Annotated in this window: 50 protein-coding genes and 1 other RNA gene (2 of these 51 cut by a window edge); 36 read left to right on the plus strand and 15 right to left on the minus strand. The window is 51.7% G+C overall.

Annotated features, from left to right (window positions below; all coding sequences use genetic code 11):
• The 9 genes from FD737_RS06605 to FD737_RS06645 all read left to right on the plus strand — a co-directional run.
• Nucleotides 1-643 carry the final stretch of a TolC family outer membrane protein gene (locus FD737_RS06605; RefSeq protein ID WP_160833052.1) on the plus strand. The gene continues 812 nt to the left of window position 1, outside the view, so 643 of the gene's 1,455 nt are visible here — the last part of the coding sequence; the start codon falls outside the window, past its left edge; its stop codon occupies nt 641-643.
• Nucleotides 640-2,823, plus strand: coding sequence for a type I secretion system permease/ATPase (locus tag FD737_RS06610; protein ID WP_160833053.1), 2,184 nt, complete (start codon nt 640-642; stop codon nt 2,821-2,823). Before FD737_RS06605 ends, FD737_RS06610 begins: the two co-directional genes overlap by 4 nt.
• Nucleotides 2,823-4,046, plus strand: a complete 1,224-nt coding sequence (locus FD737_RS06615) for an HlyD family type I secretion periplasmic adaptor subunit (RefSeq protein WP_370523025.1) — start codon at nt 2,823-2,825, stop codon at nt 4,044-4,046. The genes FD737_RS06610 and FD737_RS06615 overlap by 1 nt, the downstream gene beginning before the upstream one ends.
• A 722-nt stretch (nt 4,047-4,768) precedes the next feature.
• A complete protein-coding gene (locus tag FD737_RS06620) occupies nt 4,769-4,948 on the plus strand; it encodes a hypothetical protein (protein ID WP_160833055.1) in 180 nt (59 codons plus the stop codon).
• A 131-nt stretch (nt 4,949-5,079) separates the two neighbouring features.
• On the plus strand, nt 5,080-6,228 hold the full coding sequence (locus FD737_RS06625) for a capsule biosynthesis protein (RefSeq protein WP_160833056.1): 1,149 nt from the start codon (nt 5,080-5,082) through the stop codon (nt 6,226-6,228).
• Nucleotides 6,229-6,239: 11 nt separating this feature from the next.
• Nucleotides 6,240-7,916, plus strand: coding sequence for a polysaccharide biosynthesis/export family protein (locus FD737_RS06630; RefSeq protein ID WP_160833057.1), 1,677 nt, complete (start codon nt 6,240-6,242; stop codon nt 7,914-7,916).
• A gap of 12 nt (nt 7,917-7,928) precedes the next feature.
• Nucleotides 7,929-9,956: a capsular polysaccharide biosynthesis protein gene (locus FD737_RS06635; protein ID WP_160833058.1), complete on the plus strand. Its 2,028-nt coding sequence runs from the start codon at nt 7,929-7,931 to the stop codon at nt 9,954-9,956.
• Between the two features lie 38 nt (nt 9,957-9,994).
• Complete coding sequence (locus FD737_RS06640; protein ID WP_160833126.1) at nt 9,995-11,242, plus strand: capsule biosynthesis protein; 1,248 nt, start codon at nt 9,995-9,997, stop codon at nt 11,240-11,242.
• A gap of 256 nt (nt 11,243-11,498) precedes the next feature.
• Nucleotides 11,499-12,506: a hypothetical protein gene (locus FD737_RS06645; protein WP_160833059.1), complete on the plus strand. Its 1,008-nt coding sequence runs from the start codon at nt 11,499-11,501 to the stop codon at nt 12,504-12,506.
• Nucleotides 12,507-12,670: 164 nt separating this feature from the next.
• Here the strand turns inward: FD737_RS06645 and FD737_RS06650 are convergent, their stop codons facing one another.
• Genes FD737_RS06650 through FD737_RS06670 form a run of 6 tightly spaced genes read right to left on the minus strand, consistent with a single transcriptional unit; the run spans nt 12,671 to nt 18,391 of the window.
• Nucleotides 12,671-14,965 carry a glycosyltransferase gene (locus tag FD737_RS06650; protein ID WP_160833060.1) on the minus strand — a complete coding sequence of 765 codons (2,295 nt, stop codon included), beginning with the start codon at nt 14,963-14,965 and terminating at the stop codon, nt 12,671-12,673.
• Nucleotides 14,966-14,973: 8 nt separating this feature from the next.
• Complete coding sequence (locus FD737_RS06655) at nt 14,974-15,831, minus strand: hypothetical protein (protein WP_160833061.1); 858 nt, start codon at nt 15,829-15,831, stop codon at nt 14,974-14,976.
• An 18-nt stretch (nt 15,832-15,849) separates the two neighbouring features.
• On the minus strand, nt 15,850-16,527 hold the full coding sequence (locus FD737_RS23835; protein ID WP_370523026.1) for a hypothetical protein: 678 nt from the start codon (nt 16,525-16,527) through the stop codon (nt 15,850-15,852).
• Nucleotides 16,437-16,946: a Stealth CR1 domain-containing protein gene (locus FD737_RS23840; RefSeq protein WP_370523015.1), complete on the minus strand. Its 510-nt coding sequence runs from the start codon at nt 16,944-16,946 to the stop codon at nt 16,437-16,439. Before FD737_RS23840 ends, FD737_RS23835 begins: the two co-directional genes overlap by 91 nt.
• A gap of 3 nt (nt 16,947-16,949) precedes the next feature.
• Nucleotides 16,950-17,618 carry an ABC transporter ATP-binding protein gene (locus FD737_RS06665; RefSeq protein ID WP_160833062.1) on the minus strand — a complete coding sequence of 223 codons (669 nt, stop codon included), beginning with the start codon at nt 17,616-17,618 and terminating at the stop codon, nt 16,950-16,952.
• Nucleotides 17,615-18,391, minus strand: a complete 777-nt coding sequence (locus tag FD737_RS06670) for an ABC transporter permease (protein WP_160833063.1) — start codon at nt 18,389-18,391, stop codon at nt 17,615-17,617. Before FD737_RS06670 ends, FD737_RS06665 begins: the two co-directional genes overlap by 4 nt.
• A 689-nt stretch (nt 18,392-19,080) precedes the next feature.
• On the opposite strand from FD737_RS06670, the gene speB reads away from it, so the two are divergent.
• Together speB and FD737_RS06680 are read left to right on the plus strand one after the other, a co-directional pair.
• Nucleotides 19,081-20,001 carry an agmatinase gene (speB, locus tag FD737_RS06675; RefSeq protein WP_160833064.1) on the plus strand — a complete coding sequence of 307 codons (921 nt, stop codon included), beginning with the start codon at nt 19,081-19,083 and terminating at the stop codon, nt 19,999-20,001.
• Nucleotides 20,002-20,775: 774 nt separating this feature from the next.
• Nucleotides 20,776-21,186 carry a YidB family protein gene (locus FD737_RS06680; RefSeq protein WP_160833065.1) on the plus strand — a complete coding sequence of 137 codons (411 nt, stop codon included), beginning with the start codon at nt 20,776-20,778 and terminating at the stop codon, nt 21,184-21,186.
• Between the two features lie 50 nt (nt 21,187-21,236).
• On the opposite strand, the gene FD737_RS06685 is transcribed toward FD737_RS06680, so the two are convergent.
• Complete coding sequence (locus FD737_RS06685) at nt 21,237-21,992, minus strand: M48 family metallopeptidase (protein WP_160833066.1); 756 nt, start codon at nt 21,990-21,992, stop codon at nt 21,237-21,239.
• A 273-nt stretch (nt 21,993-22,265) separates the two neighbouring features.
• On the opposite strand from FD737_RS06685, the gene tkt reads away from it, so the two are divergent.
• From tkt to argO, 6 genes are all read left to right on the plus strand, one after another.
• Nucleotides 22,266-24,257, plus strand: coding sequence for a transketolase (gene tkt, locus FD737_RS06690; protein WP_160833067.1), 1,992 nt, complete (start codon nt 22,266-22,268; stop codon nt 24,255-24,257).
• 352 nt (nt 24,258-24,609) lie between these two features.
• Nucleotides 24,610-25,629 (plus strand): erythrose-4-phosphate dehydrogenase, encoded by a 1,020-nt coding sequence (gene epd, locus FD737_RS06695; protein WP_160833068.1) that lies wholly within the window; start codon nt 24,610-24,612, stop codon nt 25,627-25,629.
• Nucleotides 25,630-25,680: 51 nt separating this feature from the next.
• Nucleotides 25,681-26,844: a phosphoglycerate kinase gene (gene pgk / locus FD737_RS06700; protein WP_097118039.1), complete on the plus strand. Its 1,164-nt coding sequence runs from the start codon at nt 25,681-25,683 to the stop codon at nt 26,842-26,844.
• Between the two features lie 102 nt (nt 26,845-26,946).
• Nucleotides 26,947-28,026, plus strand: coding sequence for a class II fructose-bisphosphate aldolase (gene fbaA / locus FD737_RS06705; protein ID WP_034823221.1), 1,080 nt, complete (start codon nt 26,947-26,949; stop codon nt 28,024-28,026).
• 188 nt (nt 28,027-28,214) lie between these two features.
• Nucleotides 28,215-29,084, plus strand: coding sequence for a small-conductance mechanosensitive channel MscS (gene mscS / locus FD737_RS06710; RefSeq protein ID WP_097118038.1), 870 nt, complete (start codon nt 28,215-28,217; stop codon nt 29,082-29,084).
• 171 nt (nt 29,085-29,255) lie between these two features.
• A complete protein-coding gene (gene argO, locus FD737_RS06715) occupies nt 29,256-29,879 on the plus strand; it encodes an arginine exporter ArgO (protein ID WP_160833069.1) in 624 nt (207 codons plus the stop codon).
• Here the strand turns inward: argO and FD737_RS06720 are convergent.
• Nucleotides 29,858-32,134: an FAD-dependent oxidoreductase gene (locus FD737_RS06720; RefSeq protein ID WP_370523027.1), complete on the minus strand. Its 2,277-nt coding sequence runs from the start codon at nt 32,132-32,134 to the stop codon at nt 29,858-29,860. The genes argO and FD737_RS06720 overlap by 22 nt on opposite strands.
• 59 nt (nt 32,135-32,193) lie before the next feature.
• Between FD737_RS06720 and FD737_RS06725 the strand changes: the two genes are divergently transcribed.
• The gene (locus FD737_RS06725) at nt 32,194-32,892 is read left to right on the plus strand and encodes a hypothetical protein (RefSeq protein WP_058961893.1); all 699 of its coding nucleotides are present in this window, start codon (nt 32,194-32,196) and stop codon (nt 32,890-32,892) included.
• Here the strand turns inward: FD737_RS06725 and FD737_RS06730 are convergent.
• A complete protein-coding gene (locus tag FD737_RS06730) occupies nt 32,879-34,186 on the minus strand; it encodes an MFS transporter (protein WP_097118034.1) in 1,308 nt (435 codons plus the stop codon). The genes FD737_RS06725 and FD737_RS06730 overlap by 14 nt on opposite strands.
• Nucleotides 34,187-34,404: 218 nt before the next feature.
• Here FD737_RS06730 and FD737_RS06735 point away from each other — a divergent pair, with 218 nt between their 5' ends.
• A complete protein-coding gene (locus FD737_RS06735; RefSeq protein WP_045814671.1) occupies nt 34,405-35,136 on the plus strand; it encodes an oxidative stress defense protein in 732 nt (243 codons plus the stop codon).
• 106 nt (nt 35,137-35,242) lie between these two features.
• Here the strand turns inward: FD737_RS06735 and FD737_RS06740 are convergent, their stop codons facing one another.
• Nucleotides 35,243-36,148, minus strand: coding sequence for a LysR family transcriptional regulator ArgP (locus FD737_RS06740; protein WP_034823211.1), 906 nt, complete (start codon nt 36,146-36,148; stop codon nt 35,243-35,245).
• A gap of 181 nt (nt 36,149-36,329) precedes the next feature.
• Here FD737_RS06740 and rpiA point away from each other — a divergent pair, with 181 nt between their 5' ends.
• Both rpiA and serA read left to right on the plus strand, forming a co-directional pair.
• Complete coding sequence (gene rpiA, locus FD737_RS06745) at nt 36,330-36,989, plus strand: ribose-5-phosphate isomerase RpiA (protein ID WP_058961895.1); 660 nt, start codon at nt 36,330-36,332, stop codon at nt 36,987-36,989.
• 290 nt (nt 36,990-37,279) lie between these two features.
• Nucleotides 37,280-38,518, plus strand: a complete 1,239-nt coding sequence (serA, locus tag FD737_RS06750) for a phosphoglycerate dehydrogenase (protein WP_034823209.1) — start codon at nt 37,280-37,282, stop codon at nt 38,516-38,518.
• Nucleotides 38,519-38,592: 74 nt separating this feature from the next.
• Here the strand turns inward: serA and FD737_RS06755 are convergent, their stop codons facing one another.
• The 3 genes from FD737_RS06755 to zapA all read right to left on the minus strand — a co-directional run bounded on the left by FD737_RS06755 (nt 38,593) and on the right by zapA (nt 39,939).
• Nucleotides 38,593-39,198, minus strand: coding sequence for a 5-formyltetrahydrofolate cyclo-ligase (locus FD737_RS06755; RefSeq protein ID WP_097118032.1), 606 nt, complete (start codon nt 39,196-39,198; stop codon nt 38,593-38,595).
• A gap of 188 nt (nt 39,199-39,386) precedes the next feature.
• Nucleotides 39,387-39,570, minus strand: a non-coding RNA gene (gene ssrS, locus FD737_RS06760) — 6S RNA.
• A 39-nt stretch (nt 39,571-39,609) separates the two neighbouring features.
• Nucleotides 39,610-39,939, minus strand: a complete 330-nt coding sequence (gene zapA, locus FD737_RS06765; protein ID WP_034823204.1) for a cell division protein ZapA — start codon at nt 39,937-39,939, stop codon at nt 39,610-39,612.
• Nucleotides 39,940-40,109: 170 nt separating this feature from the next.
• Here zapA and FD737_RS06770 point away from each other — a divergent pair, with 170 nt between their 5' ends.
• The 9 genes from FD737_RS06770 (at nt 40,110) to FD737_RS06810 (ending at nt 51,230) form a co-directional block, all read left to right on the plus strand.
• Nucleotides 40,110-40,691 carry a YecA family protein gene (locus FD737_RS06770; protein WP_034823202.1) on the plus strand — a complete coding sequence of 194 codons (582 nt, stop codon included), beginning with the start codon at nt 40,110-40,112 and terminating at the stop codon, nt 40,689-40,691.
• Between the two features lie 48 nt (nt 40,692-40,739).
• A complete protein-coding gene (gene pepP, locus FD737_RS06775) occupies nt 40,740-42,062 on the plus strand; it encodes a Xaa-Pro aminopeptidase (RefSeq protein WP_160833071.1) in 1,323 nt (440 codons plus the stop codon).
• Nucleotides 42,059-43,237 carry a 2-octaprenyl-6-methoxyphenyl hydroxylase gene (gene ubiH, locus FD737_RS06780; RefSeq protein ID WP_160833072.1) on the plus strand — a complete coding sequence of 393 codons (1,179 nt, stop codon included), beginning with the start codon at nt 42,059-42,061 and terminating at the stop codon, nt 43,235-43,237. Before pepP ends, ubiH begins: the two co-directional genes overlap by 4 nt.
• Nucleotides 43,238-43,257: 20 nt before the next feature.
• The gene (gene ubiI / locus FD737_RS06785) at nt 43,258-44,460 is read left to right on the plus strand and encodes an FAD-dependent 2-octaprenylphenol hydroxylase (protein ID WP_160833073.1); all 1,203 of its coding nucleotides are present in this window, start codon (nt 43,258-43,260) and stop codon (nt 44,458-44,460) included.
• Between the two features lie 532 nt (nt 44,461-44,992).
• Nucleotides 44,993-46,090: a glycine cleavage system aminomethyltransferase GcvT gene (gcvT, locus tag FD737_RS06790; protein ID WP_160833074.1), complete on the plus strand. Its 1,098-nt coding sequence runs from the start codon at nt 44,993-44,995 to the stop codon at nt 46,088-46,090.
• Nucleotides 46,091-46,109: 19 nt separating this feature from the next.
• Nucleotides 46,110-46,496, plus strand: a complete 387-nt coding sequence (gcvH, locus tag FD737_RS06795; RefSeq protein ID WP_160833075.1) for a glycine cleavage system protein GcvH — start codon at nt 46,110-46,112, stop codon at nt 46,494-46,496.
• A gap of 99 nt (nt 46,497-46,595) precedes the next feature.
• Entirely contained in the window at nt 46,596-49,469 is a 2,874-nt protein-coding gene (gene gcvP / locus FD737_RS06800; RefSeq protein WP_097118026.1) for an aminomethyl-transferring glycine dehydrogenase, read from the plus strand.
• Nucleotides 49,470-49,655: 186 nt separating this feature from the next.
• Entirely contained in the window at nt 49,656-50,399 is a 744-nt protein-coding gene (locus FD737_RS06805; RefSeq protein ID WP_097118025.1) for an SDR family oxidoreductase, read from the plus strand.
• A 177-nt stretch (nt 50,400-50,576) separates the two neighbouring features.
• Nucleotides 50,577-51,230 carry a hemolysin III family protein gene (locus FD737_RS06810; RefSeq protein WP_160833076.1) on the plus strand — a complete coding sequence of 218 codons (654 nt, stop codon included), beginning with the start codon at nt 50,577-50,579 and terminating at the stop codon, nt 51,228-51,230.
• A 133-nt stretch (nt 51,231-51,363) separates the two neighbouring features.
• Here FD737_RS06810 and ygfZ read toward each other — a convergent pair whose 3' ends face one another.
• Entirely contained in the window at nt 51,364-52,347 is a 984-nt protein-coding gene (gene ygfZ, locus FD737_RS06815) for a tRNA-modifying protein YgfZ (RefSeq protein ID WP_034823187.1), read from the minus strand.
• A 218-nt stretch (nt 52,348-52,565) separates the two neighbouring features.
• Here ygfZ and sdhE point away from each other — a divergent pair, with 218 nt between their 5' ends.
• The gene (sdhE, locus tag FD737_RS06820; protein WP_038645011.1) at nt 52,566-52,832 is read left to right on the plus strand and encodes an FAD assembly factor SdhE; all 267 of its coding nucleotides are present in this window, start codon (nt 52,566-52,568) and stop codon (nt 52,830-52,832) included.
• Nucleotides 52,807-53,226 carry a protein YgfX gene (locus FD737_RS06825; RefSeq protein WP_160833077.1) on the plus strand — a complete coding sequence of 140 codons (420 nt, stop codon included), beginning with the start codon at nt 52,807-52,809 and terminating at the stop codon, nt 53,224-53,226. The genes sdhE and FD737_RS06825 overlap by 26 nt, the downstream gene beginning before the upstream one ends.
• Here FD737_RS06825 and fldB read toward each other — a convergent pair.
• Nucleotides 53,223-53,741, minus strand: a complete 519-nt coding sequence (gene fldB, locus FD737_RS06830; protein ID WP_097118022.1) for a flavodoxin FldB — start codon at nt 53,739-53,741, stop codon at nt 53,223-53,225. The two genes, FD737_RS06825 and fldB, sit on opposite strands and share 4 nt — an antisense overlap.
• A gap of 102 nt (nt 53,742-53,843) precedes the next feature.
• Here fldB and xerD point away from each other — a divergent pair, with 102 nt between their 5' ends.
• The 4 genes from xerD to prfB all read left to right on the plus strand — a co-directional run.
• Nucleotides 53,844-54,737, plus strand: a complete 894-nt coding sequence (gene xerD / locus FD737_RS06835; RefSeq protein WP_097118021.1) for a site-specific tyrosine recombinase XerD — start codon at nt 53,844-53,846, stop codon at nt 54,735-54,737.
• Between the two features lie 22 nt (nt 54,738-54,759).
• On the plus strand, nt 54,760-55,473 hold the full coding sequence (gene dsbC, locus FD737_RS06840; protein ID WP_160833078.1) for a bifunctional protein-disulfide isomerase/oxidoreductase DsbC: 714 nt from the start codon (nt 54,760-54,762) through the stop codon (nt 55,471-55,473).
• Nucleotides 55,474-55,482: 9 nt separating this feature from the next.
• On the plus strand, nt 55,483-57,207 hold the full coding sequence (gene recJ, locus FD737_RS06845) for a single-stranded-DNA-specific exonuclease RecJ (RefSeq protein WP_160833079.1): 1,725 nt from the start codon (nt 55,483-55,485) through the stop codon (nt 57,205-57,207).
• A gap of 211 nt (nt 57,208-57,418) precedes the next feature.
• A protein-coding gene (prfB, locus tag FD737_RS06850) for a peptide chain release factor 2 (protein ID WP_097118019.1) occupies nt 57,419-57,671 on the plus strand; the annotation gives its coding sequence in 2 pieces (ribosomal slippage) (nt 57,419-57,493 and nt 57,495-57,671; 1,098 coding nt in all) (it continues 846 nt past the right edge of the window).

Raw genomic sequence — 57,671 nt, forward strand, 5'->3', positions numbered from 1 at the left:
GAACCTGACGCGCTCCTGCGCGGTGGGTAAAGCGGATGACAAACTCAACCCGGCAGTGCTGTCGGCATGGGCACAGGCCAATCAGGCACAGGCAAAACTGGATAATGCTAACGCGCAGAACCTGCCAACGATTTCGCTGGAACCCCAGGTCACGCACTACCTCAACAATCACTACTCCGGCAGTGAAACGCTCGATCGCACTCAGTATCAGGCCTTCGTCAAAGTGGAGATGCCGATCTATCAGGGAGGCGGGATCACTGCCGCGCGTGACGCCGCTGCCAACGCCTTGCAAGCGGCCAACGCGGCCGTCAACTCCGCGCGCCTGAAAGCACGGCAGCAACTCAGTGAATCGCAAAGTGTAGCCCTTAGCTTGTCGCAGAGTCTGGCGATTATGGGGCGGCAACAGAGGCTGGGTGAGAAAACCCAGCAGCTCTATCAGGATCAGTATCTGCAACTCGGCACCCGTCCGCTGCTGGACGTGCTTAACGCCGAGCAGGAAGTATTCCAGACCCGTTTCACCCTGCAGCAAACCATCAGTCAATTACGATCGTTGCAACTCGACTGCTTATACAGCACCGGGCATATCCGATCGGCGTTCGCTTTGAATAATCAGCGGATCCAGAATGTGGAGATCCAGCCATGACCCAATTACAAATTCCCGATGCCCCGAATGGTGATACCAGCAGTGGTGCCGACGGTCACGTTCCGTTAAATGGATGGGCGACGGCGATCATTCAGATCGCCACCCATTATCGTTTGCCCTGTTCTCCGGGCATGATTATGGCCGCCGCCGAATGGCAGGGTAAACAGACGCGTGACAAAGCGTTGCGCCATCTGGCGCGTCAGGCTGGTTTATCGCTACAGCTTTATGAAGAGAATAAATGGGAAATCACCAGCTGGCGTTTGCCGCTGGCGGTAGAACTGAACGATGGGCAAGTCGGTGTTATCACCAGTTTTGACGGTGATGATGAAGTGCGCGTACATTTCTCCGGAGATGAACAACCCGCCCCCGTCGCGCTGGCAACGTTGCTGCCTGAAATCCGCTTCGCCGCCGCATTACGCCCGGTAACGGCCGCCAAAGACAGCCGTGTCGATCGTTATCTGGCAACCGTAAAACCCAACTGGCTGATGAAGCTGGTGCTGCACGATATGCGGCCTTACGGCCATGTCATGCTGGCCTCCTTCCTGATCAATCTGATGGCGCTGGTCGGCATTATCTTCTCCATGCAGGTGTATGACCGCGTGATCCCCGCGCAATCTTATCCCACGCTGTATGTGCTCTATATCGGCGTCATTATCTCGGTGGTGTTCACCTACATATTGCGAGTCGGCCGCGATCACGTCACCGACTTACTGGGTAAGCGCGCTGACATGCGTGTATCGGATCGCGTGTTTGGCCATGCGCTGCGGCTGCGAAACAGTGCGGTGCCGCGTTCGACTGGTACCTTTATTTCGCAGCTGCGCGAGCTGGAATCGATCCGTGAGATGGTGACTTCAACCACCGTCTCCGCCATCGTCGATATGCCGTTCTTCCTGCTGTTCCTGCTGGTGATGGCGATTATCGCTCCCCAGCTGGCATGGATAGCGCCCATCGCGGTGATTTTGATGGTGCTGCCAGGCCTGTTCAGCCAGAAAAAACTGGCGAAGCTGGCACAGCAGGCGATGAAAGAGTCCACGCTGCGTAATGCGGTGCTGGTGGAGAGCGTGCAGGGGCTGGAGGATATCAAGCTGATGCAGGCAGAAGATCGCTTCTTGCAGCAGTGGAACAGCTACATTCGCATTACCGCGCAATCCGGCGTTGAGATGCGAAAAGTCATGCATTCGTTGATCAGTTGGGGTGTGACGGTACAAGGTCTGGTGTATGCCAGTGTCATCGTAGTGGGTGCGCCAATGGTGATCAATGGCGATATCTCTACCGGTGCGATTGTGGCGGCATCCCTGCTTTCCTCTCGTATGATTGCCCCCATGGCAACACTGTGTGGAGTGCTGGCGCGCTGGCAGCAGGTGAAAGCCGCCAAAATCGGTCTGGATGCGTTGATGAATCTGCCGGTGGAAAACAGCAAAGATGAAACACGTATCCATTGCCCGGTGCTGTTTGGCCATTACCAGTTCAATGATGCGATGTTCCGCTATTACAGTGATTCACTCACCGTCGCACTGCGTATTAAAAGCCTGACGATCAAACCGGGTGAACGTATTGCCGTGCTGGGTCGCAACGGTTCGGGCAAATCAACCTTGTTGCAAGCGATGATCGGCGGCATGGATCTGGTGGGCGGTGAACTGCGTCTGGATAACCTCAGCTTGCCGCATATTGATGTGTCGGATGTGCGCCGCAACGTGGGTTTAATGACGCAAAACGCACGCCTGTTCCACGGCACGCTGCGTGAAAACCTGACAATGGGCGCGGCCCACGCGACTGACGATACCATCTTCGGTGCATTAACGGTCAGCGGCGGGGCGGATTTCATTCGTCGTTTGCCACTCGGTCTCGATCATCCGGTTATGGAAGGCGGGGTAGGCTTATCAGGCGGCCAGCGCCAGTCAGTACTATTGGCTCGCATGCTGTTGCGCGATCCCAACATTATCCTGCTGGATGAACCCACGGCGGCGCTGGATGATCATACCGAGAAGGAGTTCATCGAACGTCTGGGCGCGTGGCTGAATGGCCGCACGCTGATCGTGGCGACGCACCGTGCGGCGATCCTTGCGCTGGTGGATCGCGTGCTGGTGCTGAAAGATGGGCAACTGGTGATGGACAGCCCGAAAGAGAATGCGTTGCCGCCACCGCGTGCCGGCGGTAACCCAGCGGAGGTGCGTCCATGATGAAGCAACTTCCCGGCAAACTGCGGCTGGTAACAGCGGCGGAAGTGGATTCATCCGATGATCTGTTGGGTGAATTAAAGTCGGAAACCCATTACACCGGCGCGGTGCGTTTGATCACTATCAGTACCGCTCTGATGCTGGTTGCGCTGGTGTGGGCCTGGTTTGGCGTACTGGATGAAGTCTCAACCGGCACGGGCAAAGTGATTCCGAGCTCACGTGACCAGGTGCTGCAATCCTTAGAAGGCGGCATCCTTACCGAGCTTTATGTGCACGAAGGCGATGGGGTGAAAGCGGGGCAGGTGGTGGCGCGTCTTGATGCCACGCGCTCGCAATCCAGCGTGGGTGAAAGTGCGGCGCGTTATCGTGCGGCACTGGCAGCGGCCTCGCGCCTGAGAGCCGAGGTCAACGACGATCCCCTTACGTTCCCCAATGAGCTCAAGGCTTATCCTGATTTGATTGCCTCCGAGACGCGGTTGTATAAAACCAAACGCGCCCAGCTTAATGACTCGACAAAGCAGTTCAAAGAGTCGCTGGCGTTGGCAAACAAAGAGTTAGCGATCACACAGCGACTGGCGAAAACCGGCGCCGCCAGTAGCGTTGAAGTGTTGCGTTTGCAGCGCGATAAATCGGATCTGGAGCTGAAACTCACCGACATGCGCTCGCAATACTATGTGCAGGCGCGTGAGGAGCTGGCAAAAGCCAGTGCCGAAGCGGACAGCCTGGCTGAGGTGATCAAAGGGCGTGAAGATACGGTGACACGCCTGACCATCCGTGCGCCGATGAATGGCATCGTGAAAAACATCAAAGTCTCCACGGTCGGCGGGGTAATTCCTCCCAATGGCGAACTGATGAACATCGTGCCACTCAACGACCGTCTGCTGATTGAGGCGCGCCTGTCACCGCGAGATATTGCTTTTATCCATCCCGGCCAGCGTGCGGTGGTGAAGATCTCGGCCTATGACTACGCGATTTATGGTGGCATGAACGGCGTGGTGGAAAGCATTTCACCGGATACTATCCAGGATGAGGTGAAGCCGGAGATTTACTACTATCGCGTGTTTATCCGCACTGATAACGACTACGTGCAGAACAAAGCCGGTAAGCGCTACTCGATCAGTCCGGGGATGGTTTCTACGGTCGATATCAAGACCGGCGAGAAGACCATCATGGATTATCTGGTGAAACCGTTTAACAAAGCCAAAGAGGCGATGCGCGAACGTTAATCGCAATACGTCGATGTTTAAGAGCCGCCGTTGAGAAGTCAACGGCGGTTTTTTTGTGTCTGTGCTTTGGGTGACTTAAAGGAAATTGATGTTTGGTGAGGGTGCAGACAGGTGGCGTTTTGCGAGGAGGTGACATTTTTTATCCAGTATCAGCGCTAACCTGTTCGGCAAATTTAATGCTGACAAGATGTAACTAACCAAGGCCATTCTCAGGGAGATTTCTCGATTTTCTTTGACCTGATGGGTTGCAATGGTAATTACTGGAAGCTTTTTGACATTTTTAGAAAATTTTAGTGCGAACTAGGGTAATGTGTGGAGAATTTGATTTAAATCTTCGTTAAGCAGATGAATTAAGGCGTTTTATGCCAGTGGCTTCTTTTATGTGGTTAAGAATTGACCTTTGAAATGATAAGGGTTCAATAAGAATATGCTTAAAATTCTTGTGCCGCCTGTTGCTGTATGTTACATAGAGTGTCGAATTTCTATCCCTTGCTCACTTCAGATTTTGCTGTGAGCGTCGCAGTGAAAAATAATAAAAAGAGCTTACCTCATTACCCGTTAAGCGGATGCCTATGCGCACGCTTTGGCTCGCCACTCATAGAGATGGCGCGATGAGGTTATTTAGGGGATAGAGCAAAATCGTTAATGAAATTTAGCTGCGCTTCCGTTGTATGGAAGCGTAGCGAGAGCATTTGCCAGATATATCATGCAAAGGAACTGACATGAAGCAGGTTGTTTTTCAGGAGCAGCAAAGCGGCAGCATTTTGCCGGGATTGATCCCTTCAGTTTCTACCGTGTTGATTGAGTGGCATCCTGCGCTTAGCCTCAACTCTCAGCATGACTCAATCGAATTTAAGAATCCGCAAATAGGGTGCAGAACCTTTGAGTCCCTGCGCTTTTGATTACCCGTTGACTGAATAAAAATAACCAGCCTTGTACAAATTTTCGGCTGACCATGGAGAAGTGGGTGTGAGAGATACTACCAAACCCGAATTGTAGTTTGGGCACCCCAAAAATAATTGATGACTGTTACATGTTGATGAAAGTGAAGTCCGCCGCATCCACGATGCGTTCGCGTTTTCCTGCCATTTCACTGGCGGAAATCCAGAAGCACCTGGCGAAAATTATCATTCTGCTGCCGATGGCGCTGCTACTGATCTATCTCGTGATCTTCAGCCAGCCGCGCTATATGAGCGAATCCAAAGTCGCGATTAAACGTTCTGACGATCTCACCAGCAGTAGCCTTAATTTTGGCTTGTTGCTGGGTGCCTCTAATCCTAGCTCCGCCGAAGATGCGCTCTACCTCAAGGAGTACATCAATTCACCGGACATGCTCCGGGTGCTGGATAAGCAACTCGACTTCCATGAAGCCTTTAGCCATAGCGGGTTGGATTTCCTCAACCATCTGGCGAAGGAAGAGACTGCCGAACGCTTCCTGCAGTATTACCGCGACCGTATCAGCATTGCTTACGACGACAAAACCGGCCTGCTGGATATCCAGACGCAAGGCTTCAGCCCAGAATTTGCGCTGAAGTTTAACCAGGCCGTGTTGAAAGAATCCGAGCGCTTTATCAACGAACTGTCGCACCGGATTGCACGCGATCAGCTCTCGTTTGCTGAAGCGGAAATGGAGAAGGCACGCGTTCGACTGGATGCCAGCAAAAATGAGTTGCTCTCATATCAAAACAGCAACAACGTGCTGGACCCGGAAGCACAAGCGCTGGCCGCTAGCACCCTCGTTAACACCCTGATGGGTCAAAAAATCCAGATGGAGGCCGATCTGCGTAATCTGCTGACCTACCTGCGCGATGACGCGCCACAGGTAGTGAGTGCCCAGAACGCGATCTCCTCCTTACAAGCGCAGATTGACGCTGAAAAAAGCAAAATCACCGCGCCGCAGGGGCACAAGCTGAACCGCATGGCGGTCGATTTCGAAGAGATTAAATCGAAGGTGGCGTTTGATACCGAGCTGTACAAGCTGGCGCTGACTTCGATTGAGAAAACCCGCGTGGAAGCGGCACGAAAGCTGAAAGTATTGTCGGTGATCAGCTCACCGCAGCAGCCGCAGGAGTCCACATTCCCCAATACCCCTTATTTGATCGCCTGCTGGTTACTGGTGTGCTGCTTACTGTTCGGCACCCTGAAACTGCTGTTAGCCGTTATTGAAGATCACCGGGATTAATTGAGTTCGTCATGAAATTATTGAAGTCACTGTTACTGCTTGCTGTCTGGCAAGCCACCTCCGCCAGCGCGGCCGTCGATATTAATGCCGATCCGAATCTGACCGGTGCGGCACCGTTGCCTTCTTTCCTGACTGGACAGCAGAGTCAGGTGCAGAGCAGCGATGGGTTTGATAACACACCGCGTCCGGTAGCACCGGCGATGATGAGCCGCATGTTCGGCGCACAGCTGTTTAACGGCACCAGCGCTGACAGCGGCGCGACCGTCGGCTTCAACCCCGGCTATGTGCTCAATCCTGGCGACAGCATTCAGGTGCGTTTGTGGGGCGCGTTCACTTTTGATGGCGCATTACAGGTCGATCCTAAAGGCAACATCTTCCTGCCAAACGTGGGCCCGGTTCAGGTCGCAGGTGTCAGCAACAGCCAGCTGAATGCGCTGATCACCACCAAGGTGAAACAGGTTTATCAGGCTAACGTCAGTGTGTACGCCTCGCTGCTGCAGGCGCAGCCAGTGAAGGTCTACGTGACAGGTTTTGTGCGCAGCCCTGGCTTGTACGGCGGTGTGACTTCTGACTCGCTGCTTAACTACCTGATCAAAGCCGGCGGCGTCGATTCCGATCGCGGTAGTTATGTGGATATCGTGGTGAAGCGTGGCAACCGCGTGCGTTCCAGCATCAACCTGTATGACTTCCTGCTCAACGGCAAGTTGGGCCTGTCACAGTTTGCCGACGGTGACACCATCGTGGTGGGGCCGCGTCAGCACACCTTTAGCGTACAGGGTGATGTGTTCAACAGCTATGACTTTGAATTCCGTGACAGCAGCATTCCGGTTACGGAAGCGCTGAGCTGGGCGCGTGCTAAGCCAGGCGCCACTAACATCACTATTATCCGCCAGCAGGGCTTGCAGAAACGTAGTGAGTATTACCCGATCAGTTCTGCGCCGGGCCGCATGTTGCAGGATGGCGATACGCTGATTGTCAGCACCGATCGCTATGCCGGCACCATTCAGGTTCGCGTCGAAGGTGCGCACTCTGGCGAACACGCGATGGTGCTGCCATACGGTTCAAGCATGCGTGCGGTGTTAGCGAAGATTCGCACCAACAGCATGTCTGAAATGAGTGCTATCCAGCTTTACCGTCCTTCTGTGGCGCAGCGTCAGAAAGAGATGCTGGATCTGTCCCTGCAGAAACTGGAAGAGGCCTCGCTCTCTGCCCAATCCTCCACCAAAGAAGAAGCCAGCCTGCGCATGCAGGAAGCTCAGCTGATCAGCCGCTTCGTCAACAAAGCGCGCAACGTGGTGCCGAAGGGTGAAGTGATCCTCAACGAGAAGAACCTCGATTCGATTCTGCTGGAAGATGGCGACGTGATTAACATCCCGCAGAAAACCTCGCTGGTTATGGTGCATGGCGAAGTGCTGTTCCCGAATGCGGTGAGCTGGGAGAAAGGCATGAGCCCGAAAGATTACATCGAGAAGTGTGGTGGTCTGACGCAGAAATCGGGTAACGCCAAGATTGTGGTGATTCGTCAGAACGGTGCAGCCGAGAACGGTGAAGATGTTGACACGCTGAACCCTGGCGACGAGCTGATGGTACTGCCGAAGTACGAATCGAAGAACATCGAAGTCACACGCGGTATCTCCACCATCCTCTACCAGCTGGCGGTGGGTGCGAAAGTGATTCTGTCGATCTAAGGATAAAGAGACATGATTGGTATTTTCTCATCAGGTATTTGGCGTATTCCGCATCTGGACAATTTTCTGGCACAGCCGTGTCAGAAGCTTTCTCCGCTGCGTCCAATACCCGCTGAGATTAATACCGTCGCAGTGTGGGGCCATCGCCCTAGCGCACGCAAGCCGGTGGAATTAGCACGGGCGGCGGGTAAATCAGTTCTTCGTCTCGAAGATGGTTTTATCCGCTCGCTAGATTTGGGGGTAAGCGGTGCGCCACCACTTTCCATGGTGCTGGATGATGAAGGGATCTATTACGATGCCAGCCGACCGAGTGCACTGGAGCGTTTGATCCATCAACGCGAAGAAAATCAGGCATTAGCCGCTGAAGCGAAAGAAGCGATCCACACCATCGTTACGGAAGATCTTTCCAAATATAACCAGGCTCCGGCATTCATCGCCGGGGAGAGCCTGACCAGTAACTTAGTGCTGGTGGTTGATCAGACCTTTGGCGATATGTCAGTGACATACGGCAATGCGACAGAAGAGGATTTTGCCGCCATGCTGGAGGCGGCCATCAAAGAAAACCCGTCTTCAACCATCTGGGTAAAAGTTCACCCGGATGTATTAGAGGGGAAGAAAGCGGGCTACTACCACCAGTTACAATCCACGCATCGTATTCACTTAATGGCAGATAACGTGAGCCCGCAGTCATTGCTGCGTCACGTCTCACGTGTCTACGTCATGACGTCACAATATGGTTTTGAAGCCTTGATGGCGGGTAAACCAGTAACCTGCTTTGGCCAGCCATGGTATGCGGGGTGGGGGTTAACGGACGATCGCCATCAGCAGGCTGAGTCATTGCGACAGCGCCGTGGTAACTCGACTCTCGAAGAATTATTCGCTGCCGCTTACTTGCGCTATAGCCGCTACATCGATCCAATAACCGGTGAAGCCGCAACGTTATTTGATGTACTGAACTGGATGCAGTTACAGCGTCGTCATCAGCAACAGCGTAGTGGGCATCTTTGGGCGCCGGGATTATCGCTGTGGAAATCCACGATCCTAAAACCGTTTTTGCATACGACGGCGAACAAATTGAGTTTCTCTCGCCATTGCCGTGCTGCGACTGCATGTGTTGTATGGGGCGTGAGAGGGGAACAGCGCTGGCAAGACAAAGCCAGAACTCGCCAACTGCCGCTGTGGCGCATGGAAGATGGCTTCTTGCGTTCTTCCGGCCTGGGTTCGGATTTACTGCCGCCACTCTCATTGGTGCTCGATAAACGCGGCATCTATTACGACGCCAGGCGCTCCAGTGATCTCGAAGTGATGATGAATCACAGCGAGTTAACCTTGGCCCAACAGCTGCGCGCAGAGAAACTGCACAAGCGCTTAGTCGAAAGTAAGCTCAGTAAATACAACTTGGGTGCCGACTTTGCTTTGCCTGCGGGTTCTGAAGGTAAACGTATCTTGCTGGTACCTGGGCAAGTGGAAGATGACGCTTCTATTGAGACTGGCACACTCTCCATCAATACCAACCTGTCGTTACTGCGCACGGTACGTGAACGTAATCCTGACGCCTTCATCATCTATAAACCGCATCCCGATGTGTTGGTAGGAAACCGTAAAGGGAATATCCCTGAGCAAGATGTTGCTCAACTGGCAGATTATCAGGCGCTGGATGCAGATGTGATTCAATGCATCCAGATGGCAGATGAACTCCACACCATGACTTCGCTGTCTGGTTTCGAAGCGCTACTGCATGGCAAGCAGGTGTATTGCTACGGCCTGCCTTTTTACGCGGGCTGGGGACTGACAAATGATGAGCATGTCTGCGCACGTCGCAATCGCAAGTTGGGGCTTGCAGATGTGGTGTTCCAGGCGTTGATTGCTTATCCCACCTATATCCACCCATTACGGCTCACGGCGATAAGCGCAGAAGAGGCGGCAGAATTATTGATTAGCGCGCCGCGTGGAAAGATGTTTGTTAATAAGAAAAAAGCAAATTACCTGGTAAGGCATTACCGCAAGATGTTGATGTTTTTTAAGGTTAAATTCGGTTAGGAAAACCGGCTCATAAAATAACAAAAAGAAGGTTGATGATGCACAGTAATGCTTTGAAGATGTTGCTGTCTGGGAAGAAATACCTATTGCTGCAAGGGCCAATGGGACCTTTCTTCAATGACGTCGCTGAGTGGCTTGAATCGCTGGAGCGTGAAGCTGTTAATGTAATATTTAACGGTGGGGATCGTTTTTACTGTCGCCAGCGTAAATATCTGCCTTATCTCAAAACACCAAAAGAATTCCCTTCATGGCTGCGTGATACGCACAAAGAATATGACTTCGATACGATTCTTTGTTTTGGTGATTGTCGCCCAATGCATCAGGCGGCCAAGCGCTGGGCACAAGCGAAAGGGATTCGTTTTATCGCATTTGAAGAGGGCTATTTGCGCCCACACTTCATTACGGTAGAAGAGGGCGGGGTGAATGCGTTCTCATCCTTACCTCGTGATCCGGAGTTTTATCGTCGTTTACCTGAAATGCCTGCCATGCAGGTTGAGAAATTTAAGCCATCAACGGCGAAGCGTATTGGCCATGCGACTTGGTATTACCTTGTGGGCTGGCGCTATCGGCATGAGTTTCATGAGTATCGCCACCATAAGTCATTCTCACCATGGTATGAGGCGCAGTGTTGGATCAGGGCATATTGGCGCAAACAGTGGTACGGCTGGCGTCAGCGCAATGTGTTATCGCATTTGCAGAACAGCCTGGATCAACGTTATTTTCTCGCTATCTTGCAGGTATATAACGATAGCCAGATCCGCAACCATAGCCCGTATGAAGATGTGCGCAACTACATTAACGATGTGATTTTCTCGTTCTCGAAGAAGGCGCCGCGCAATGAGTTCCTGGTGATCAAACATCACCCGATGGATCGTGGGCATCGTTTATATGGCCCGTTGATCAATAAGCTGAGCAAGGAATACGGAGTTAAGAATCGCGTGATCTATGTTCATGATGTGCCAATGCCTGAGTTACTTACTCATGCAAAAGCAGCGATCACGATTAATAGCACGGCAGGGATTTCAGCGCTGATCCACAACAAGCCGTTAAAGGTGATGGGGAACGCGCTGTACGATATGAAGGGATTGACCTATCAAGGGCATCTTAATCAGTTCTGGACGGCAGATTTTAAGCCGGATATGAAGCTGTTTAAGAAGTTTCGTGGCTACCTGCTGGAGAATACGCAGGTGAATGCAGTTTATTATGGTGACGAAATTAATTTTACTAACCATAATTCTGGGGAAACAGCGGAAGCCATTCTGGGTTTTTTTGAGGGAAAAGTATGAGATGATATATAAAATTTAGAGTAAAAGATATAAAGATTTAAAATATAATTTCTTAGCATTGCTCTGGAGTCTTTATCTATATAAAACAGATAGTTATGCGCATTCTTATGACTTAACTTTAGTTTTTATAGACACTTTATCTCGATCCTTAAAATAAAAAGCTCAAAAATAAATCTTTGGCCATTGCCTTTTAAAAAATAGCTTTTTAAGCGATAATCACATTACAATATCTGAGAAAACGTAATGAGATTATATTTTGAAAAAGATAGAAGAATTTGATAATGCTTCAAAATTGAACATTTCTTTGAGTGGCTCTTTTAATTGTATATCATCTTGGATTGAGTACGAAGATGAGTGCCCTAACATTAGCATTGGATATGGTGTAAGCCTCAATAATTGCAAAATAACAGTTCATAAAGGAGGGGGGTTAATAATTAAAGACCTCTGTGAACTTAGAGGGAGAATTATAGTTGGTGAGGGTTGTAAAGTCGAAATAGGTTATGGACTGGTATGTAATGATGCAATTTACATTCAAACTGCCGAACGTGGGAGTATAACTATTAAAGATGATTGCCTATTTGCCAACCCGAAAATTTATAATTCTGATCTACATTCTATCTTTGATTTAAATACTGGAAGTCGAACCAACTTTGCCAAAGACGTCGTCATAGGTAATCGCGTATGGTTAGCTAGGGATACGTTAGTACTAAAAGGTGCTAATATTGGTGACGGTTCTATTTTAGGCGCTGGAAGTACATTTAATGGTAAGAGTGAGAGTAACGCACTTTTAGTTGGATCACCTGCTAAAGTTGCCAAAAAAGAAGTAGTTTGGTCAAGATATACTGATAGTAATATATCTAAACTATTACCTATCGATTTTCCTGCCGCCAAGTTTCGTTCCAATGCATTGCAATTTAATCATGACAAAGTAATTGAGCTTGGTATTAACATATGGGAAAACAGAAAAGAAATACGAGCTTCAGACTATTATGCACTTTACTATCTTTCACGATCTATTTTAATAAGAGATATACAAAGTAAAGGACTAATAGCCACGTATATAAATGATGTTCAGATAACAGCAAAAGATATATTTCAATCTCTTTTGGATTGCTACGAACTATCTGGCCTTACAAATATTGCGTGCGGTTCATTTTCTTATTTGGCTGCACAATTAGCAGGATTGGATTTAGAAGCTAAGTCAATATATGAAAAGGTAAAGTCAAGATCAAATCATATTGATAACCCTAAGTACAAGGCTTAAATTAAGAGAGGTGACTTAAGGAATTGAAAATGTTTACTTTTCAAGCTCATAAAATATAAATTATTAATAATTAAATTTTTATAAAAATAGACTTTAATAGTCATTATAAATTAAATGTATGACTTGGATTTAGATAAAAGCCCCATTCAAGGGGCTTCAAGATATTACTTATCAATTAATTCTAAAATTCTTCTGCAGTTGTCGTTATCTTTGTATTTAAAAAATATCTTTGACTTGTTTGTTTTATTGGATGGGGGGTTGTGAATTTCCTTAATTAGTCTTTCAATACCAATTTGTAGTGAACTAAAATCACGGTATATTTCACCGGGAATATCATTTAGCGGATCTATTAAAGGACCGCCTCTTTTTCCAAAAAATTGTTCTTCATCAAACCAATAGTAAAGTACAGGCTTGTTTTGATAAAGCATATCAAACGAAGCTGATGAAAAATCAGTAATCATAGCATCTGAGTTTATAATCAAGGACTGAACATCACATTCATTCATACTATGAATATTAACTTTACTGGCAGTTATTGCACTTCCAATATATTTATGTAATTTATGGTGGAGACATGCTTCTATTGTATAGCCATTACTTTGCAAAATTCTCTGAAGCTCATTACTTTGTAGTATTTCAGATAACCGCTTAAAATACTTAGATGTTAAGAATTTATTACTATTTACATTATTTAGGCTGTCACGCCAAGTAAAAAGCAATAATATTTTTTTATTCTTAGTAAGATTGTTTTTTGGTAATTTATCAAATCGAGATAGCCCAGTAACAGCAACTTCTGACTTCTTGAATCCAAAGTTTTTACATACTAAATTTCTTTCATGCTCAGAACTAACAATAAATTTATTTGGTAATTCATCTCGACGTAACATAGAGTTCGCATCATAATAACCCGCAGCTCGGTTAAGTGCAAAAATACCATGTTGCAGAAAATATTTATTTTTTGCGCTATGTTCCTTAGATACATCTTTCCATCGATGGAATACATCACGCATGCTGTCACTGAAAATATAATTACTCGCAGAATGGAAAATTAAAAAATGTTTGAATGATCCATATATTAAAACATTATTTAATTTATTTAAATTGCCTTTGGTCTTGGCATCTTTTTTTATTACGAAATAATAATCATTTTTAATCTTAGAGCTCTGTTTTTTCTCAGAGATATATTTAAATAAATGAAAGCTTGAGTCATTAGCTGTATTACCTAACCTCTCACCAATAAGAGATATTTTTTTATTTTTGTAAATTATTTTTGATAGGATTTTGGCAGCTGTATATTTTAATGACCACTTTAACTGATTGTATTTCTTTAAATTGTGTCTTATTAGTGATTTTCTGTTCCCCTTTTGAGTTGACTTTTCCCTTAGAAAGTTGAAGTCTTGCACTATTAATTCTTCACTTACTTCTGACCCACGTCGTATACAAGTATTTTGAAAAACTGAATTCATTATTCTATGAGATTCTGACAGGAAACCATGGTATATAAGTAAGAGCGGTAGTCTCCTAATTGGTGTAAATGTTTTCAGCATGCTAAGATCAATTTCTTCTTTAAGAAACTGGCTGATCATTATTAATGTTGGTTTACAGGTGCTAATATCATTATCAACTGAAAACTTCGATAAGCGGTAAAGAATGCCTCGTAAAATAAAAAGTTTAGCATATTTTGTTTGCTGAGTGGGCAAGTTGAATTTTTTTGTTAAGCCATAGACCTTTACAAGATCAGAAAAAACCTTTGCATTTACAACTTGTGTGCAGGAAGGATTATCTTCATCATCTCTACCTCTGTAGAGATAACTTATCTCCGGAGTAGAGGATATATGATTGGCTTTATACATGGCGGTCATTACAAATATCCAATCCTCTGCTAGTTTGATGCCGACAGGGAACTGAATATTATTTCTTTCTATAAGATTTCGGCTATACAATTTACCCCAAGGCGGTGGGGTATTAACCAATATTGAACGGTGGAAAAACTTTACCTTGCGTAATGATGCTGATGCAACCTCGGCATGTGGTTGGATGTACCAAGACCTTCGACCATTGAATGCTTTAGCATGTGAAACAATAACTTCTGAGCCAGTTTCATCTGCTACTTTAATTAAGCTTGAAAATGCATCGTCTGGTAATAGATCATCTGAGTCAAGGAAGAAAACATAATCCCCTTTAGCTATTTTCAAAGCGTTATTTCTAGCTACAGATTGGCCTTGATTTTTTTGTTCAATGAGAACAATGTTATTGTTTTTAATTAGGTAATCTTCAATTATTTTTTTGGAGTTATCTGGTGACTCATCGTTGACGCAAATTATCTCTATAGTTCTTTTTTCGTGTTTTCTACCTAATTTTTGGGTTAGAACTGAGTCTAGGCATTCAGCTATATATTTCTCTGTTTTGTATACGGGAATTATTACAGATATGATTGGATTTTCTTTAAGTGATGGCATGAATTAGCTCAGAAATGATCTTTACTCAATGAAGATATACAATTTATGAATTGTGCTTTATTCTCTAACAACTGCTTAGTTGAAAAACCAATTCGCAGGGTTTCGTTTTCACTGTTTCCTGTCAATTCCAATCCCTCTGGCTCAAAATACCCTTGGTCAAGCCACTCAGGATCGAAGATGATATTTTTAACATAAGTTAAACCTCCATTTTTAACATTCCATTTATATAACTTTGCATTTTTATTTGGTACTCCAGTGAGCGCAAATAAAAACTTTCCATTATAACTTATCCCCTGAATTACTTCATTTTGAGGAAACGAAATCGTTGTCTTCTTTAAGCTTAGAATACTGTTTAGATCAGGGCTAAACCTGCCAATAAATATATTTTTCATCAACTTATCATCACTTGCCCATAATAAAAATGAGCTAATGTCATTACGATTAATTGCTAAAATCTGATTTCCATATATCGTAATAGGATAAGGTATGCGTTTTAGAATAATACCATTTTTGATTATTATTATTGCTGGGTTGTTGTATTTATTCGTGGTTAATATTGTGTCGTTCATGACAAAAAAACCATCCAAATGGCCTATTGAGTTTTTATTAATGTAATCATGCCTTGATATAAGCCCCCCGTCTTTTACGACTTCAATTATTTGTCTGTCTCTACTTTTAGTGTCGAAAGCATACCAAATGTTTTTTTCATGATCATTTATATGAAAAGACTGCATTATTCTATTTTCACTGTTGTGATAACAAATATTCCCCTGATCTTTGATATGTATATTTATTAAAGATTCATTTGAAAAAACTGAGTTACTTAAGAATAATATACTGATTAATAGTATTTTTAAAACTTTCATATCTCTATCCTTTTTTAGCTATTGAAAGTATGATGATAGAAATCTGTGAAGTTTCAATTTATAGTCAGGCATTATATTAGATTCACTATTAAAATCGTTGGCGCAAAAAGAATGTGGTAATAAACCACTTTTCTTTCCTACTAAGAGTTCACTATAGTGCCGCCTCGCGGCAGTAGATCTTATGTTAAAATAATAGCAAATATCTATATTGTGAGTACTTAACCCTTCATTATATGCAATCCAAGGCACAAGAAATGTTGCCAAGTTTAGGTCATTATTACTTCGAAACTTTTGGTCTAGAAATGAATCTATTTCATTTTTATATTTATACCAGACTTTATAATAAATGCTTTTTCTTAATGGAATATAGGTGTGGATCAAAGGTGTATCAATATCTATTTTGTAATCACGACGAATTAAGTCAGCGCTGCGAGTACATGCAAATAATGTCGGAGTATCAACGCCCCGCTCTCTCATACTCTTGATACTTTTACTTGATGCGAATAGAGATGCTATCCCATTGCCTTTAAAAAAATGTCCAGAAGGTAGGTCCCTGGCTACAAATACATCATCATTGAAGTATATAAAATGTTCGGAAAGATCATCTATATGATGTAAATGAGCTTCGATAACATGTGAGTTAAATGTCGGAAGATATTGTTGGTTAATAATTTTATTATGATTAACAATAACAATTTTTTAAATTTCTCATCCTCCTCGATATACCAGTTAGGCACTTGGTTATCAGTGATGATAAATATTTTCCTTATCCATTTAAGGTTTTTCAGTATACTTTCGACTGAATATTTTAGTTCATCATGGTTATTAAATCTTGCCATGTCTGATGAAAAAGCCCCGCGCTCCGATAAATTTATATCCTTATATTTGTATAATTTTTCCTTCCAAGCAGGATCATTATCATTAACCCATGTAAAAACAGCATCAATAGGAAAGTTTACGACTTCTTTTAATTCTAAATTAATGTTTTTTTCAATAATGATACCTTCATCTTGCTTTGGATAATTTAATTCATTCAAAATTAAGGGGTGCTTTTTATTAAGATAGTCTCTAAAGAAAACGCCAGGGTTTTTAATAAACTTCTTTATTTTTTTCACTAATTATCCTAGAGATTCTGATTTTGTGTAATCTTCAATGCACTCTTCAATGTTGTGATATAGTGTTACTCGATTGTATCTATCAATAAATATTGCTGAACTGCAAAAAGATTTTAAGGAGTTCAAACTATGTGAAACCATAAGCAAATTGGATTCTTCACTTCTTTCAATAAATATATTTTCACATTTTTTCTTAAATCGCGCATCGCCCACTGCAGTTACTTCATCAACCAAGTAGTAATCGAACTTAAATGCCATACTCAAGCCAAAGCCTAACCTAGATTTCATTCCTGAAGAGTAAGTTTTTATTGGCATATCAAAATATTTTCCAAGTTCGGCAAACTCTTCAACAAATGCTACTTTTTCTTTTAGTTCTTCCTGCTTGGCATATAGCCGGGCGACGAACTTTACATTTTCCCGCCCTGTCAAACTACCCTGAAAGCCACCAGAAAGGCCTACCGGCCATGAGATAGTTTTATCGGTGGTGATGGAGCCGCTATCAGGACGGTCGATGCCGCCAATCATCCGAAGTAAAGTTGATTTACCCGCACCATTACGACCTATAAGCGCTACACTCTTTCCGCTTGGAATTTCGATGTTTAGGTCTTTAAAAACATAATGGCGACCTTGAGGCGTGCGGTATGATTTCGTTAAATTTTCTATTTTAATCATGAGGTAAGCATTGCCTCTTCACGATTGCGATATAACGCAAGGCCAGCAAATACCGTGACTAAGGTACAAATCGCTAGATAACTGAGACTTACACCTTCACTCACATAACCTGGCATTACCGCTTCACGGCTGAGTTCAACTGCATGAACCAAAGGGTTCCATAACAAATAAGGCCAGTAATCTGTTGGAATGGAGTGCAAAGGGAACATAATGCAGGAAATAAAATAAAGCGGTTTTAGCAATATCGGCAAAAACTTCTGGGTTTCGGCAAAGGTTCTTCCCACTACCATAAAGATTAACCCAATTCCGCATGAAAATAGAATCAGCAATCCCCATGTCGCAACTAATTGCAGAAGGTTGGTAATTTCAAAGTATTCGCCAGCCATCCACACAACCACCATCAGCAGAATATAAACGGCGGCATAGATCAGCGTTTCTAGCAGTGCGCGGGCCATAATGGTGTCGACCGGCTTTACCGGACGGTAATTAAACAGCCCTTGGTTAGCTTCAATCGCTCCGACTGAACGGTTTGTAATATTACTGAAAATAAAGTACGGAATAATGCCATTCAGCAGAAATACCGGGAACGAGATATCCGGCATAGTGCGGTGCATAATGAAACCAAATATGCCCAGCAGCACCAGCAAATGTGCAGACGGCTCTAAAATCGCCCAAAAATAACCCAGGCGAAACTTTCCAAAACGGGTGCGTATTTCACGCAAAAACAAGGCCTTTACGGCAGCTTGCTCTACTTCAAATCCACTTCGGGCCATTTGTTTAACTCATGAGAATTGGGTGGGATTTTTTACACGCTACCGCCCCTGGCTTAACAGCTACCAATGCACTGGACGCAATACGGGCGGTGTAGGGGGGGAGGTTTATAGTTTTTCAGACGAGGGTGCTAAAATAATCAGCATATTTTACGTAAATTCAAAAGATTAGAGCTGATGAATACGCGATAGACGTGATGCCATTTAGCACAATCAGATGGTTTAGAGTTGATATGAATCCATCCACTTGAACAGCTAGTCCCTGCTTGTCTGTAAGAATTTTCCCTAATTTTGACGGCTTAAGTTACAGATCATGTCGAAATAATCCTAAACGTTTTCGTCTATTAATATTTTGCAAATTATCTGTAAGGCCTATTGAACTAATCTATACATCCAATTTATGTCAAACAATTGAATATATTGAATTTAATTTATTTTTTCGTTTCTGCTCTTAACCTCACTCTGTATCGTGAAATCAACACTGCTAATCAATTCATTCACGAGACAATCCACTGATTTTTACAAAAAGTAGTAGTTGTTACATTTCAAAGGTGCTGATTGCAGGTCGTCTGATTCTTCGCGATAATCACGCATAACAAATCCCTTCCTCGTCGGGCCTAACGACGCGGAGGGGATTTTTTTCATCTATACCTTAGTGGCTAACCGACTCACGGATCTAAAGAGGACAAGTTATGTATAACACCCTGGGCAATCAGTACGATAACTCCCTGGTTTCTAACGCCTTCGGTTTCATGCGCTTCCCGGTGAACTTCCAGCCTTACGACAGCGATGCTGAGTGGGTGATCACTGGTGTACCTTTCGATGCCGCAACTTCAGGTCGTCCGGGCAGCCGTTTAGGGCCGGGTGCAATCCGTCAAATCTCCACCAACCTCGCTTGGGAAGGTTGCCGATGGCCGTGGGATTTCGACCTGCGTCAGCGCTTGAACGTGGTGGATTGTGGTGATCTGGTTTATGCATTCGGTGATTCACAGGATCTCTCTGACAAACTGCAGGCGCACGCTGAGAAGCTGTTGGCAAACGGTAAGCGTATGCTGACCTTCGGGGGCGATCACTATGTCACGCTGCCACTGCTGCGTGCCCACGCTAAGCACTTCGGTAAGATGGCATTGGTGCACTTTGATGCACACACAGACACCTACTCCAACGGTCCAACCTTCGACCACGGCACCATGTTCTTCACCGCGCCGAAAGAAGGTCTGATCGATCCGAAACACTCTGTGCAGATTGGTATCCGCACTGAGTTCGACAAGAGCCTTGGCTTTAACGTGCTGGATGCAGCGCAGGTTAACGATCGCAGCGTCGATGACATTCTGGCGGAAGTGAAACGCACCGTGGGTGATCTGCCGGTGTATCTGACCTTTGATATCGACTGTCTGGATCCGGCACATGCACCGGGCACCGGCACGCCAGTGATCGGCGGACTGACCAGCGATAAAGCTACCAAGCTGATTCGTGGCTTGCAGGGTATGAACATCGTCGGGATGGATCTGGTGGAAGTGGCGCCGGGTTATGACCACGCTGATCTGACTTCACTGGCGGCGGCTACACTGGCGCTGGATATGCTGCACGTACAGGCAGCTAATAAAGGCTAATTACTCGGAGGGCAGGGCCCCATGCCTTGCCCTCCTGTTGGCAATTCCTAATAGTCATCATTTATATCGTTCATGGTCGAACGTAAAAAGTGACGCCCAGCACCTGCAACTAACGCGACAGCGGTAACGATTTGAATTGCCAGCATTCGACGCTCCTCGGCTCCTAGAGCCACGCACGCAAGATGTAATCTTTCTCTGACTTTCTCAATTTGCCATATTCAATACCGGTGAAGTCTCGCCATCATCACGTTTCTGCTTTCTCATTCTCCACGCGAATTCGTCTACTGATGTTTATCGTCCTTTCTCAACGCGCATTGATAGCAATGATGTCAATCTGTGAAGTGGGTTGGGATTTGTTTTGAGCGGCGCAGAGTGATTAAGAAAGGGTGATAGCTGATGGGGCGATCCATTGCCCTCGACGTCCCCGGTTCCTAGTAATCGTCATTCACATCTTTGGCTGCGGAACGTATCACCAGATACGCGCCAATCAGCACAATCGCGATAACGATGGCGAGAATAATCAGAATGGTCAACATAGTATGTGGTGCTCCGGTGACTCTCTCTGATATCGCCTAAAAACAAACGGTCAGTGTAGACCATACTCACTATGACATGGCCTTGTGTGGCGAGTTCAGACCATTGTCACGCTTCTCGCATCTACGGCTCAACAACTTAAAGGTGACAATTCGTTATCGGCACCCTGTAGCTATACTTTTGGGCGTAGCGTTATTTATCGCTTCGTTAATCACGGTTAGAGAATCTTTGGAGGTCACCATGGGCTTTCTGGATGAATTAGTAGGTTCGCTGGGGAACGGCAACGGGCAGGGCAATCAGTTGGGTCAGTTGCAGGCGATCTGGAATTGGGTGCAGGAGCAGGGCGGTATCGAAGTGCTGCTGCAGAAGTTTCAACAAGGCGGGCTTGGCGAGGTGCTGGGTTCGTGGATCGGCACCGGTGGCAATCAACAGGTCGGTGGCGGCGAGATTCAGAGTGCTTTCGGGCAGGAGGAGTTGCAGTCGCTGGCCGATAAGCTGGGCACCGATGTCAATGGCGCTTCCGGCACGCTGGCGGCGCTGTTGCCGCAGTTGATCGATAAGATGTCGCCGCAAGGTCAACTGGATGAGCAGAGTCTGCACAACAACCAGATGGATTTGGGTTCGATGGTGGATAATCTGTTTAAGCGCTAGCTGTTGAAGCTGAAGAGAGGAGCGCACAAGGCGCTCCTTTTTATGGCCGATTATTTGCCATCTGCCGCAATACGATCGCGGATGTGCTGTGCACGTGCTGCGGAATCCGGGTGCGAATCGAACATCGAACTCGTTTGGCCTTGCTGCATTTTCGCCAGTTTCTCGAAACTGGTGGCTAAGCCAAGTGGATTAACACCGCGCTTTTTCAGCAGGTCATAAGAGTAATCATCCGCCTGCGATTCCTGTGTTTGCGAGAACTGCGCATTGACCAGCTTCTCGCTTAGATCGCCCAACTGGGATTGCGACAGTTGACCAATCACGCCGCCAACCGAGGCCGCAGCAGTGCGTGCCGCCGTGGTGGCGTAGGCGACTTGCATCGCTTTACGCGTATGGCCGAGCGCAACGTGGCCCATTTCATGGCCGAGCACACCTTCCACTTCGTTATCGGTCATCATATCCATCAAGCCGCTATAAACGCGGATGCAGCCGTTGGCCATCGCCCACGCATTCACATCTTTGGTCAGATAGACTTTGTAGTTGGCTGGCACACCATTGATGTTATCGCCCAGCGCAGCGGCGATTTTGTTCAGGCGCAGCTGATATTCACTGCTGGCAGGCGCGAGCTGGTTGTCTTTGTCCATCTGGGCACAAGACTGATCGCTTAGCTGCTTCACTTGTGAATCATTCAACGTATAAGCCTGATAGGCCTGCGCGCCGGATTGCAGCAGCGCGTTGTTGTCCATTCCTTCGCAACCGCTCAGCAGCGAAGCGATTCCCACAGCAATAATTGTGGCGCGGATTTTCATTTAGAGGTCCTTTGCGTAACAAGGTAGAGAAAACAAACACCTGAAATTGAGATCGGTGTTCAAACGCTTTGTTTATAGCTCGCATCCTGTTCACTGGCTAGCAGACAAGCCCCGAATTGCAACCGTTTACCCGCTATTTAGCACGTCGACGCATGTACTTTTGCCCCGATTTTCATGTACATTGATGTGCGACTTTTTTCTCGCTTCGCCTGATAACTGATTAATTACAATACGTTAATCGCGGCGGAGCATTAATCCGACCTGGAGTAGAAGATGCCCTCTCGTAAAGAGCTTGCCAACGCCATTCGCGCGTTAAGTATGGATGCAGTACAAAAAGCCAAATCGGGACATCCTGGTGCCCCGATGGGCATGGCGGACATCGCCGAAGTGCTGTGGCGTGACTTCCTGAACCACAATCCGACTAACCCGCTGTGGGCAGATCGTGACCGCTTCGTGCTGTCTAACGGTCACGGCTCCATGCTGATTTATAGCCTGCTGCACCTCACCGGTTACGACCTGCCGATGAGCGAGCTGCAGAACTTCCGTCAGCTGCACTCTAAAACTCCAGGCCACCCAGAATACGGTTATACCGCTGGCGTTGAAACCACTACCGGTCCACTGGGCCAGGGTATCGCTAACGCAGTCGGCTTCGCCATCGCTGAGCGCACTTTAGCGGCACAGTTCAACCGCCCAGGCCATGACATCGTAGACCACAACACTTACGTGTTCATGGGCGACGGCTGCATGATGGAAGGCATCTCACACGAAGTATGCTCCATCGCCGGTACCCTGAAACTGGGTAAGCTGGTTGCCTTCTATGATGACAACGGCATCTCAATCGATGGTCACGTTGATGGCTGGTTCACTGACGATACCGCCGCTCGCTTCGAAGCTTACGGCTGGCACGTAGTGCGTGGCGTAGACGGTCACGATGCTGACGCCATCAAGAAAGCAGTAGAAGAAGCCAAAGCGGTTTCAGACAAACCTTCACTGCTGATGTGCAAAACCATCATCGGTTTCGGTTCTCCGAACAAAGCCGGTACCCACGATTCACACGGCGCACCGCTGGGCGACGACGAAATCGCACTGACCCGTAAGCAACTGGGCTGGAACCACGCGCCGTTTGAAATTCCTTCAGACATCTACGCGCAGTGGGATGCGAAAGAAGCTGGTCAGGCGAAAGAGTCCGCATGGGATCAGAAGTTTGCTGCTTATGCTGCTGCTCATCCTGAACTGGCTGCTGAGTTCACGCGTCGTACCAACAACGAGCTGCCAGCTAACTGGGAAACTGAGTCGCAGAAGTTCATTGAACAGCTGCAGGCTAACCCAGCTAAAATCGCCAGCCGTAAAGCTTCCCAGAACGCGATTGAAGCGTTCGGTAAGATCCTGCCGGAATACATGGGTGGATCGGCTGACCTGGCGCCAAGCAACCTGACTATGTGGTCTGGTTCTAAGCCAATCAACGAAGATGCAGCCGGTAACTACATCCATTACGGTGTGCGCGAATTCGGTATGACCGCGATCGCCAACGGTATCGCGCTGCACGGTGGTTTCCTGCCGTACACCGCAACCTTCCTGATGTTCGTAGAATACGCGCGTAACGCGGCACGTATGGCTGCACTGATGAAGATTCGTCAGATCATGGTTTATACCCATGACTCAATCGGTCTGGGTGAAGATGGTCCAACGCACCAGCCGGTTGAGCAGATGGCCAGCCTGCGCGTAACACCAAACATGAGCCTGTGGCGTCCATGTGACCAGGTTGAGTCTGCGGTTGCCTGGAAATACGCTATCGAGCGCGTAGACGGCCCATCAGCTCTGATCTTCTCTCGTCAGAACCTGGCGCAGCAGGATCGTACCGCTGAGCAGCTGGCAAACGTGGCACGCGGTGGTTATGTGCTGAAAGACAGCGAAGGTACGCCAGAGCTGATTCTGATCGCTACCGGTTCAGAAGTGGAACTGGCCGTTGCCGCTTATGACAAGCTGACCAGCGAAGGCCGCAAAGTGCGCGTTGTCTCTATGCCTTCAACCGACGCTTTCGACAAGCAGGACGCGGCTTACCGTGAATCTGTACTGCCGAAAGCAGTTGCTGCACGTGTGGCTATCGAAGCGGGTATCGCCGATTACTGGTTCAAATACACCGGCCTGAATGGCGCTATCGTCGGTATGACCACCTTCGGTGAGTCTGCTCCGGCAGAGCTGCTGTTCAAAGAGTTCGGCTTCACCGTTGAGAACGTGGTGAACATCGCGAAATCTATTCTGTAATCAGCGGTCGCCGTAAGGGCGACCCAACAGGTTAGATGATCGCCAACGAAGGTGCGCTTTATGCGCACCTTTTTTCATTTCAGACCCCGCCTTCAACCTGAAACGCTTCAATTATTCCTGCAGTAATAATTTTTACATGCGAAATATGTGACGTAGATCCAATAATCAGCAGCGCAATTGATCGCAATCATTCCTGTTATTCCGCGCATGCTTTATTCTAGCTGAACCGTTTCAGTTGCAATTGAGCGGCATCATTTTGCAACGTTAAGCGGGCAATAATTCCCTGTACAAAACGCAGCGAAACGCTCAAGGTATTTGGCACGTTTTTTTGGCTGTTGTTGCAGGAAGTGAGATGACCGTTCGCATAGCAATTAATGGTTTTGGTCGTATCGGACGCAATGTGCTGCGTGCGTTGTATGAAACCGGCCGCCGCGCTGAAATTACCGTGGTGGCGATCAACGAACTGGCTGAAGCCACCGGCATGGCGCATTTGCTGAAGTATGACACCAGCCATGGCCGCTTTGCCTGGGATGTGCGCCAGGAGCGCGATCAACTGTTCGTGGGCGACGACACCATCCGCATTCTGCACCTGGCCGATATCGATGCACTGCCATGGCAGGAACTGAACGTCGATATCGTATTGGATTGCACCGGCGTGTACGGCAGCCGCGCAGATGGCGAAGCGCATCTGCAAGCAGGCGCGAAGAAGGTGTTGTTCTCGCATCCGGGCGGTAACGATTTAGATGCCACCGTCGTGTTCGGCGTAAACGAACAGGCTCTTAAACAAACTGACCGCATTGTCTCCAACGCATCTTGCACCACCAACTGTATTATTCCGGTGATCAAGTTGCTGGATGACGCCTTCGGTATTGAATCGGGCACCGTGACCACGATTCACTCGGCGATGCACGACCAACAGGTGATTGACGCCTATCACAGCGATCTGCGTCGTACCCGTGCCGCCAGCCAATCGATCATTCCGGTGGATACGCGTCTTGCTGCTGGCATTACCCGTATTTTTCCGAAATTTAATGACCGCTTCGAAGCCATCGCTGTGCGCGTGCCCACGATCAACGTGACAGCCATTGATTTGAGCGTTTCGGTACGTGAAGCCGTGAAGGCGTGTGATGTCAATGCGTTGCTGCAAAACGCGTCAGAAGGGGCGTTTCGTGGTATAGTTGACTATACGGAATTACCGTTAGTCTCAGTAGATTTTAACCATGATCCGCACAGTGCCATAGTCGATGGCACGCAAACGCGGGTCAGTGGTCATCACCTGATCAAGACCTTGGTTTGGTGTGACAACGAATGGGGCTTTGCTAACCGCATGATCGACACCACGTTAGCAATGGCCGCAAGCGGTTTCAGGTAAGACGCGGACTGCGTCTGGCAAAACTTATGAGAATCAACGAGAGGGTTCACCATGTCTGTAATTAAGATGACCGATCTGGATCTTGCTGGTAAACGCGTTCTGATCCGTGCCGATCTCAACGTGCCAGTGAAAGAAGGGAAAGTGACGTCAGATGCACGTATCCGTGCTTCTCTGCCTACCATCGAAGCGGCGTTGAAACAGGGCGCGAAAGTGATGGTTACCTCTCACCTGGGTCGTCCGACCGAAGGTGAATACAACGAAGAGTTCTCGCTCCTGCCGGTTGTTAACTACCTGAAAGACAAACTGAACGGCACTAACGTGACCCTGGCGAAAGACTACCTCGACGGCGTTGAAGTCGGCGCGGGTGAACTGGTGGTGCTGGAAAACGTGCGCTTTAACAAAGGCGAGAAGAAAGACGAAGAGACGCTTTCGAAGAAATATGCCGCCCTGTGCGACGTGTTCGTGATGGATGCCTTCGGTACTGCGCACCGTGCGCAGGCTTCAACCCACGGTGTGGGCAAGTTCGCCCCTATCGCTTGTGCTGGCCCGCTGCTCTCTGCTGAGCTGGAAGCGCTGGGTAAAGTCATGAGCAACCCACAGCGTCCGCTGGTGGCGGTTGTTGGTGGTTCTAAAGTGTCGACCAAATTCGACGTGCTGCAGTCTCTGGTGAAAATCGCTGACACCGTGATCGTTGGTGGCGGTATCGCTAACACCTTCGTGGCTATCGACAACAACGTCGGTAAATCACTGTACGAACCAGACTTCGTTGAAGCGGCGAAAAAGCTGCGTGACGAGCACGGTATTCCGGTTCCAACCGACTCACGCGTCGGAACGGAATTCTCTGAAACTGCCCCGGCAACCGTGAAAAAGGTTTCCGAAGTGGCGGATAACGAAGAGATTATGGACTTCGGTGACGAAACCGCACAGGCGATGGCAAAACTGCTGAAAGAGGCAAAAACCATCCTGTGGAACGGTCCGGTTGGCGTGTTCGAATTCCCGAACTTCCGCAAAGGCACCGAAATCGTGGCGAACGCGATTGCAGACAGCGACGCGTTCTCTGTAGCGGGCGGCGGCGATACCCTGGCAGCGATTGATCTGTTCGGTATCGAAGACAAGATCTCCTACATCTCTACCGGCGGTGGCGCATTCCTCGAGTTCGTGGAAGGTAAAAAACTGCCCGCTGTAGCAATGCTGGAAGAGCGCGCTAAGCAGTAATTTTTGGGGGCGGCGCTTCGGCGCCGTCTGAAGGCTTGCCCATCCTGGGCAAAAAATCGACGTCCCTTTGTGGGATGAACGGTAACGAAACAGGACACAACCATGTCTAAAATTTTTGATTTCGTAAAACCCGGCGTTGTCACTGGTGATGACGTTCAGAAAGTTTTCCAAGTAGCGAAAGAAAACAAATTCGCTCTGCCTGCAGTTAACTGCGTCGGCACGGACTCCATCAACGCGGTACTGGAAGCTGCGGCCAAAGTTAAAGCGCCGGTCATCGTTCAGTTCTCCAATGGTGGTGCTGCCTTCATCGCCGGTAAAGGTTTCAAAACCGACAAGCCACAGGGTGCAGCAATCTTCGGCGCTATCGCCGGTGCGCACCATGTGCATCTGATGGCTGAACAGTACGGCGTGCCAGTCATTCTGCACACCGACCACTGTGCTAAGAAACTGCTGCCATGGATCGACGGTCTGCTGGATGCCGGTGAAGAGCACTTCAAGAAAACCGGTAAGCCACTGTTCTCCTCTCACATGATTGATCTGTCAGAAGAGTCACTGGAAGAGAACATCGAGATCTCTTCTAAATACCTGGCGCGCATGGCGAAAATCGACATGACCCTGGAAATCGAACTGGGTTGCACCGGTGGTGAAGAAGACGGCGTGGACAACAGCCACATGGACGCTTCTGCCCTGTACACCCAGCCAGAAGACGTTGATTACGCGTACACCGAGCTGAGCAAAATCAGCCCGCGTTTCACCATCGCCGCTTCATTCGGTAACGTGCACGGCGTGTACAAGCCAGGCAACGTGAAACTGACTCCAACCATCCTGCGTGATTCTCAGGAATACGTGACCAAGAAACACAATCTGCCGCACAACGCGCTGGATTTCGTGTTCCACGGAGGTTCAGGTTCTTCTGCTGCAGAAATCGAAGAGTCAATTGGTTACGGCGTAATCAAGATGAACATCGATACCGATACCCAATGGGCGACCTGGGACGGCATCCTGCAGTACTACAAAAAGAACGAAGACTATCTGCAAGGCCAGCTGGGTAACCCAAATGGCGTGGATAGCCCGAACAAGAAATATTACGACCCACGCGTATGGCTGCGCTCTGCACAGGCTTCAATGGTTGTGCGTTTAGAGCAGGCTTTCAAAGAGCTGAACGCTGTCGACGTGCTGTAATTTTTCCTTACAGTACAAAAAAGGCCCGAAAGGGCCTTTTTTTATGCATTCGATTCGGAATAGTGAGTAAATTCAGCCCATCTTTGGCGCTTCATGCCATTTTTGTTTACCCTTGTACACGGGAGTGCCGGAGCTGATCTGGCCGTTTTTGCATTTTCCTGCGGGAAACTCAACAACAGGGCTAACAAATGGAAGACTTAAATGTCGTCGATGGCATTAACAGTGCCGGCGGCTGGCTGGTACGTAATCAGGCACTGATCCTGAGCTATGCGGTGAATATCGTTGCGGCGATCATCACCATCATTATTGGTATGTTCATTGCGCGTATCGTTTCAAATACGATTAATCGCGTGCTGCAGGCGCGTCATATCGACGCTACCGTTGCAGACTTCCTCTCTGCCCTGGTGCGCTACGGCATTATCGCTTTCACCTTAATTGCGGCGCTGGGTCGCGTGGGCGTGCAAACCGCCTCGGTGATTGCCGTACTGGGCGCCGCTGGCTTGGCCGTGGGTCTGGCACTGCAAGGTTCTCTGTCCAACCTTGCAGCGGGCGTGCTGCTGGTGACCTTCCGTCCGTTCAAAACCGGTGAGTTCGTTGATTTGGGCGTGATGGGTACAGTGCAAAACGTGCAGATTTTCTCTACCACGCTGAAAACCGTGGATGGCAAAATCGTGGTGATCCCGAACGGTAAAATCATCGCCGCCAACATCGTTAACTTCTCGCGTGAGCCGATTCGTCGTAACGAGTTTATTATCGGCGTGGCCTATGATGCGGACGTTGATCAGGTGATCGAGCTATTACGTGAAGTCGTCGAAGCCGATGAGCGTGTGCTGAAAGAGATGGGGATTCAGATCGGACTGAACGAACTGGCCGCCTCTTCACTGAACTTTGTGGTGCGCTGCTGGAGCAAAAGCGGTGACCTGCAAAACGTGTACTGGGATCTGCTGAAGAACTTCAAACGTGCACTGGACGCGAAGGGTATTGGCATTCCGTATCCGCAGATGGATGTGCATCTGCACCAGGTTAAAAGTGAGCAGCAAGCTGCACAAGCCGAGTAATCACTCAGTAGCCTTGTGTTTTGAACGGTAAACTGCACAACATCGTATAAAGGTCGTCATTTATGGCGACCTTATTATTTTCTCTAATGCCTGATTAAATCTTTCAATTTCCACTAATATCCTCGCGTCACTATACTGCATCGCATTACCTCGTTATTCAGGACTATCAACGTGTTATCTGTTTATTTACAAGGGCTTGCTCTTGGGGCTGCACTCATTCTGCCATTGGGCCCGCAAAACGCATTCGTGATGAACCAGGGCATTAAACGCCACTACCATTTGATGACTGCAGGATTGTGCACCCTGAGCGATATCGTACTGATTTGCGGCGGCATCTTCGGCGGCAGTGCGCTGCTAAATCAATCCCCCATTATGCTGATGCTAATTACCTGGGCCGGCGTGGCGTTTCTGCTGTGGTACGGCTGGGGCGCACTGCGCAGCGCGTGGCAGGGCGATGTGACGCTGGCCGATGATGCAGTGATGAAGCAAGGCCGCTGGCGCATTATTGCTACCATCGTGGCGGTGACGTGGCTCAATCCGCATGTCTACCTCGATACTTTCGTGGTGCTCGGTAGCCTGGGCAGTCAGCTGCCTTCTACCGCCGCACGCCAGTGGTTCGCGTTGGGCACGGTGAGCGCATCGATTATCTGGTTTTTTGGTTTGGCATTGTTGGCAGCGTGGCTGTCGCCACGACTGCGCACCGTGCGTGCTCAGCGCATCATCAATCTGCTGGTGGGCGGCGTGATGTGGTTTATCGCCATCCAGTTAGCGCGTCAGGGCATTGCCGCGTTCTGATGCAGATGTAAACCGTACAGTGCGGGTAGCGCGCCCGCACTGGCGATCAGCTCTAAGCGTATCTGCCGGAAACTGACATCCTGCGGCACGACGTGGTGGCATAGCGAGTGATGATTGTCCTTCACTTCCACCAGTAACATCTCATCCAGCCATAACCGGTAATGTGTGGTGCAGTGCGGCGTCACTGCCTGCGCATGACCCATCTGCACCGTCTCCATCGCATGGTCGAAGTCGTTATCAAACAGCAGGGTGATTTGGCGTGCGTGTTGCTGTAGTTCCCATCGCCAGGTGACCGTCGGCTGAGCATCATCCAGTGCTGGCACCCAACAGTTGGTGTGCTGTTCCGGACGCAATTTGCCGTTGAGTAAATAATCGCGATGCCAGAGTTTTAGCGGCGTCTCCAGTGCGAACGCCAGCAGCACCTGATGTGGCGCACGGCGCGGCAGCCAGAAATCAAACTCGTCCACGCCGTAATCGCCGTCATTGATCTGCCTTGTGCGTTTGGCAACGCGCGGATTGAGGCTGTTGAACACCATCATCACGCCTGGCAAGCGCTGGCGGGTAAGTGCCACTTCAATCTCTGGCTGCTCTTCGAAGGCGATAAACAAATAGCGATCGACATCCGCCCGGTAATCAAAACTCAGGCGGTAGCTGCCCTGGTCGTTAACCGTGATTGTCTGGTTGGCGATGTGCTGATCGCCGCAGGTGTTGGCCGGATTGTCACTGCTGAGCAGCGAAACCTGCAGTTTTTGCGTCTGTTTGGCACGAAGCTGCACGAATATTGCCGGTAAGCGCTCACCGGCTTTCAGTGGCAGCAGCAACGCACAGCGCGATTGCAACGACTGCCAACCGCCATCGGCGGGCAGGGCGCTGAGTTGCAGGGTGCTGCTGACCTCGATCTGCGCATCGCTGACCGGGTTTGCAAGCTGCTGGCGTGGGATGTATGCCCCTTCGCGCAGCAGGCGTTGCTGCAGCTGCGTTACGTGAGCAGGCTGGGCTAACTGTGCTGGCGTGAGTTGCTGCTGCTGACAGATCGCCGCCGCACGTCCCACCACTTCACCCAGTACGCCGCAGGTGCACATCACGCGCGCACTGCCAAAGGCCACATGAGTGGCTGAAATCAAACGACCTGTGAGCAGCAGATTATCCAGCGACTGGCTGTAAAGCGCACGGAACGGGATGGTGTAGGTGCCTTTGCTGTGAAACTGGCGACAGCCATCGTGTTCGCTGTAGACGCCATCGGCCGGATGCAGGTCAATCGACCAGCCGCCGTAGGCGACGGCGTCGTAGTGATCGCGCTGTTCGATGATGTCCTGCTGGCAGAGCAGGGTGTCGCCAAGGAAGCGACGACTCTCGCGTTTGCCGGGAATTAATCCTACCCACTCAATGGTCAGGTTATCGGCATCCGGGAACTCGCCGGAGTTTTTAATGTAATCCCAAACGCCCCAGACGATTTTCCACAGCTCCCATTTGATGGTTTCGCTTTCGTGCACCGTATCGAGCCGTCCGCCCCATTCCAGCCACCACAAATCACAGCCGTTAAGATCGGAGGTCAGGCGTTTGTAACGCGGAATGGCGGTAATCTCTTTAAGCGCAAAAGAGGGCGGGACAAAGCGAACCGGCTGCGAAGTACGTTTGGTGTAGAAGTAGATTGAGTGGCCGAGTTTGTGGCCAAAATGTTCGCCTGGCGCCATCTTTTCGCCAAACTCTTCAACGGTTTCCGCACCCACGCGATGCGCTGCGCCCGCCAGATATCCCAGCACGCCATCGCCGCTGGCATCAATAAACTGGCAGGCCTTAACGTGATAGCGGGTCTGATTGATGGCGTTGAAGGCCTGCACCGATTGCAAATGACGGTTTGATTTCTCGATATCGGTGACCACGGTATTGAGCAACAGGGTTAATCCGGGCTGCGACTGCACCAAATCCAGCAGCACCATATCGAACAGCACCGGATTGCCCTCTTGGTTGCGCCACAGGTTTTCCTCCATGATCTCGCCCATGATGCCGCCTTCGCGCGCCCAGCGGTTGTTGTTGCCCATATGCGATGTCGCCCCGTTGGCCCACAAGCGCACTTCACTCGATGCGTTGCCACCCAGCACCGGGCGATCCTGAACCAACACCACCTGTAATCCGTCACGCGCGGCGGCCAGTGCGGCACACACGCCCGCGAGCCCACCGCCCGCCACCAACAAATCGGCCTGTAATTTTTGCTCTGGGAAGTGACGCGCATTTTGCGAAGAGAAAGTCTGCATCATTTGCTTCCTGTCATGCTGAAGCTAAGATTGGTGTTTTGAGCGCCACAGGGTGAACTATGTCTTCTCAACCCAACCAAAGCCTGATTGATGGGATTCGCTGCTTGCAGTATTTGGTTTCCAGCGATAAAGCCGTGGGCTGCCGTGAACTGGCGCGACAGATGGACATGAACAGCACACGCGTTAACCGCCTGCTGATGACCATGGCCTCGATTGGCCTAACGATTCAGGACGAACATCGCCGCTATTTGCCCGGCCCGGGGATTCATGCTCTGGCGGCGCAGGCGATTCGCGGCTCCTCGCTGTTTGCCCAGGCGCTGCCGCAACTGGAAGCACACGCGCCACGCGACATCGTGGTGGCGCTGGGCGTGTTGTGGGAGGACCAGGTAATTTACATCTGGCACTCCGAACCGGGTGAGCGCACCAGTGCCAGCCAGGCGCTGGCCGGTTTCCGCATGCTGCCGGCGTGGCAGTCGGTGATTGGTGTGTCGCTGCTGGCGACAGAGAGTGATGAGCAGTTGCGTCCACGATTTACCGACGAACAGTGGGCGCAGATGGCGCCGTTGCTGGCGCGCAAGCGTGATGCAAACCACTTGATCTGGCACCGTGATGACGGCGAAATCAGCATGGCGCAGCCAATCAATAACAACCGCGCAGCGCTGGCGTTTGCCAAAATCTGGCAGGCAGACGATGCGCATCTGCAGCAGCGGGTGACGCAGTTGCAGTCGCTGGCGAAAGTGCTGATCAGTGCGCGCTGACATGCTCGATTTTCCCGACCACGAACAGATAGCTGCAAATGCCTATCGCGGCCAGCACGGCAATAAAGCCGAGTGCTGGCGCGAAATTGTCGCCATCGATCAACGCGCCAATGGCAATCGGCACCACAATAGCAGAAAGCGCGCCGGTGAAATTGAATACGCCGCCCGCTAAGCCAATCAGATGGCGCGGCGCCAGTGCAGTGACAAACACCCAGGTGATGGTCGCGAGGCCGTTGCCAAAAAACGCCAGCGACATAAACAGCACGATGAGCGTGGCGTCGTCGGTGTAATTGGCGCCAAGAATAAACAGCGTCAGGAACAGGCCAAGGATCACCGGCAATTTACGCGCCACGCTGGGCGACACGCCTCGGCGTATCATGCGATCCGAAGCGAAACCTGCCAGCAGTACGCCACAGAAAGCGGCGAAGTAGGGCACGGAAGCCACATAGCCGCTTTTAATGAAGCCCATATGGCGATACTCCACCAGATAGGTCGGGAACCAGGTGAGGAAGAACCAAAAGGTGGCGGAGATGGTGAACTGGCCGATATAGATACCCACCAGTTTGCGGCTGCGGAACATTTGTGCCAGATCGGCCCAGCGGGCCTTCGGCTGCAGCGTGTGCTGACGGCTCTCGAGTAAGGCACCGTTGCTGCGCAGGTAGTTTAATTCGGCTTCTGACACGCCTTTATGCTCATGTGGCTCACGGTAAAGCAGATACCACACCAGCGCCCAGATCATCCCGGCCACACCGGTGATCAGAAACAGTCCGCGCCAGCCAAAGGCATCCTGCACGTGAAACAGAAGTGGCGTCATGCAGGCGAGTCCAACGAACTGGGCCGAGGAGTAAATACCGATGGCGCTGGCACGCTCCTGTTCCGGGAACCAGCTGGATATTACGCGGTTATTCGAAGGCATCACCGGCGCTTCAAAAGCACCAACGCCCAGACGTAGTCCGAAGAGCGCACCGAAGCTGTTGGCGAGCGCATGCAGAGCGGTGATCAATGACCAGGCAAACAGTCCTACGCCATACACCAGTCGCGCGCCGAGACGATCGATAAGAAAGCCTCCGGGGATCTGCAGCGCCGCATAGATCCAGCCAAATGCCGAGAAGATCAACCCCATCTCCATCGGCGTAAAGCGCAGTTCGCCGGCCATTTGCGTGGCGGCCACGGAGAGATTGGTGCGATCCATGTAGTTGATGATGATGTTGATAAACACCAGGCCTAACATCAGGAATCGGGTACGTCCGGCGCGAACGGCAACGGCGCTGTGGCTAAGGGGCTGTTCTGTCATAATACAACTCTCCCGGAGGCTAGAATTGTTTCTTTAATAGAAACACCAAGGCGAACTTTCCGCGAATCTGTCAGCATAGTTTTGCGATCGCGGATACGTTAAAAACGCCGTTATCCGAACTTTTTGGTGATTTCAAACTCAGACCATCACGCATAGTAATGTGTTTTAGGTTTAGCCATAGTGGCGACCTGTAAATTGAACCTTCAAGGAGGACTTTCGTGAAACTGAAAGCACTGGCGCTGGCCGCCGTTATGAGCACGGGCGTAATGTCAGCGATGGTACAAGCGGGTGAAGTCCCGAATGGCCCGCATGTTGTGACCTCAGGTCAGGCAAGCGTTGATGCCCGTCCGGATATCGCGACACTCTCCATCGTGGTGAATGTTTCTTCGAAAGATGCGGCAGATGCGAAAAAACAAGCTGATGACCGCGTGGCGCAATATTTCGATTTCCTGCAAAAGAACGGTATCGAAAAGAAAGATATTGATGCGGCAAACCTGAGCACGCAACCCGAGTATGACTACACCAAAGAAGGGAAGTCCGTACTGAAAGGTTATCGTGCGGTGCGTCAGGTGCAGGTGACCTTACGTCAGCTGGATAAACTGAATGAGTTGCTGGACGGCGCGCTGAAATCCGGCCTGAATGAAATCCGTTCAGTAGAGCTGGGCGTGGCGAATGCTGATGCCTATAAAGATCAGGCGCGCAAAGCGGCGATTGCTAACGCCACTCAGCAGGCCGGTGCGCTGGCAGAAGGCTTTAACGCGAAATTAGGCCCGGTATACAGCATCCGCTATCACGTGGCGAACTATCAGCCAATGCCAATGGCGCGCATGTACAAAGCGGCTGCCGCACCTGCGGATACCACCGCGCAGCAGACCTATGAGCAGCAGAGCATTCACTTTGACGATCAGGTCGATGTGGTGTTCGAAATCAAGCCGAATACGGCTCAGTAATCTGATGTGTTGAATCATAGCGGCGTGATTTATGACGCTGAACGGCAGCAATTCTGCTGTTCATTTACGTTATAAATCGCGCCGCTATGCTCGTCTGCAATTGGGCTTAGGCTGTCGCCGTATCCTGACGCAATACGCGATGACCGTGTGCAATCAATGCATCCGTCACGCTGCGCATTAAGCGGCTCTCTGGCGCGAAGCGGTGCCAGTAAAGCATGCGACGCTGATAAAGACCCGGCGTCAAATCCACCAAATCCCCTTGTGCCAGTTCACGCTCAATCTGTAAGTGCGGAATCATACAGCACACCGAACCCTGACGCGCCAGTTGCACGAAGGCTTCCGACGAGTTAACGATGTGGCACGGTACGCTACCCGGGGACAGATCAAAGTTCTGCTGTAAAAACGCCTGATGCATATCATCGAGATGGTCAAACGCCACCGCAGGGGCTTTCAACAAAGCCGAACGCGTGACGCCATTCGGGAAGTAGCGCGCAGCAAAATCCGGCGAGGCGCAGAACAGATAATCCAGTGCACCCAATTGATCCACCAGACAGCTTGGCAGCGGCTGCGGTTGAATACTGACAGCACCAACCACTTCACCACGACGCAGGCGTTCCTGAGTACGGGTTTCATCTTCGACCTGCAGATTCAGGCGCACTGGTGAATCGGCCAGCACATCTTTCAGCGCAGGCAGCAGCCAGGTCGCCAGACTGTCGGCGTTGACCGCCAGTGACAGCAGCAATGGCGTGGTGCCGCCGTTGTCATCACCCAGCCACTCTTCTTCCAGCAACTCGACTTGATGTAACAGTGCCAGCAGTTTTTGTCCTTGCTCGGTCGGACGCGGCGGCACGGTACGCACCAGCAGCGGCTGACCAAATAAATTTTCCAGCTGTTTAATGCGCTGTGACACCGCAGACTGCGTGATGCAGAGTTTTTGGGCCGCACGCTCAAAACCGCGCTCGCGAATCACAGCATCCAGCGCCTGAAGCGTTCGATAATCCGGGCGTTTCATTGTTGTTCTCTCTCGTTCAGGATGGAAAGTACTATGCCACAAAACTGTCATATTGTGCTGCGGCGCTTTTTTGCGGGCTGGCTTCCAAAGGCTTAAATCGATGCGTTAACAGCCGCGCATTTTCACGACGCCTTGTTTTATACTACGCGCACTTCGATGTCGCACAGGTTTTAAACATACCATGACCCAGGATGAACTGAAAAAAGCGGTTGGTTGGGCAGCACTGCAGTACGTGCAACCCGGCACCATTGTTGGCGTTGGCACCGGTTCAACAGCGGCGCATTTTATTGATGCGCTTGGCACCATGAAAGATCAGATTGAAGGCGCGGTCTCCAGTTCGGAAGCCTCGACGGAAAAACTCAAAGCCCTGGGGATTCCGGTTTTTGATTTGAATAATGTGGATGAGCTGTCGGTGTACGTTGATGGCGCCGACGAAATCAATCCACAGATGCAGATGATCAAAGGCGGCGGCGCAGCGCTGACGCGTGAGAAAATTGTCGCAGCGGTGGCGAAGAAGTTCATCTGCATTGCGGATGCCTCCAAAGAGGTGGATATCCTGGGTAACTTCCCGCTGCCGGTGGAAGTGATTCCGATGGCGCGTGCATTTGTCGCGCGTGAACTGGTGAAGCTGGGGGGCCAGCCGGAGTATCGTCAGAACGTGGTGACCGACAACGGCAACATTATTCTCGACGTGCATAATCTGCGTATTCTCGACCCGATTGCATTGGAAAAAACCATCAATGCACTGCCGGGCGTGGTTACCGTGGGCTTGTTTGCTGCGCGTGGTGCTGATGTGGCGTTGATCGGCACCGCAGAGGGTGTGAAAACCATCACTTATTGATCTGATAGCGTATTCACCGGCGCGAGTGCTGCGCCGCTTATTTCCATCTGCAAAACATCTTTTCTTGCTGGGGTGAAATTTGGTGACTTATGTCACAAAAGATTCATCAACAGCAGATTCGTACTTCGGCGCACTCGCATCCCACGATTTTGTACGGCTTTGTGCTGCCTCAACGTGGGCGCGTGCTGGCGGTCAGGCAATCGTTTGTATTGCCGCGCTCGAAATTTTTGATATTTTGGCAGAAGGCTACCTTATGGTAGTCCTCGTTGAATTCTGAATAGGGTCGGGAAATGGCAAAGGTATCACTGGAAAAAGACAAGATTAAGTTCCTGCTGGTGGAAGGCGTTCACCAGAGTGCACTGGATAATCTGCGTGCTGCAGGTTACACCAACATCGAATTCCACAAAGGGGCACTGGATGCGGAGTCGCTGAAGTCCTCCATCCGCGATGCGCACTTCATTGGTATCCGTTCCCGTACCCAACTGACTGAAGAGATCTTTGCGGCGGCTGAGAAGCTGGTCGCGGTAGGCTGCTTCTGCATCGGTACCAACCAGGTTGACCTGAATGCGGCCGCAAAACGCGGTGTGCCGGTCTTCAATGCGCCATTCTCTAACACCCGTTCGGTGGCTGAGCTGGTAATTGGTGAAATGCTGCTGATGCTGCGCGGGATTCCTGAAGCGAACGCCAAAGCACACCGTGGTATCTGGAACAAAGTGGCTAACGGCTCGTTCGAAGCGCGTGGTAAGAAGCTGGGCATCATTGGTTACGGCCATATCGGCATGCAGCTGGGCGTACTGGCAGAAGGCCTGGGCATGCACGTGTTCTTCTACGATATCGAAACCAAACTGCCGCTGGGTAATGCGACTCAGGTTCGCCACCTGTCCGATCTGCTGAACATGAGCGACGTGGTCAGCCTGCACGTACCAGAAAACGCCTCAACGCAGAACATGATTGGGGCAGAAGAGCTGGCGCTGATGAAGCCGGGTGCACTGCTGATCAACGCCGCACGCGGCACCGTGATTGATATCCCAGCCCTGTGCAATGCGCTGGCTAACAAGCATCTGTCCGGTGCGGCTATCGACGTCTTCCCGGTTGAGCCGGCGACCAACAGCGATCCCTTCAACTCACCGCTGTGCGAGTTTGATAACGTGATCCTGACGCCACATATCGGGGGCTCGACTCAGGAAGCGCAGGAGAACATCGGTCTGGAAGTCTCGGGCAAGCTGGCGAAATACTCTGACAACGGTTCTACGCTATCTGCGGTTAACTTCCCGGAAGTGTCTCTGCCGATGCACGCTGCCAGCGCCAGCCGCTTGCTGCACATCCATGAGAACCGTCCTGGCGTGCTGACCGCGATTAACCAGATCTTTGCCGAACAGGGCATCAACATCGCCGCTCAGTATCTGCAAACTTCTCCGGTGATGGGATATGTGGTTATCGATATCGATGCAGAAGAAGATGTGGCGGAAAAAGCGCTGCAGCTGATGAAAGCGATTCCGGGCACCATTCGCGCCCGTCTGCTGTACTGATGATTCAGGGCACCGAGTGTGCCCGTTCATCTTGCTGATTGCTCAGGGCGCCACATCGTTTGGCGCCCTTTGTTTTATCGTTCGGCGCTATCCCATTGCCACAGCTTTGACGGCGTCAAAATAGCAGGCAAGGGGACATCCCATGCCGCGACTGGCAATGCCTCAACACGCTGGCAATCGTGCGCAATGCCCATCGGTAAAAAGCCATGCTGCTGCCAGTGCTGCAGGGTGCGATCGTAAAAACCTCCCCCCATGCCCAATCGCTGACCCTGGTGGTCAAATGCCACTAACGGCACCAGCATCACATCCAACTGATCGAGTGTGGCCATCTGCGTGATATCCAGCGGCGGTTCCGGGATGCGCAATTTGTTCGGGGTCAGTGAGGTCTCAGGTGTATAACGCAGGAACAGCAGATGGCCGGGAGCGAAAGGATGCAGTACCGGCAAATAAACCTGCTTTTTCTGCTGCCACAGCTTGGCAATAAGCGGGCGGGTGTTGATTTCGCCATCGACAGATAAAAACAGCGCGATGCGTTGAGCATTAGCGATAGGCGCAAAGTTGATAGCGTGCTCGGCGAGCAGATCGGCAGCTTGTTCCTGCTGTTCAGGCGTAAGGTTGCGACGCAGATGGCGCACATGCTGACGAATGTCCTGGCGATCAAGTAGGGAAGGTGCGGTCATGATGCCCCCCGGCAGAGTCGGCTATTTGGCCAACTATATCATGCGAAGCGGGAGATTCGCGTCATACTTCAGGTACAGGGGGTTAACTGCGCTCATGCACCCCAATCACTCAATTTGTTAAGCTGATTGGGATTCATTTGCTTGCCGCCTTGCTGAAACATGAGTCTCTGGCGAAGGGGACGAAAGAGGAGATCTCCGAGATGCCGCCGCAGGCTGTAACCCTTGAACCCTTGGTTCAAGGTGAATATGCCGTCGCAACCATCAGGCTTCTCGGACGGACCGAGCATGCTCACAGGTTACGGAGCGTCACATTCTGTTGGTATGAAATATCGGCTCAGGGGACTGGCCCGCTTGCAAACATCTCAGAGAAAATTGACTTCACCGTCACTCTAACACGAGTACCATGAAGTGTTATTCGAATTTAGGGCCCTGGCGATCAGTTATGCGACCTTGCTCAACTAATGCTTGTTCAATGGTCTGCTGCAGCATGCGGATACGTTGTTCCATGTTTGCTGCATAGTCGCGCGTCTTGCCTTTTTCCTGTGCCAGCTCGTGGCAGATATTTAAGGCGGCGATGAACACCAGTTGCTCTGTATTGGTGACTCTAGTGCGAACTTTTAAATCTTGCAACCGTTGATTGAGATCCTCAGCAGCCAGATTCAGCGCATCTTGCTGTTCGGGAGGACAATTTACTCTCAATGAACGACCAAAAATCTGAATATCTACCGGTTGTGCAGACATGCCACCATCCTGACTGATTACTCTGTTCGCATCTCCCTTACCTGTCAATGGGTTGGGAGGTGCGCAACTATATAGAGCCGCGATATAAGTTACAACCCCTTTTCTGGAAACCCTGAGGCACCTGGTGGTAGCATAACACGAACTTATTCTGCCAACGACGACCAAAGCCTATGTCTTTACAGAACGAAACTCCTGGTTACAACGCGCTAGCCGCAGCCCTTTCTCAGCAGGGCGTGGGCATGACGCCAGCCGAAATGCACGGATTGCTGTCCGGCATTTTGTGTGGTGGCAATAAAGACACCCGCTGGAAAACCATGGTCCATGACCTCACCAACGAAGGCATGGCGTTTTCACAAAGCCTGTCACAGCCGCTGCAGGCGCTGCATGAAAATCTGAGCAATACGCTGGAAGACGAGGGTTTCATGTTCCAGCTGATGCTGCCGGAAGATGATGACATCACCGTCTTCGATCGCGCGGATGCGCTCGCGGGCTGGGTCAATCATTTCCTGCTCGGCTTAGGCGTTACGCAGCCGAAGCTGGATAAAGTCACTGGCGAAACCGGCGAAGCGATTGATGATTTGCGCACCATCGCGCAGCTCGGTTACGACGAAGATGAAGATCAGGAAGAGCTGGAGCAGTCGCTGGAAGAAGTGATTGAGTATGTGCGCGTGGCGGCCTTGCTTTGCCATGACACATTCACTCGTCAGCACACACCAACTGCGCCGGAAGTGCAAAAGCCAACGTTACACTAAGTGCGTTATTGCGGGCGCGTGGTGCCCGTTTCAACAGGGAGTGCAAACATGATTACACTGGATACTTTCCAGCAACGTCGTCAGGCGCTGATTGCCCGTATGGCACCTGGCAGCGCCGCTTTGATTTTCGCTGCACCTGAAGTGACCCGCAGCAACGACACGGAATACAACTTCCGCCAAAACAGCGACTTCTGGTATTTCACCGGGTTCAATGAACCGCAGGCGCTGCTAGTGCTGATCAAAAGTGATGACAAGCATAACCACAGCGTGCTGTTCAATCGTGTTCGCGACCTTACCGCTGAGATCTGGTTTGGCCGCCGCCTCGGGCAAGATGCCGCACCCGCTAAGCTTGGCGTTGACCGCGCTTTACCGTGGGATGACATCGGTGAGCAATTGCATCAGCTGCTCAACGGGCTTGATGTGGTGTATCACGCTCAGGGTGAGTACGCAGAAGCTGACCAACGGGTGTTCAGCGCGTTGGAAAAACTGCGTCGCGGCTTCCGTCAGAATCTCAGCGCGCCTGCCACTGTCACCGACTGGCGTCCCTGGGTGCACGATATGCGCCTGTTCAAAAGCGAAGCTGAGATTGAAATCCTGCGCCGTGCGGGAAAAATCAGTGCGCTGGCGCATACTCGTGCGATGCAAGCCTGCCGTCCGGGGATGTTTGAGTATCAGCTCGAAGGCGAAATTCACCATGAATTCAATCGCCACGGCGCACGTTTCCCTTCTTACAACACCATTGTGGGATCGGGTGAGAACGGCTGCATCCTGCATTACACCGAAAACGAAAGTGAAATGCGCGATGGTGATTTGGTGCTGATTGATGCGGGTTGTGAATTCCACGGTTATGCCGGGGACATCACCCGCACCTTCCCGGTTAATGGCAAATTCACGCAACCTCAGCGCGAGATTTACGACATCGTGCTGGCCTCGCTGTACAAAGCGCTGTCGATGTTCCGCCCTGGCATCAGCATCCACGACGTCAATGACGAAGTGGTGCACATCATGATCACCGGTCTGGTCGATCTCGGCATTCTGGAAGGCAATATCGATACGCTGTTCGAAGAGCAGGCGCACCGCCCGTTCTTCATGCACGGCTTGAGTCACTGGCTGGGGCTGGATGTGCATGACGTCGGCCATTACGGTACACCAAGCCGTGACCGCATTCTCGAACCGGGCATGGTGCTGACCATTGAACCTGGCCTGTACATTGCGCCGGATGCGAAAGTCCCACCGCAGTATCGCGGTATCGGTATCCGTATCGAAGATGACATCGTGATCACCGCTGACGGCAACGAAAACCTGACCGACAGCGTAGTAAAAGATGCCGACGCAATTGAAGCCTTGATGGCAGCGGCACGCCACGCATGAGCATTTTGATTGCAGGCGGCGGCATGACCGGGGCAACCCTGGCGCTGGCGATTTCGCATCTGACGCAAGGCCAACTGCCCGTCACGCTCATTGAGCGCAGTCTGCCGGATAGCCGCAAACATCCGGGCTTTGATGGCCGTGCGATTGCGTTAGCGGCGGGCACCTGTCAGCAACTGGCGGATATCGATGTGTGGCGCTCGCTCGCAGATTGCGGTACGCCGATCACGGATATCCACGTCTCTGACCGTGGCCACACCGGCTTTGTGCAGCTCAAGGCGGAGGATTACCAGGTCCCGGCGCTGGGGCAGGTGGTTGAGCTGTTTGATGTGGGCCAGCGCCTGTTCCAGCGTCTGAAAAGTGCGCCTGGTGTGACGCTGCGCTGCCCGGATTACGTCACGACGGTGGTGCGATCAGCTGAATCTGTCACGGTGACACTCAACAGCGGCGAGCAGCTACAGGGCGAGTTGCTGGTGGCAGCCGATGGCTCACGTTCGCCCCTTGCGGCGTCCTGTGGCATCAGCTGGCAGCGGGACGATTACCAGCAGCTGGCGGTGATCGCCAACGTCACCACGCAGCAGCCGCATCAGGGTCGCGCGTTTGAACGCTTTACCGAGTACGGCCCGCTGGCGCTGTTACCGATGTCTGGCAATCGCATGTCGCTGGTGTGGTGCCACCCCGTTGAGGCTGAAGCCACGGTGAAACAGTGGGATGATGCAACTTTCCTGCGCGAGCTTCAGCTGGCGTTTGGCTGGCGCTTAGGGCGTTTCACCCATGCCGGCCAGCGCGAAGTGTATCCGCTGGGGCTGCAAACCGCAGAGCGTCAGGTGGCGCATCGCCTGGCGTTGGTGGGCAACGCGGCGCAAACGCTGCATCCTATTGCGGGCCAGGGTTTTAACCTGGGCTTGCGCGATGTGATGTCGCTGGCGGAAACGCTGGCAGGCGCGCATCGTCAGCAGCAGGATGTTGGCGGCTATGGCGTTTTGCAGCACTTCGCTGCACGCCGTCAACCGGATCGCGCCGCGACAATCGGCGTGACCGATGGTCTGGTGCGACTGTTTGCCAATCGTTATGCGCCCTTAGTGGCGGGAAGAAATCTTGGGCTGGTGGCAATGGACCATCTGCCATGGCTGCGAAACCCACTTGCCGCGCGCACGCTCGGCTGGGTGAAGCGTTGAGCATGAATTAAGGGGCAGCAATGCAAACATTTGATGTGGCTATTGCCGGTGGCGGTATGGTAGGTCTGGCCGTCGCCTGCGGATTACAGGGCAGCGGCCTGCGTGTTGCCGTGCTGGAGAAAGCACCTGAGCCACAATTTGATCCAGCGAGCGCCGCATCGATTCGCGTCTCGGCGATCAATGCTGCCAGCGAACGTCTGCTGCAAAAGCTGGATGTCTGGTCCAGTATCCTGGCGTTGCGCGCCAGTGCCTATCACGGGATGGAAGTGTGGGATCAAGACAGCTTTGGTTCCATCAGCTTTGATGATGAGCAGCAAGGCTTATCCCATCTCGGCCATATTATTGAAAATGAAGTGATTCACAGCGCACTGTGGCAGCGCGCCAGCCAGTGTAGCGACATCACCTTATTTGCCCCTGCGCAGTTGCAGCAGGTGGCCTTTGGCGACAACGAAGCGTTCGTCACTTTGCAGGACGGCAGCATGATGAGTGCGCGCCTGCTGATTGCCGCGGATGGGGCAAACTCGTGGCTGCGCGACAAAGCCGATATCCCGATTACCTTCTGGGATTACGATCATCACGCGCTGGTCGCCAATATCCGCACCGATATGCCGCACGATGCGATTGCGCGTCAGGTGTTCCATGGCGACGGCATTCTGGCGTTCCTGCCTATGCAGGACCCGCACCTGTGCTCTATCGTCTGGTCGCTCTCACCGCAGGAAGCGGCCCGCGTGCAGTCGATGCCAGAAGCATTATTCAACCAGCATTTGTCGGTCGCCTTCGATATGCGCCTCGGCTTGTGCCATGTTGAAAGCGAGCGCAAAACCTTCCCACTGATGGCGCGCTATGCCCGTAACTTTGCCGCGCACCGCCTGGCACTGGTGGGCGATGCCGCGCACACCATTCATCCGCTGGCCGGACAGGGCGTTAACCTTGGCTTCATGGATGCCGCAGAACTGATCGGTGAAATTCGTCGCCTGCATCAGGAAGGCAAAGATATCGGACAGCACCTGTATCTGCGTCGTTATGAGCGCAGTCGCAAGCACAGTGCAGCAATGATGCTGGCGGGTATGCAGGGATTCCGTGAGCTGTTTGCCGGCACCCATCCGGCGAAAAAGCTACTGCGTGATGTGGGATTGAAACTGGCTGACACATTGCCGGGCGTAAAACCGATGATGCTGAAGCAGGCCATGGGGCTGAATGATATGCCCAGCTGGATTCGCTAAACTCTCTTCAAATGGCGCCGATACAGGCGCCATTTTTTTGCTTGATTCACTGTCTCGTCATACCAAAAGCCGCTCCTAAAGTGACAGTTACGTCTGCACTGGGACGTTGCAGGCTGTGATTGGACAAGCGCATTTTAATTAGCTCTTTCACCCTATGCACTGCTCTGGTGCGCCTCTGCACTCAAATTGCGCCTCGTTTGATTTATTCTAATTTTACTCGCCAATTCGCATTACTTTAACTAATGAAGGTGTCGCGGGTTCGCCGGACCTATTTCCCGTACTGAGGCGTGTGTTCCATTATCAGGCTGTGTTTATCGTTATTAATTGTATTTTATGCGCGGTTAATCACAAAAACGCAGTGAATTGTGCTGTGGTGGGTTTGGTGCGTGCTGAAGGGTGGTACTGTTTCGCCCTCGTTTTCCTTATGGTTAATCGCCGCGTTCGGTGGTAACTTCAGCACAAAGAGAACGTTTGCGTCAGCCTGTACAGGCGGCGCAGGCGCGTCACACTCACTTGTTTTCACAGGATGGTTATGACTCAGCAAACGCCTCTATTCGAACAGCATCAGGCATGCGGTGCGCGCATGGTGGACTTCCATGGCTGGATGATGCCACTGCATTACGGCTCGCAAATGGATGAGCATCATGTGGTGCGCAACGATGCCGGTATGTTTGATGTTTCCCACATGACCATCGTCGATCTGCACGGTGTCCGCACCCGTGAATTCCTGCGTTATCTGCTGGCCAACGATGTCGCCAAACTGACGCAACCCGGCAAAGCCCTCTACACCGGCATGCTGAATGCCTCGGCTGGCGTCATTGATGATTTGATTGTTTACTTTATGACCGAAGACTTTTTCCGCTTAGTGGTGAACTCCGCGACGCGTGAGAAGGATTTGGCGTGGATCAAACAGCACGCTCAGCCGTTTGGTGTCGAACTCACCGAGCGTGACGACCTGGCGCTGATTGCCGTACAAGGCCCGCAGGCGCAGCAGAAAGCACAGACGTTGTTTACTGCGGCGCAGCGTGAAGCTGTAGCGGGCATGAAACCGTTCTTCGGTGTGCAAAGCGAAAACCTGTTCATCGCCACCACCGGTTACACCGGTGAAGCTGGCTATGAAATTGCGATGCCGAACAGTGAAGCGGCTGATTTCTGGCAGAAGCTGCTGGCGGCAGGCGTCAAACCGGCTGGCCTGGGGGCGCGTGACACGCTGCGTCTGGAAGCGGGGATGAATCTCTACGGTCAGGAAATGGATGAAGGCGTTTCACCGCTGGCGGCCAATATGGGTTGGACGGTGAGCTGGGAACCTGCCGATCGCGATTTCATCGGCCGCGAGGCGCTAGAAGCGCAACGTGAACATGGCACTGAAAAGCTGGTGGGTTTGATCATGACCGAAAAAGGGGTGTTACGAAACGGCTTGCCGGTGCGTTTCACCGATGAACAAGGTCAGCCACAGCAGGGTATTATTACCAGTGGTTCCTTCTCCCCGACGCTGGGTTACAGCATCGCGCTGGCACGTGTGCCAGCGGGCATTGGTGAGCAAGCGATTGTAGAGATCCGCAATCGTGAAATGCCGGTGAAAGTCACCAAACCGATTTTTGTTCGCGCCGGCAAGCCGGTCGCTCAGTAATTTTTCAGGAGAAATGGCGATGAGCAATGTGCCTAATGAATTGAAATACCGCGATAGTCACGAGTGGGTGCGTGAAGAAGCCGATGGCACCTTCACCGTGGGTATCACCGAACACGCGCAGGAACTGCTGGGCGATATGGTGTTTGTGGATCTGCCTGATGTGGGCGCCACTTTCGCTGCCGGTGATGACTGTGCCGTCGCGGAGTCCGTGAAAGCTGCCTCAGACATCTATGCACCACTGAGCGGTGAAATCGTTGCCGTGAACGAAGAGCTGGCCGACGCACCGGAGCTGGTCAACAGCGAACCATACGCCGCAGGCTGGTTATTCCGTATCAAAGCCAGCGATGTTTCAGAACTTGATTCGATGCTCGACGCCGATGCCTACAAAGGCGCTATCGACGAGTAACCGGTAGTCATCGGAGGTGCTGCATTGCAGCGCCTTCTTTTTTATCTGCCTGATTTAATGCCATTTTTGTAACCCAGCCCGATTCAGGATTTACTGCAAATGACCCAGACTCTCAGCCAGCTTGAACACAACGGTGCCTTCATTGAGCGCCATATCGGTCCTACACCCGCGCAGCAGGCCACCATGCTGGAAGCGATTGGTGCCAGCTCTCTGGAATCACTGATCAGCGCCATCGTGCCTGCCGACATCCAATTGCCAGGCCCGCCTGCGGTCGGTGATGCCGCGACCGAACAGCAAGCGCTGGCAGAGCTGAAAGCCATTGCCAGTCAGAACCAAATCTACAAATCCTGGATCGGCATGGGCTACAGTGCCGTGATCACCCCACCGGTTATCCTGCGTAACATGCTGGAAAACCCAGGCTGGTACACCGCGTACACCCCGTATCAGCCAGAAGTATCGCAGGGCCGCCTTGAAGCGCTGCTGAACTTCCAGACCCTGACGCTGGACTTAACCGGTCTGGATATCGCCTCTGCTTCACTGCTCGATGAAGCCACTGCCGCCGCCGAAGCGATGGCGATGGCGAAGCGCGTCAGCAAACTGAAAAATGCCGGTAAATTCTTTATCGCCGAAGACATCCATCCGCAAACGCTGGATGTGGTGCGCACGCGTGCAGAAACCTTTGGTTTTGAACTGATCATCGACAGCGCCAGCAAAGCGCTGGATCACGACGACCTGTTTGGCGTGCTGCTGCAGCAAGTGGGCACCAGCGGTGAAGTGCATGACTACCGTGCACTGATTGCCGAGCTGAAAAGCCGCAAAGTGGTGGTGAGCGTGGCCGCCGATTTCATGGCGCTGGTGCAGTTAGAAGCACCGGGCAAGCAGGGCGCAGATATCGTTTTTGGTTCCGCTCAGCGCTTTGGTGTGCCGATGGGTTACGGCGGTCCACACGCTGCGTTCTTCGCCAGCCGCGATGAGCACAAACGTTCAATGCCGGGTCGTATCATCGGTGTTTCACGTGATGCTGCAGGCAACACTGCACTGCGTATGGCGATGCAGACCCGTGAGCAGCACATCCGTCGTGAGAAGGCCAACTCCAACATCTGTACGTCACAGGTGCTGCTGGCAAACATCGCCGGCCTGTATGCGGTTTATCATGGTCCGGCGGGCCTGAAGCGCATCGCCTCGCGCATTCATCGTCTGACCAGTATTCTGGCCGCTGGCCTGAAAAACGGTGGACTGAAGCTGCGTCACAACAGCTGGTTCGATACCTTAACGGTTGAAGTCGCCGATAAAGCCGAAGTGCTGAATCGCGCGCTGAGCTTTGGCGTCAACCTGCGCAGTGACGTGCTCAACGGCGTGGGTATCACGCTGGATGAAACCACCTCACGCGAAGATGTGCAGACGCTGTTTGCCATTCTGCTGGGTGATGCGCACGGTCAGGATATTGATGCTCTGGATACCAGCGTAGCCGCGGAAAACAGCGCGATCCCGGCAGGCATGTCGCGTGAAAGCGAGTTCCTGACCCATCCAGTGTTTAACCGTCATCACAGCGAAACCGAGATGATGCGTTACATGCACAGCCTGGAGAAAAAGGATCTGGCGCTGAACCAGGCGATGATCCCGCTCGGTTCGTGCACCATGAAACTCAACGCCGCAGCCGAAATGATCCCGATCACCTGGCCAGAATTCGCCGAGCTGCATCCATTCTGCCCGGCAGAACAGGCTTCAGGCTATCTGCAGATGATTGGCCAGCTGTCACAGTGGCTGGTACAGCTCACCGGTTACGATGCGCTCTGCATGCAGCCAAACTCCGGTGCGCAGGGTGAATATGCTGGTCTGCTGGCGATTCGTCGTTATCACGAGAGTCGCAACGAAGGTGGACGTAATGTCTGCCTGATCCCAAGTTCTGCGCACGGTACTAACCCGGCTTCCGCACAGATGGCGGGCATGGCAGTGGTGGTGGTGGCCTGTGATAAACAAGGCAACATCGATCTCGGCGATCTGCGTGAGAAAGCCGCTCAGGTTGGCGATGAGCTGTCTTGCATCATGGTGACCTATCCTTCAACCCACGGCGTGTACGAAGAAACCATTCGTGAAGTGTGCCAGATCGTGCATCAGTATGGCGGTCAGGTTTACCTGGATGGCGCCAACATGAACGCCCAGGTGGGCATCACCACGCCAGGTTACATCGGCGCAGATGTCTCGCACCTTAACCTGCATAAAACCTTCTGCATTCCGCACGGCGGTGGCGGCCCAGGTATGGGACCGATTGGTGTGAAAGCGCATCTGGCTCCGTTTGTACCGGGTCACAGCGTGGTGCAAATTGATGGTGTGCTGACGCAGCAAGGTGCGGTCTCTGCCGCACCATTCGGTAGTGCCTCGATTCTGCCAATCAGCTGGATGTACATCCGCATGATGGGCGCGGAAGGTCTGAAGCAGGCGAGTTCGGTAGCCATTCTGAATGCCAACTACATTGCCAGCCGTCTGCAATCGGCTTATCCGATTCTGTATGCAGGTCGCGATGGTCGCGTGGCGCACGAATGTATTCTCGATATCCGTCCGCTGAAAGAGCAGACCGGCATCAGCGAGCTGGATATTGCCAAACGTCTGATCGATTACGGCTTCCACGCGCCAACCATGTCCTTCCCGGTGGCCGGAACACTGATGGTTGAGCCAACGGAATCAGAAAGCAAAATCGAGCTGGATCGCTTTATCGATGCAATGCTCTCCATCCGCATGGAGATCGACCGCGTCGCCGATGGCGAATGGCCAGCCGAGGATAATCCACTGGTAAATTCACCTCATACTCAGATGGAGATCGTTGGCGAGTGGGCGCATCCGTACACCCGCGAACTGGCGGTGTTCCCGGCGGGTAGCGCCAACAAATACTGGCCAACCGTGAAGCGTCTGGATGATGTGTTTGGTGACCGCAACGTGTTCTGCTCCTGTGTTCCAATGAGCGAATACCAATAATTTAGCGGTTGTGCTGGGGGGTGCCATGGCGTTGGTCGCTCCCATTCATCCCGTTCACGGACTACTGTGGATTACCGGGATGAGTGGTGACTGCTACTTTGTGCAACTCAAATTATTTTGGCTAAACACATTTTGATCCCTAATCTAAGGGCCGAGAAATCGGCCCTTTTTCTATTTGGAGGCAACATGGATTTCGCATTAGTCACCGGCGGTAGCCGTGGCATTGGACGCGCAACAGCCTTGATGCTGGCGCAGGCGGGTTATCGTGTTGCAGTTAACTATCGTAAGCGCGCCACTGAGGCTCAGCAGGTCGTGACTGAGATCGAAGCACAGGGCGGCAGCGCCTTTGCCGTGCAGGCGGATATCGCCGATGAAGCTCAGGTCGTGCGCATGTTTCAACAGCTTGATCAGCAGGCAGGCAACCTGCGCGTGCTGGTCAATAATGCCGGGATTTTATTTACGCAGTGCCGCGTAGAAGATCTCGATGCGGAACGTATTCAGCGCGTGTTCGCCACCAACGTTACTGGCACCTTTATCTGCTGTCGTGAAGCGGTAAAGCGCATGAGCACCGCACACGGCGGGCAGGGCGGTTCGATCATCAATGTCTCCTCAGCGGCAGCGCGTCTCGGTGCACCAGGCGAGTATGTTGATTACGCGGCGTCAAAAGGGGCTATGGATACCCTGACCAAAGGCTTATCACTGGAAGTGGCGGCGCAGGGCATTCGCGTCAATAGCGTGCGGCCGGGCTTAATCTATACCGAGATGCACGCGGATGGGGGGGAACCAGGCAGAGTTGATCGTGTTGCCAGCTCACTACCGATGCAGCGCGGCGGTCAGGCCGAAGAGATCGCCGCAGCTATCATCTGGCTGGCAAGTGATGCCGCTTCTTACGTCACCGGCACCTTTATTGATGCGGCAGGTGGCCGCTAATCTTCTGATTGACTATCCGACAGTGAGGCAGCGTGATCAACGGCGCTGCCATCGGCCATTTGTCACACGCCTGTCATAGAATTATTTTAGCGTACATGTGTACTCTGAAATTTTTCCCGGTTACCCTGATGTTGATAAAAAACACAGTTCTTAACCCTCTTTCCAGGATGTTAGCGCATGGCACAGAATCGTATACTTGCTCAGGGCTACTCGGTAGCCGAAGAGATCGCCAACAGCATTAGCCACGGAATTGGCTGCATATTCGGCATTGTTGGATTGGTGTTGCTGCTAACACAAGCGGTTGAAATGCGAGCCGACACCATTGCGATTACCAGCTACAGTCTGTATGGCGGCAGCATGATTTTACTGTTCCTCGCCTCAACGCTCTATCACGCCATTCCGCACCAAAAAGCGAAATATTGGCTGAAGAAATTTGACCACTGTGCGATCTATTTACTGATCGCGGGCACTTATACGCCTTTCCTGCTGGTGGGACTGAAATCACCGCTGGCGCGAGGGTTAATGGTGGTGATCTGGAGCCTGGCGCTGGCAGGCATCATCTTTAAACTGACGATTGCACACCGCTTTAAAGCGCTGTCGCTGGTCACCTATCTCAGCATGGGTTGGTTGTCGCTGGTGGTGATTTATCAGTTGGCGACCAGGCTGTCAGCCGGAGGTGTGTGGTTGCTGGCTGCGGGCGGGATTGTTTACTCGCTAGGGGTGATTTTCTATGTCTCGCGGCGTATTCCATACAATCACGCCATCTGGCACGGCTTTGTGCTGGGTGGCAGCGTGTTGCACTTCTGCGCGATCTATTTTTATGTCGCCTGAGCTTACTGAGCGGTTGATATAAAAAGTGCCACCACCGGGTGTGACTTTCGACAAAGTCGCCATAAATGGCGACCTTACGGGGAAACATGCGGGGTTACTTAAGGTGCGCATTCATGCGCACCTGGAATGCAAATCAATCGACCAATGAATACGGCAGTGGCTGAATCGTCAGTTTCCCGCCTTCATCACCTTCCACGCGCAGCACACTGTCCGGCTCCAGGTCGTTGTTCATCACCACCTGCACCCACACGCTACCGTCATCCAGCTGCACACTGCTCAATACGGTGCCGGTACGACGCCATTTGTCGCCCATTTGCAGCTCCATCGAACCGTCAGCCTGCGGTACTTTGCTGGCGCTGCCCGCCAGCCAGTAAAGCGCACGCTTGTTGGCCCCGCGGAATTTAGCTCGCGCCACCATCTCCTGACCGGTGTAACAGCCTTTCTTAAAGCTAATCGCATCCAGCGCCTGCAGGTTGGTTGCCTGCGGAATCAACTGCGCGCTGGTGGCGGTTTCAATCACCGGAATGCCCGCTTCAATATCCAGCGCCAACCACTGCGTGCTGTCATTGAACTGTGCAGCACCGGCTAACTTCTCTTTCAACGTTTCTGCCTGAGCCAGCGTGGTCACCAGCAGGAAACGTTCGGCGGGGTGTTCAAACCACAGCAGCGTGCTCTCGCCTTGTTGTACCACCGGTGTTTCTGCATCCGGCAGGGTGGCAAACACATCAGCCAGTGCCGTGCGTGCCTGAAAACCGGCCACACCCAGCAGCACTGCATCATCATCGGCAGCGATGGTGACTTTGGCGAACACCGCATATTTCTTCAGTTCGTTAAGTTGCTGCTCACGCAGATTGCGGCGGACGATGTAGGCGTAACCTTCACCGCGATGAAACAGACGCAGATTACTCCACATTTTACCTTTGGCATCACAATGGGCTGCCGGACGATGCTGGGTGGCGTCCATTGCAGCAACATCTAAAGTGACCTGGCCTTGCAGATATGACGTACTGTCTTTGCCCTGCACCGACACCAGCGCCCACTCGTCGAGGGAGATCAGGGTTAATGGCAGGCGTGAGGCCGCAGCAGGCTGGCGTGGCGGAAGGGTGAAAATCGGCATGGGTGCGTCCTGATTAATAACAATATTGCTTCCAATGTTAAAAGAGCAGTGCTGCTTTGCAACCTGTTTACCTCATCTGGCGCACAAATCGCGTGATAACCCTGCAATGGGTAGAACTGTTGTGCGCAATTTCACGCAGCATTCAGCGCTGCGCCTGCAGGCAGAGAAAAAAGCAGGTACACTGAACGCCACTGTTTTCAGCCATGGAAAAAAGACACATGGAAATTCATGATAAAGCTCGCGTTCAGTGGGCGTGCCGTCGCGGCATGCTGGAGCTGGATGTCTCCATCATGCCGTTCTTCAAATACGAATATGACTCGCTCACTGACACCGATAAGCAGGTGTTTATCGCCCTGCTCAAGAGTGACGATCCCGACCTGTTTAACTGGTTGATGAACCACGGCGAGCCCGCTGATCCAGAGTTCAAGCGCATGGTGCAACTGATTCAGCAACGCAACCGTGAACGCGGACCGGTTCCAATGTGATGTGCAGCCGTCACGCAGCGCTCGGGCGCTTAACGTGACGCTGTATGGGCTGTTCACCGTTTGGCTGTTGAGTCTCGAGTGGCCCGAGGGCTGGGCGTGGGGCAAAGCCCCGCTGCTGATTCTGATGCTGCTGGAGTGCGGGCGCAATGAGCGTCGGCTCAGGCAGCGCACCGGTCGCTTAGGGCTGGATGAACAGGGTGACTGGCATTGGCATGGAAAGCGCTGGCAATTAGCGCGGCAGGCAGATTGGTTGCCTTTCGGCGTATTGTTAACGTTGCAAAACCAGCAGGGCACGCGCTGGCGACTGTGGTTGATGATGGATAACCTGCCGCCCTATGCATGGCGCTCACTGCGCGCCTGCTGTTTTCTGCGTGACAGAGATGCGTCGCGTTAAAGCAGTGCAGCCGTTTCCGTCAGAATCTGTTCGCACCACTGTTCGACACGATCTTCACTCAGCTCGAACTGATTCACGTCGTCGAGTGCCAGGCCAACAAACTGGGTGCCGTCAGCCGTGAGTGGTTTTTTGCTGACAAACTCATAACCTTCCAGCGGCCAGTAACCGACAAACTGCACGCCCATCGGCTGCAGTAACTCATGCAACATGCCGAGTGCATCTAAGAACCATTCTGAATATTCAGCCTGATCGCCCATGCCGTACAGCGCGACAATTTTTCCCTGCAAATTCAGCGCGGGCAGTTGCTGCCACACCGCTTCCCAGTCCTCCTGTAACTCACCGAAATCCCAGGTGGGAATGCCGAGGATCAGCAAATCGTACTGCTCCATCAGCGAGGGATCTTCATCTTTGAGGTTGTGCAGCGTGACTAACTCTTCACCGATAAAATCGCGAATCTTCTCCGCCGTCATCTCGGTGTAACAGGTACTTGAACCGTAAAACAGACCGATATTCATGCAATTAATGCTCTGACTGAAACTCACTTTGGCGCAATTGTACCAGAAGCAGGTGACTTTCAGGCATAATGAGCACGATTTCACACGTGTTTGGGGGGAACCGTGCAGGATTGCGATCTGATTGAACAATTTCTGGATGCGCTCTGGATTGAGCGTAACCTGGCGCAAAATACCCTTGCGTCTTATCGCCAGGATTTGCAAACGCTCACCGGCTGGCTACACCACCACGAACGCACGCTGCTGACGCTGGAAGCGCTCGATCTTCAGCAGTTTCTCGCCGAACGCGTCGAAGGCGGCTACAAGGCCACCAGTTCTGCGCGCACGCTCAGCGCGATGCGTCGCCTGTTTCAATACCTCTATCGCGAAAAGCTGCGCAGTGACGACCCCAGCGCACTGCTCTCCGCGCCCAAACTGCCGCAGCGATTGCCTAAAGACCTGAGTGAAAACCAGGTAGAACGTCTGCTGCAGGCACCCAGTATTGATGTGCCGCTTGAGCTACGTGACAAAGCGATGCTGGAACTGCTGTATGCCACCGGTTTACGTGTGTCGGAGCTGGTGGGTTTAACCCTCAGCGACATCAGTTTGCGTCAGGGCGTGGTGCGCGTGATCGGCAAAGGTAACAAAGAGCGACTTGTGCCATTAGGTGAAGAAGCGATTTACTGGCTGGAGCACTATATGGCGCACGGTCGGCCGTGGTTGCTGAATGGGCAAACGCTGGATGTGATGTTCCCCAGTAACCGCGCGCAACAAATGACGCGTCAGACTTTCTGGCATCGCATCAAACACTATGCCACCCTTGCCGGTATCGACAGCGAAAAGCTATCACCACACGTGCTACGTCACGCATTTGCCACACATTTACTGAACCACGGTGCGGATTTGCGCGTCGTACAGATGTTGTTGGGACACAGCGACCTCTCCACCACCCAAATTTATACGCACGTGGCTACCGAGCGCCTGCGTCAGTTACATCAACAGCATCATCCGCGTGCTTGAACCGCGGCAACAAGGAATTGAGATGAAAAAACAGTTAACGATGCTGGCATTGCTGGTCAGCGCCTTTGCCGGTCTGGCTTATGCCGATGACAGCGCCATTCAGCAAGCATTGAAAAAACTCGGATTGCAGCAGACAGAGATTCAGTCTTCACCGCTGCCAGGCATGAAAACCGTGTTGACCGAAAGTGGCGTGCTGTACGTCTCTGAAGATGGCAAACACATGATTCAGGGCCCACTATACGATGTTAGCGGTGCGCAGCCGGTAAACGTCACCAACCAGCTACTGGACAAAAAAATCACCGCGCTGGCGCCGGAAATGATCGTTTATAAAGCGCCAAAAGAGCAGCACGTGATTACCGTGTTTACCGACATCACCTGTGGCTACTGCCGTAAGCTGCATGAGCAGATGGCCGACTACAACGCGTTGGGCATCACCGTGCGTTACCTCGCTTTCCCGCGTGAAGGTCTGCACGGTCAGGTGGAAAAAGCCATGCGCGCCATCTGGTGCAGCGCCGATCGCAACAAAGCCTTTGATGCAGCGATGAAAGGCGATGCGCCGCAGATAGATGCGCCAGAAACCTGCAAAATCAATCTGGATAAGCATTATCAGCTGGGCATCTTGTACGGTATTCAGGGCACGCCTGCCATTCTTACCGATACCGGCATGATGATCCCTGGCTATCAGGGCCCGCAGGAGCTGAAACAGGTTCTTGATGGTCAGAAGCGAGGCGGTTAATCCACAGTGATGCATTCTGTCGAACTGCGTCGGCGTGAAATCCAGGCCGACGCCAGCTTACCTGATACCTTACCGCCGCTACTGCGCCGCCTTTACCTGCAACGCGGTGTAAAAGAGGCCGCCGAACTTGAGCGCGGTGCCAAAAACCTACTGCCGTGGCAAACCCTGGGTGGCATCGATCAAGCGGTAGCCTTACTGCATCAGATGCTGAAAACCGGTCGCCGTATTATGGTGGTCGGCGATTTCGATGCCGATGGCGCAACCAGCACCGCGTTAACGGTCTTAGCGCTGCGCAGCATGGGCGGCAATGTCGATTATCTGGTGCCGAACCGCTTTGAAGATGGCTACGGCCTGAGCCCTGAAGTGGTCGAACAGGCGCGCGCGCGCGGTGCGGAGATGATTCTCACCGTGGATAACGGCATCTCTTCCCATGCAGGCGTAGAAACCGCCCATCAGCACGGTATTCCCGTGCTGATCACCGATCACCACTTGCCTGGCGAAACGTTGCCAGCAGCGGAAGCGATCGTTAACCCCAATCTCAATGACAGTGCCTTCCCTTCGCGGTCGTTGGCCGGTGTGGGTGTGGCGTTTTATCTGATGCTGGCGCTGCGTGCACACCTGCGTTTGCAGAACTGGTTTAGTGATGGCCGAAACGAGCCCAATCTGGCGGAGTGGCTGGATCTGGTGGCGCTAGGTACAGTGGCTGACGTGGTGCCGCTGGATGCCAATAACCGCATTCTGGTGTGGCAGGGCTTGAGCCGCATCCGCGCTGGAAAATGCCGGGCGGGGATTCGCGCGCTGCTGGAGATCGCCAACCGCGATGCGCGTCAGTTGGCGGCCAGCGATCTCGGTTTTGCCGTCGGGCCTCGCCTCAATGCAGCCGGTCGACTGGATGATATGTCGGTCGGTGTGGCACTGCTGCTCACCGAAGACATTGCGCAGGCGCGCATGCTTGCCAACGAGCTTGATGCGCTGAACCAGACGCGCAAAGAGATTGAGCAGGGCATGAAGAGCGAAGCGCTGGCGCTGTGTGATGAGCTGGAACGCCAGCACACCGATTTGCCGCTGGGGCTGGCCTTCTATCATCCCGAATGGCATCAGGGCGTGGTCGGCATTCTGGCCTCACGGCTGAAAGAGCGTTTCCATCGCCCGGTGATCGCCTTCGCGCCAGCGGGCGACGGCACGCTTAAAGGCTCGGGCCGCTCGATTGCGGGGCTGCACTTACGTGATGCACTGGAGCGTCTTGATACGCTCTATCCTGGCTTGATGATCAAGTTTGGTGGGCATGCCATGGCGGCGGGCCTGTCGCTGGAAACCGAGAAGTATGATCTGTTCCGCGAACGCTTCGCCGCGCTGATCGACGAGTGGTTAGATGGTGAAGCGCTGCAGGGTGTGATTTGGTCCGATGGCGAACTGCATGCGCAGGAATTCACGCTGCACACCGCTGAAATGCTGCGTGAAGCCGGTCCCTGGGGCCAGGCTTTTCCGGAGCCAGTGTTCGACGGCCAGTTCAAATTGCTGCAACAAAAGCTGGTGGGCGAGCGCCACCTCAAGGTGATGATTGAGCCTCTGGGCGGCGGCCCACTATTGGATGGCATCGCGTTTAACGTTGATACGACCTTGTGGCCGGATACCAGCGTGCGCCAGGTGAAACTGGCCTACAAACTCGATATCAACGAATACCGTGGCAACCGCTCGGTTCAACTGATTATCGACCATATCTGGCCGCTATAACCGCATCATTCATTCGGGGGCGTCTAAAAGCGCACCCGGTAACCTGCAGCGAGTGACCCTGGTTCGCCATGGTGGGTAACCGAATCCCTTTGGGCGCACTGTTGCGCTATCTCGCATACCTGCAATGCTACAAAGTACGCGCAGTTTCGGGTAAACTAGCGCGTTACTTTTTATCCCCTTTCACCGAATCGTCAAAAAAGACTGAAAAGCCATGTTTGAAATTAATCCGGTCAAAAATCGTATTCAAGACCTCACCGAGCGCAGCGACGTTCTTAGGGGGTATCTTTGACTATGATGCCAAGAAAGAACGCCTCGAAGAAGTAAACGCCGAGCTGGAACAGCCTGACGTCTGGAACGAACCTGAACGCGCGCAGGCGCTGGGTAAAGAACGCGCTTCGCTGGAAGCGGTGGTAGAAACCTTAGATCATATGCGTCAGGGCCTGGAAGATGTGCAGGGCTTGCTG

The sequence above is a fragment of the Pantoea sp. Seng genome, assembly GCF_009829935.1.
GTDB lineage: Bacteria > Pseudomonadota > Gammaproteobacteria > Enterobacterales > Enterobacteriaceae > Pantoea > Pantoea communis.

Excerpts from the sequence above, each read along its gene's own strand:
- FD737_RS06630 (WP_160833057.1), top strand. The coding sequence starts at position 6,240 with ATGAAATTATTGAAGTCACTGTTACTGCTTGCTGTCTGGCAAGCCACC.
- rpiA (WP_058961895.1), top strand. The coding sequence starts at position 36,330 with ATGACCCAGGATGAACTGAAAAAAGCGGTTGGTTGGGCAGCACTGCAG.
- mscS (WP_097118038.1), top strand. The coding sequence starts at position 28,215 with ATGGAAGACTTAAATGTCGTCGATGGCATTAACAGTGCCGGCGGCTGG.
- FD737_RS06655 (WP_160833061.1), bottom strand. The coding sequence starts at position 15,831 with ATGAAAGTTTTAAAAATACTATTAATCAGTATATTATTCTTAAGTAAC.
- FD737_RS06730 (WP_097118034.1), bottom strand. The coding sequence starts at position 34,186 with ATGACAGAACAGCCCCTTAGCCACAGCGCCGTTGCCGTTCGCGCCGGA.
- FD737_RS06740 (WP_034823211.1), bottom strand. The coding sequence starts at position 36,148 with ATGAAACGCCCGGATTATCGAACGCTTCAGGCGCTGGATGCTGTGATT.
- zapA (WP_034823204.1), bottom strand. The coding sequence starts at position 39,939 with ATGTCTGCACAACCGGTAGATATTCAGATTTTTGGTCGTTCATTGAGA.
- dsbC (WP_160833078.1), top strand. The coding sequence starts at position 54,760 with ATGAAAAAACAGTTAACGATGCTGGCATTGCTGGTCAGCGCCTTTGCC.
- FD737_RS06770 (WP_034823202.1), top strand. The coding sequence starts at position 40,110 with ATGTCTTTACAGAACGAAACTCCTGGTTACAACGCGCTAGCCGCAGCC.
- ubiI (WP_160833073.1), top strand. The coding sequence starts at position 43,258 with ATGCAAACATTTGATGTGGCTATTGCCGGTGGCGGTATGGTAGGTCTG.
- ygfZ (WP_034823187.1), bottom strand. The coding sequence starts at position 52,347 with ATGCCGATTTTCACCCTTCCGCCACGCCAGCCTGCTGCGGCCTCACGC.
- FD737_RS06755 (WP_097118032.1), bottom strand. The coding sequence starts at position 39,198 with ATGACCGCACCTTCCCTACTTGATCGCCAGGACATTCGTCAGCATGTG.
- gcvT (WP_160833074.1), top strand. The coding sequence starts at position 44,993 with ATGACTCAGCAAACGCCTCTATTCGAACAGCATCAGGCATGCGGTGCG.
- FD737_RS06810 (WP_160833076.1), top strand. The coding sequence starts at position 50,577 with ATGGCACAGAATCGTATACTTGCTCAGGGCTACTCGGTAGCCGAAGAG.
- pepP (WP_160833071.1), top strand. The coding sequence starts at position 40,740 with ATGATTACACTGGATACTTTCCAGCAACGTCGTCAGGCGCTGATTGCC.
- FD737_RS06625 (WP_160833056.1), top strand. The coding sequence starts at position 5,080 with ATGTTGATGAAAGTGAAGTCCGCCGCATCCACGATGCGTTCGCGTTTT.
- FD737_RS06665 (WP_160833062.1), bottom strand. The coding sequence starts at position 17,618 with ATGATTAAAATAGAAAATTTAACGAAATCATACCGCACGCCTCAAGGT.
- epd (WP_160833068.1), top strand. The coding sequence starts at position 24,610 with ATGACCGTTCGCATAGCAATTAATGGTTTTGGTCGTATCGGACGCAAT.
- gcvP (WP_097118026.1), top strand. The coding sequence starts at position 46,596 with ATGACCCAGACTCTCAGCCAGCTTGAACACAACGGTGCCTTCATTGAG.
- gcvH (WP_160833075.1), top strand. The coding sequence starts at position 46,110 with ATGAGCAATGTGCCTAATGAATTGAAATACCGCGATAGTCACGAGTGG.
- fbaA (WP_034823221.1), top strand. The coding sequence starts at position 26,947 with ATGTCTAAAATTTTTGATTTCGTAAAACCCGGCGTTGTCACTGGTGAT.
- FD737_RS06720 (WP_370523027.1), bottom strand. The coding sequence starts at position 32,134 with ATGCAGACTTTCTCTTCGCAAAATGCGCGTCACTTCCCAGAGCAAAAA.
- fldB (WP_097118022.1), bottom strand. The coding sequence starts at position 53,741 with ATGAATATCGGTCTGTTTTACGGTTCAAGTACCTGTTACACCGAGATG.
- FD737_RS06635 (WP_160833058.1), top strand. The coding sequence starts at position 7,929 with ATGATTGGTATTTTCTCATCAGGTATTTGGCGTATTCCGCATCTGGAC.
- pgk (WP_097118039.1), top strand. The coding sequence starts at position 25,681 with ATGTCTGTAATTAAGATGACCGATCTGGATCTTGCTGGTAAACGCGTT.
- ubiH (WP_160833072.1), top strand. The coding sequence starts at position 42,059 with ATGAGCATTTTGATTGCAGGCGGCGGCATGACCGGGGCAACCCTGGCG.
- tkt (WP_160833067.1), top strand. The coding sequence starts at position 22,266 with ATGCCCTCTCGTAAAGAGCTTGCCAACGCCATTCGCGCGTTAAGTATG.
- FD737_RS06620 (WP_160833055.1), top strand. The coding sequence starts at position 4,769 with ATGAAGCAGGTTGTTTTTCAGGAGCAGCAAAGCGGCAGCATTTTGCCG.
- FD737_RS06670 (WP_160833063.1), bottom strand. The coding sequence starts at position 18,391 with ATGGCCCGAAGTGGATTTGAAGTAGAGCAAGCTGCCGTAAAGGCCTTG.
- FD737_RS06610 (WP_160833053.1), top strand. The coding sequence starts at position 640 with ATGACCCAATTACAAATTCCCGATGCCCCGAATGGTGATACCAGCAGT.
- speB (WP_160833064.1), top strand. The coding sequence starts at position 19,081 with ATGTATAACACCCTGGGCAATCAGTACGATAACTCCCTGGTTTCTAAC.
- FD737_RS06725 (WP_058961893.1), top strand. The coding sequence starts at position 32,194 with ATGTCTTCTCAACCCAACCAAAGCCTGATTGATGGGATTCGCTGCTTG.
- FD737_RS06650 (WP_160833060.1), bottom strand. The coding sequence starts at position 14,965 with ATGCCATCACTTAAAGAAAATCCAATCATATCTGTAATAATTCCCGTA.
- sdhE (WP_038645011.1), top strand. The coding sequence starts at position 52,566 with ATGGAAATTCATGATAAAGCTCGCGTTCAGTGGGCGTGCCGTCGCGGC.
- recJ (WP_160833079.1), top strand. The coding sequence starts at position 55,483 with ATGCATTCTGTCGAACTGCGTCGGCGTGAAATCCAGGCCGACGCCAGC.
- FD737_RS06680 (WP_160833065.1), top strand. The coding sequence starts at position 20,776 with ATGGGCTTTCTGGATGAATTAGTAGGTTCGCTGGGGAACGGCAACGGG.
- FD737_RS06640 (WP_160833126.1), top strand. The coding sequence starts at position 9,995 with ATGCACAGTAATGCTTTGAAGATGTTGCTGTCTGGGAAGAAATACCTA.
- FD737_RS06685 (WP_160833066.1), bottom strand. The coding sequence starts at position 21,992 with ATGAAAATCCGCGCCACAATTATTGCTGTGGGAATCGCTTCGCTGCTG.
- FD737_RS06615 (WP_370523025.1), top strand. The coding sequence starts at position 2,823 with ATGAAGCAACTTCCCGGCAAACTGCGGCTGGTAACAGCGGCGGAAGTG.
- FD737_RS06805 (WP_097118025.1), top strand. The coding sequence starts at position 49,656 with ATGGATTTCGCATTAGTCACCGGCGGTAGCCGTGGCATTGGACGCGCA.
- serA (WP_034823209.1), top strand. The coding sequence starts at position 37,280 with ATGGCAAAGGTATCACTGGAAAAAGACAAGATTAAGTTCCTGCTGGTG.